Source organism: Marinobacter piscis (assembly GCF_007671655.1).
Lineage (GTDB): Bacteria > Pseudomonadota > Gammaproteobacteria > Pseudomonadales > Oleiphilaceae > Marinobacter > Marinobacter piscensis.
The window spans coordinates 229,619-287,289 of record NZ_VCGX01000003.1 but is presented as its reverse complement, the minus strand read 5'-3'; the positions used below and the strand labels follow the sequence as shown (position 1 = coordinate 287,289).

The following is a 57,671-nucleotide window of genomic DNA, read 5'->3' as shown; positions in this document are numbered from 1 at the left end:
AGACAGGGGTTCAGCAAAAACACTCTGCTTGAAGGTGCCGCAATCCCTGTTGAGTGGCTGAATAACCCCGGACAACTGATTACAGAGCAGCAGCTCACCCTGTTGATTAAAAATGTGTGGCGGACAACCCGTGATGAGTTCATGGGGTTATCTACCAGCCCCTGCAAAAATGGCACCTTTGCGCTGATGGCAGACTACTGCCTGGGGTCAGCCTCCCTCGGAGCGGTATTACGCAAGAGTACCCGGGTTTATAGCGTAGCCTGCAACAACGTCGACATAGGCCTGGAAGAAAGTGACAGCAGTAAGCTGGTATTTTTCCGCCTCAGCCTGGAAGATGACAGCCAGGATACAGACCACCTGCTGCAGGAGTTCCTGCTTCTGATGTGGCAAAGATTCGCCTGCTGGCTGGTAGACCAGCAGATCCCTTTCGCCACAACCCGATTCAGCTACCCCGCGCCCCGGCACGTGAATGAGTACCGTGCCATGTTCCCGACTGAATTACGATTTGGCGAACCTGTATGTGGTTTCAACCTGCACGAAAAATATCTGCAGTTGCCCATAACCCGGAGTGAAGCAGAGCTGGACGTATTTCTTAAGGAAGCACCGGCCTATATTCTGCACAGACCGGTAAACGACGACAGTCTGCGCAACCATGTCCGTGCCCTGCTGGCAAGCCGGGGCCTTAGCAATATGCCCAGCCTGGATGAACTCGCCCGGTTATTGCATATGACGCCCAGAAGCATCGGCCGCAGGCTACAACAGGAAGGTACGTCTCTGCGTGCCATTAAAACGTCATTACGACGGGAGTACGCCATAAAGCTTATGAGTACGGAAAACCTCAGTGTGGCAGACGTCAGCGAGCGTGTGGGCTTTTCCGAAACCGCTTCATTTTGCCGGGCCTTTAAACGCTGGACTGGCAAAAGCCCTTCGCAGTGGTCAGTATAATATTCAGGCTCTGAACAGCTGATTGACCGATCAGGTCAATTTTTTCGACCTGACAGATCATTCCCGACACACCCTTTTCTTTGAGTTAATGCCACCAGCCCAATATAAAAACAGTAAAAGAGGTACTTGCATGACAGACTCTCAAACCACAGCCACTGGCCAGCTACCCGCGGGCATTCACCGGGCCCTGCGCAACACCATAGGCGATGCGCTTGCTCGCTCTGCAAGCACCCACGGCACCCGAACCGCGCTGGCATTTGATAAGCGCGCCTGGACATATTCAGAGCTTCACCTGGCCTCAAACCGCCTGGCTCACCAACTGATCGGGCTTGGACTGGCAAAGGGAGACCGTGTTGGTGCTTATGGTAAAAACTCAGATGCCTATCTACTGCTCTGGCTTGCCTGCACAAAAGCAGGATTGATTCATGTGCCGGTTAATTATGCGCTGATAGGTCAGGAGCTTACCTATATACTTGAACAATCCGGTTGCAAAGCTCTGTTTTTTGACACAGATCTGCAGCCGCAAATCGATGTGGTGCAGACAACCGTCGAAGTGAGCATTTACGGCACTCTTCACCGGGGACATGACAGCTCAGACAAGCGTGACGAAAGCCCCTGTGATGCCTTGCAGCTTGCCCTCACGGCCGGAAACGACACGCCACCTGATGTGGAGCTTTCCGACACAGACGTAGTGCAGATTCTCTATACATCCGGCACCACCTCAGACCCCAAAGGGGCCATGCATACCCACCGCTCGCTGATGACACACTATGGTGCCTGCCAGTACCATCTGAACATCCGCGCTGGCGACCGCTCACTGGCAGCACTGCCTTTATACCACTCTGCACAGATGCACGTATTTACCATGCCTATGCTGCTCAGCGGCAGCTACAGCCGTATTATCAACACGCCCACACCGGATGCGATACTGGGGTTACTGGAAAGTGAACAGCTGAATGCGTTTTTTGCCCCGCCAACCGTCTGGATTGCCCTGCTACACCATCCGCAGTTCAACCCGGACAAACTGCAGCATATGGACAAGCTGTACTATGGTGCCTCTATCATGCCCGAACAGGTGGTCAAGGAGCTTGGCAGAAAACTGCCTGGGGCGGGGCTGTACAACTGCTATGGCCAAAGTGAAATGGCGCCTCTGGCAACTGTCCTGCTACCGGAAGAACATTCTGAGCGCCCCTCCTCCGCCGGCCGCCCCATGCAAACCGTTATGACCCGTATTGTCGACCCGGTTACCGGAAAAGAGTGCCAGCCCGGGGACCAGGGCGAACTGGTTCATCGCTCACCACAACTGATGGTCGGATACTGGGCCAAACCTGAAGCTACCGACGAGGCCTTCAAAAACGGCTGGTTTCACTCCGGTGACCTGGGCTACCAGGATGAAGCAGGCTACATTTACATAGTTGACCGCATCAAAGACGTTGTGAATACCGGCGGCGTGCTGGTTGCCAGCCGAGACGTGGAAGAAGCTCTCTATCAGCACGAATCTGTAGCAGAAGTCGCGGTTATCGGCGTGCCCGATGAGAAATGGATTGAAGCCATCTGCGCTGTTGTCGTTCTCAAAGACGGCTATACTGAAGACTCCGCCGCTCTGATGGACCATGCGCGTGAAAAACTGGCGAACTTCAAGCTGCCAAAACACATTCACTTTGCTGAAGAATTACCCAAAAACACCGCCGGCAAACTACTGAAACGACAACTCAGAGAAGATCTGTCCTGAGTATCCAGAAGAACCGGCTCACGCTTTGCACCGATGTAAGGTGAGCCGGCATCCCCAGATTTAATCCGCTCCCTTCCTTATTCTCCGCCCGGCCATTACATCGCGTTTGTTACAATTCATGGCACCTCTGGCACGCAACCACTTTCATTTTGCATACTCCAACCTCAATTAATCGTCCCTAAAACACCCTTTACGTTTACGTAAACTTCATCTAACCTTGATTAAAAAGGACATCAACATGAAAGAGAAAAGAACATTCAGCATCGGCGAGCTCTCCAACGAGTTCGACGTTACAACCAGAAGCATCCGCTTCTATGAAGATCAGGGACTGCTTAAGCCCACAAGACGCGGACAGACCCGGATCTTCAGCACTAAAGACAGAGTACGCCTGAAGCTGATCCTTCGCGGCAAACGTATGGGGTTTTCACTGGCGGAAACCAAAGAGCTGTTTGACCTTTGGGACGAGACACTGACGGGCAATGAAAAACAACTGCTGAAAATGCTGACGATCCTGAGCGAAAAACGGGCGCACCTGGAACAGCAGAAAAAAGACATTGCCATGGCAGAGATGGAAATAGACACAGCAGAAGCTCGCTGCAAAGACGCACTCGCTGACATTCAGAAAAAGAAAAAACAACAAACTCCGGCTTAGAACAAAAGGCAATCAATATGAAATCACACTATTCAGAGCTCAACTTCGGCCTTGGCGAAACACTAGATATGCTGCGCGGACAGGTTAATAACTTCGCAGCCACAGAAATCGCCCCCCGGGCCGAAGAAATCGACCGCAGCAACGAGTTCCCTATGGATCTGTGGAAAAAGCTGGGTGATATGGGTCTGCTGGGTATCACCGTTGATGAAGCCTACGGCGGCTCCGGCCTGGGTTACCTTGCACACGTAATCGCAATGGAAGAAATCAGCCGCGCCTCCGCGTCAGTGGGCCTGTCTTACGGCGCCCACTCCAACCTCTGTGTTAACCAGATACACCGGAACGGCACCGAAGAACAAAAACAGAAATACCTGCCAAAACTCGTCAGCGGCGACCACATAGGCGCCCTGGCCATGTCCGAGCCCAACGCCGGCTCCGATGTTGTCTCCATGAAACTGAGCGCAAAAGACGCCGGTGACCACTACCTGCTGAACGGCAATAAAATGTGGATCACCAACGGCCCCGATGCCAACGTTTACGTTATCTACGCAAAAACCGACGTAAAAGCCGGCTCCAAAGGCATCACCGCCTTCATCGTGGAACGCGGCAGCGCCGGCTTCAGCCAGCACCAGAAGCTGGACAAACTCGGCATGCGCGGCTCTAACACCTGCGAACTGGTTTTCGAAGACTGCAAAGTCCCCAAAGAAAACGTGTTGGGTGAAGTGGGCAAAGGCGCAAAAGTCCTCATGAGCGGCCTTGACTACGAACGTCTCGTACTGGCGGGCGGCCCCCTGGGTATTATGCAGGCCGCACTGGACGTGGTGGTCCCCTACATCCGAGAACGGAAACAGTTCGAACAGGCAATTGGCGAATTCCAACTGGTCCAGGGCAAAGTTGCGGACATGTACACCTACATGAACACCGCCAAATCCTATGTTTACATGGTGGCCCAGTCCGCCGACCGCGGCGAAACCACCCGCAAAGACTCCGCCGGCGCCATCCTCTACTCCGCGGAAATGGCCACAAAACTGGCCCTCGACGCCATCCAGCTCCTGGGCGGTAACGGTTATATCAACGAATACCCCACAGGCCGATTACTGCGCGACGCCAAACTCTACGAAATCGGCGCAGGTACATCCGAAATCCGCCGCATGCTGATCGGCCGGGAACTGTTCCTGAACAACTAAGCAGCGGGTTCGGGTGGCGGTTCCCGGAAAGAACCCCCACCAGGCCCGACGCACCCAAGCTCCGAAGCACGGATTACTAGGCTATGACGATACTCCAAAGCAAAATAAACCCCAGATCTGAAGAGTTCCAGACCAACCACAACGCCATGGCAGAAGCCGTCGCCGACCTGCGGGACAAAGTAGCCACCATCCAGCAAGGTGGCGGTCCCTCCTACCAGGAACGCCATATCGCCCGCGGCAAACTCCTGCCCAGAGAGCGCATCAACCGCCTGCTGGACGACGGCTCCCCCTTCCTTGAAATCGGCCAGCTTGCCGCCTACAACGTCTACGACGAAGCCGTCCCCGCTGCAGGCGTCGTCGCCGGCGTAGGCCGTGTTTCCGGCACCGAATGCATGATCATTGCCAACGATGCCACCGTAAAAGGCGGCAGTTACTATCCTCTCACGGTGAAAAAACACCTGCGCGCCCAGGAAATCGCCCTCGAAAACCGGCTGCCCTGCATCTATCTGGTGGACTCCGGCGGCGCCAACCTGCCAAGGCAGGACGAAGTCTTCCCCGACCGCGACCACTTCGGCCGCATTTTCTACAATCAGGCCCGCATGTCCGCAGACGACATCCCCCAGATTGCCGTTGTCATGGGCCTGTGCACCGCGGGGGGCGCCTACGTGCCCGCCATGGCCGACGAATCCATCATCGTCCGCAACCAGGGCACCATCTTTCTGGCCGGCCCACCCCTGGTAAAAGCCGCCACCGGTGAAGTCGTCAGTGCCGAAGACCTTGGGGGCGCAGATGTGCATTGTAAAACCTCCGGTGTAGCCGACCACTACGCCGAAAACGATGCCCACGCCCTGGACATAGCCCGGCGTTGTGTCTCCAACCTCAACCGCCGCAAACCTGTCGACGTAGAAATCCGGAAGCCGGAAGCGCCACTGTATAGCCCGGACGAAATTTACGGCATTGTTGGAACAGACTTGCGCAAACAGTTCGATGTACGCGACGTTATCGCCCGTACCGTAGACGGCTCTGAATTTGATGAATTCAAACGTTACTACGGCCAGACCCTCGTCACCGGCTTTGCGCACGTTCACGGTTACCCCGTTGGCATCATTGCCAATAACGGCATCCTGTTCAGCGAGTCCGCGCAAAAAGGCGCGCATTTCATTGAACTCTGCTGCCAGCGCAATATCCCCCTGCTATTCCTGCAGAACATCACGGGGTTCATGGTCGGCCAGAAATACGAAGCCGAAGGTATTGCCAAACACGGCGCCAAAATGGTGATGGCGGTGGCCTGCGCCAATGTTCCCAAAATTACGGTATTGATCGGCGGCAGCTTTGGTGCCGGAAACTACGGTATGTGCGGCCGGGCCTACAGCCCCGACTTCCTGTGGATGTGGCCGAACGCTCGCATATCCGTCATGGGCGGCGAGCAGGCAGCCGGTGTGCTGGCTACCGTCAAGCGTGATGGCATGGAACGCAAAGGCGAGGAATGGAGCAGCGAAGATGAAGCCGCCTTTAAGCAGCCCATTATTGACACCTATGAAAGCCAGGGCCACCCCTATTATGCCAGCGCCCGGCTGTGGGACGACGGCGTTATCGATCCGGCCCAGACCCGGGAAGTGGTCGCCCTCAGCCTCTCTGCCACCCTCAACCGACCGGCAAAGCCTACTCGCTTTGGCGTGTTCCGGATGTAATCGGGGAGAAGAACCATGACAAATACCCATACCCCCCCAGAACAGGAATCCGCAGTTCTGCTCAACCGTCGCGCTCAGGGCGTGACGGAAATCGTGCTGAACCGGCCAGACAAGCGCAACGCCTTTGATGACGTCATCATTCAGCAACTGATCAACGCCATCACAGACGTGGATACTGACAGTGAAACCCGGGTCGTTATTCTGCGTTCTGAAGGCAAGCACTTCTCCGCCGGAGCCGATCTTGGCTGGATGCGCCGCATGGCGGACAACAGCCAGCAGGAGAATCTGGACGATTCCCGCCAGCTTGCACACCTGATGGACCGCCTGAACCACCTCACCAAGCCGGTTATCGGCCTGGTTCAGGGTGCGGCTTTTGGCGGCGCCGTGGGTCTGGCTGCCTGTTGCGACATTGTTATTGCTACCGAAAAGTCCAGCTTCTGCCTGAGTGAGGTCAAACTTGGTCTGATTCCCGCCGTGATCAGCCCGTATGTTGTGCGCGCCATTGGTGAACGCCAGGCACGCCGCTACTTCATTTCAGCCGAAGTGTTCAACGCCCGGGAAGCAGAACGCTTCGGTCTTGTGCACAGTGTCTGCGACGATGTTGACGCTATGAACGCCCGGTGTGACGAAATGTTGAAGCAGCTTGCCCAGAATGGCCCGGAGGCCATGCAAGCTGCCAAAGACCTGGTGTTTGCGGTCAGCCATAAAACCATTGACAGCACCGTTATTGATGACACCGCACACCGCATTGCAGATATCCGCGTAGGCCAGGAAGGTCAGGAAGGGTTAAGCGCCTTTCTGAACAAGCGCCGCGCCAACTGGATTCCGGAGAACAACTGATATGTTCAGAAAAATCCTCATAGCCAACCGCGGCGAAATCGCCTGCCGGATTATTCATACCGCACGCCGCATGGGCATCCGGTGTGTTGCTGTTTATTCCGATGCCGATGCAAATGCCCTTCACGTCACCATGGCGGACGAGGCTTTTCATATTGGCCCGGCTCCCAGCCCGGAAAGCTACCTGCGCAGTGAAAAGATTATCGAAATTGCCAAACGCAGCGGCGCCCAGGCAATTCATCCAGGCTATGGATTCCTTTCCGAGAACACGGAGTTTGCCGAAGCCTGTGAGGCCAATAACCTGGTCTTCATAGGGCCACCCGCCTCCGCTATTGCGGCGATGGGATCCAAATCGGCCGCCAAAGCCATCATGGAGGACGCGGGGGTGCCGCTGGTGCCTGGCTACCATGGTGATGATCAGGCTCCGGAAACCCTGCGTGCTGAAGCGGAAAAATGCGGTTTCCCGCTACTGCTGAAAGCAGTTGCCGGAGGTGGCGGCAAAGGCATGCGTGTTGTCGAGAACATGAGCGAGTTTGACGACGCCCTTGCCGCCGCCCAACGTGAGGCAAAAAACGCCTTTGGCAACCCCGGTATGCTGATAGAGCGATACCTGACCCAGCCGCGCCACGTTGAAATTCAGGTGTTCTGTGACCAGAGTGGGAAAGGCGTCTATCTGGCGGAACGTGACTGCTCGGTTCAGCGACGCCACCAGAAAGTACTGGAAGAAGCACCGGCGCCGGGACTGAGCGAAGAAACCCGCAAAGCCATGGGTGAAGCTGCGGTTAAAGCGGCTCAGGCCATTGATTATGTGGGCGCTGGCACTGTGGAATTTCTTTACGACGTAGACGGTTCGTTCTTCTTCATGGAAATGAACACCCGTTTGCAGGTCGAGCACCCGGTCACAGAAATGGTGACCGGCCAGGACCTGGTGGAATGGCAATTGAAAGTGGCCTGGGGCGACGCCCTGCCGCTGGAACAGTCGCAGGTGAAAACCCATGGCCACGCCCTGGAAGCCCGAATTTATGCCGAAGACCCCGACCAGGATTTTCTGCCGGCTACCGGCAACCTGCGTTACCTGAGCACACCCGATGAAAGTGCCCATGTGCGTGTGGATACCGGTGTGATCGAAGGCGACGACATCAGCATTCACTACGACCCGATGATTGCCAAACTGATCGTTTGGGACGAAACCCGTGATCAGGCCATCAACCGCATGGTTCAGGCCCTGGAGCACTACCGGATTGCAGGCGTGAAAACCAACATCCGCTTCCTGCACGCACTTGCCAACTCGCACCCCTTCCGGGAAGCGGACCTTACAACTGGCTTTATCGACAGCCATCGGGATTTACTGTTCCCGGAATCAACGCTGGATACCCACAAGGCGCTGGTTCTGGCCGCCGGCTTTGTGCTCGAAGAACGCAAGTCTGCCGAATCCGTGAATACAGATCCCTGGTCACCGTTCGGGCGCCGCAACAGCTGGCGCCTGAACTCGGAATACGCTCAGCCCCTGCCATTGCAAGTGGGCGATGAAATACACGAGCTGAAAATTCTCGAGCAGGATGAGAGCTATCAGGTCTTCATAGAAGACAGTGTTTACAACCTCGATGCGACGCTGGAAGGCGATTACCTGCAAGCGGTTATAAACGGTCACCGCATCAGCGTCCACGGCAACCTGCACCATAACCAGCTCGTGCTTTTTTATGAGGGTGACACCTTTGCCTGTGTCCTGTACCGGGAAAACCATGTGTCTGAAGACATGGCTCCCGAAGGCGGCCTGACCGCACCGATGAATGGCGCCATTGTGGCCGTGCAGGCGCAGCCGGGCGATACAGTTACGGCAGGCCAGACACTGGTCATCATGGAAGCGATGAAGATGGAACACGCGATCAAGGCGCCAGCCGATGGTGTGGTCAGTGAAATTTTCTTTGCAGAAGGCGAGCAGGTATCTGAAGGCGCTGAGCTCATTGCCATTGAGGTTGCAGAGCAGGACAAAGAGGAGGCGAGCTGATGGCTTTCACGAAACAGGTACGGTTAGTGGAAATGAGCCCCCGGGACGGTCTGCAGAATGAGGCCGGGCCGGTGATAGCGACAGAGACCAAGACTGGGCTGATCGAGCGTCTTGCAGATTGCGGACTTACCCACATCGAGTCCGCCAGCTTTGTGTCCCCCAAATGGATACCCCAGATGGGCGATGCAGCGGACGTCATGGCCGGCATCAAACGCAAGAGCGGCGTACGCTATTCAGCGCTTACCCCTAACCTCAAAGGCTTTGAAAACGCCCTGGCGGCAGACGTGGATGAGGTTGCTGTATTCGGTGCGGCGTCTGAATCCTTCAGTCAGAAAAACATCAACTGCTCCATTGCCGAGAGCCTGGAGCGTTTTCTGCCTGTCATGGAAGCGGCTCAGAAGCACAACATTCCGGTGCGGGGATACGTATCGACGGTGCTGGGATGCCCCTACGAGGGTGATATTGCGCCGGAACAGGTAGCCAGAGTCGCGAAAGACCTGGCTGACATGGGCTGCCATGAAATTTCTCTGGGTGACACGATTGGCGTGGGCACGCCATTCCAGGCCAAGCGCATGCTCGAAGCCGTTACAAAGCACGTACCCGTAGAACGTCTCGCTGCTCATTTCCACGACACCTACGGACAGGCCCTGGCGAACCTCTACGCGGTGCTGGAGGAAGGTGTAGCGGTTATTGATGCCTCAGTTGCCGGTTTGGGCGGGTGTCCTTATGCCAATGGAGCCTCAGGCAATGTGGCCACCGAAGATGTTCTTTATATGCTTAATGGCCTGGATATCCACACAGGTGTGGATCTGAAAAAACTGGTGGCCACCGGCGTATGGATCAGTAATCAGCTTAATCGACCAAACGGCTCCAAAGTGGGCCAGGCATTAAAATCATAAGGATCTGTCATGACGAATAATAAACATGTTGTTGCTCTGGACCTTCCCATTCCTGAGATGAAAAACCTGCCAGATGATGTCCGGAAATATTTTGAAATATGCCTGGAAAAGCTCGGCATGGTTCCAAATGTTCTTACCGCATACAGCCAGAACCTGAAACAGCTGGATGGCTTCTCCCGCTTGTATAACGAATTAATGATGGGTGAAAGCGAGCTTAGCAAGCTGGAACGGGAAATGATTGCGGTGGTGGTTTCCTCAGAAAACAAATGCTTCTACTGCCTGGTCGCCCACGGTGCGGCTGTGCGCGTTCTGAGTGGCGACCCGATGCTGGGCGAGCATCTGGTGATGAACTATCGGACAGCCAGCCTGGATAAGCGCCAGCGCGCCATGCTGGATTTTGCATCCCAACTCACCTCCTCACCCGCAACCGTTACGGAGCAGCAGGTGCAGGCACTGCGGGACGCAGGCTTCAGCGACAGTGGCATCTGGGATCTGAGCAACGTAATTGGCTTTTACAACATGTCAAATCGCGTTGCGATTGCCAGCGATATGCGCCCGAACCAGGAATACCACAGTCAGGCTCGCTAACGACAAACTTTTACTCAGCCCTCGACGATAAAAACAACCGGAGGCAATCAATGAACCAGACTCTTCCAAGCTACACCAGCGGTACCTCCAGCACACCACTGCAGGGCATGCCCATCGGCGAAATGCTTGACCGCACGGCAGCCAGATACCCTGACACCGAAGCCCTCGTGTGCCTGCACCAGGATATTCGATGGACTTACAAAGAGTTCGTTGCAAAAGTTAATGAAGCAGCGCGGGCCTTTCTGGTTATTGGGGTCAGGCGCGGCGACCGGGTAGGGATCTGGGCCCCGAACCGCTATGAGTGGACGGTTACCCAGTTTGCCACTGCCAAAGTGGGCGCCATTCTGGTTAATATTAACCCGGCGTACGGCATGCATGAACTGGAATACGCCATGAATCTGGCCGGCATCAGTGTGCTGGTAACCGCCGATAGTTTTAAAACCTCTGATTACCGGAAAATTCTCTATGATCTGGCGCCGGAATTAAAAGCCAGCCCCCCGGGTGAACTCAAAGCTCAGCGGCTCGCTGAGCTGCGCGTAGTTATAAATCTGGATACAGAAGAACACGCCGGCATGTGGAGCTGGGCCGGGTTTATTAACCTTGCCGGCGAAGCAAGCCAGGAAGACGTGAACACGGTACAAGCCCAGCTCCAGTTCGACGACCCCATCAACATTCAATTCACTTCGGGCACGACCGGCAATCCCAAGGGCGCTACCCTCACCCACCACAACATACTGAACAACGGGTTCTTTGTGGGTGAAAGCCAGCGACTCTCTGAAAAAGACCGCGTGGTTATTCCGGTTCCTCTGTACCACTGTTTTGGCATGGTCATGGGCAACCTCGGGTGCATTACCCATGGTTCCACCATGATTTACCCTGGCGAAGGCTTTGACCCCAAAGCGGTTCTGCAGGCTGTGCATCAGGAAAAGGCCACAGCGCTCTACGGCGTGCCCACCATGTTCATCGCCGAACTGTCTGAACCCGAGTTTGAATCTTACGACCTATCAAACCTCCGCACCGGCATCATGGCGGGTTCCATCTGCCCGGCGGAGGTAATGAAAAAGGTTAACGATAAGATGCACATGAAAGAGGTTCAGATTGCCTATGGGATGACCGAAACCAGCCCGGTTTCTACCCAGACCAGTTCCCTCGACCCATTCGAAAAGCAGGTAACCACCGTGGGCCGCACCCAGCCGCACCTGGAAACAAAAATTGTCGACCCGGGCACTGGCAATGTACAACCCCGGGGCGAGATTGGTGAGCTGTGCACCCGTGGTTACAGCGTGATGCTGAAGTACTGGAATAATGAAGAAAAAACCCATGAAGCGATTGATGCATCTGGCTGGATGCACACAGGCGATCTGGCCACCATGGATGAAGACGGGTATATCCAGATTGTCGGCCGCATTAAGGACATGGTGATCCGCGGGGGTGAAAACATCTACCCGAAAGAGGTGGAAGAGTTTCTCTACACCCACCCTTCAATCGAGGAAGTTCAGGTTACCGGCATACCCGACGAGACCTATGGCGAAGAATTGATTGCCTGGGTTAAGCTGAGGCCCGATGCAGAGCCGGTAGACGCCCAGGGGTTGATGGATTTTTGCAAGGGTAAGATCGCTCACTTCAAGATTCCCCGGAACTACAAGTTTGTGGACGAGTTCCCGATGACGGTGACCGGCAAGATTCAGAAGTTCAAAATGCGGGAAATCTCCATTGAGGAAATGGGGCTGAAATGAAAACGCTGACAGTATAGCTGCTATGCTTATCTTTGAGCCGGTGAAACCGCCGGCTCTGTGTTTTTACATTTAATGCGACAAGGAGAAGCACAAATGAAGACTCATTCTGGCTTTACCTTTCGTTCCGATTCAGTTGTACGGTTCGTTTCTGCTGTTGTTGGAACTGCTCTGGCGCTGCTGATTTCGTCTTCCGCCCTGGCGGCTGATGAAGCGCCGACAGTTAAAACAGCCGCTACCCATGCCGGCCTTGCTGCCAAGGCAGAAAATGTTGAAGGTGTGCGCACCCATTTACATCACACCCTGAACTGTCTTGTAGGCCCGGACGGTGATGGCTTTAACAGTGATGAAATGAATCCCTGTGCTGATATGGGGAAAGGTGCAATTCCCGGCGCTCAGGATAAAGACATGAAAGACAAGCTGAAGAAGGCTGCTGATAGAGCAAGAAGCGGCATTGATACAGATGACTATGCAGAAGCAAAATCTGCAGCCATGACTGTCCAAAGAATGCTTAAATCAGAGTAGAAGTTTGCTAAAGGGCCACTTTTAAGTGGCCCTTTTCATCATCGGTACTTAGTCTGTTTCACGATTACCTTTCACGAAGCAAGCTCCTCCTGGGCACGATTGCGCAGCATAAAGCGCTGAATCTTGCCGCTCGGGGTTTTTGGTAGCTCATCCACAAATTCAATTTCCCGCGGGTACGCGTGTGTAGAGAGGCGGTGACGGACTAACTCCTGAAGCTCATCACGCAAAGTCTGCTCGTCTGCAGGCTCGTGTTCGTGTTTTATAACCACATAAGCTTTGATAATAGAACCACGCTTCTCATCCGGTTTTGCCACAACGCCTGATTCAGCAACCGCTGCATGCTCCAGAAGCGTGCTCTCCACATCGGCAGGCCCTACCCGGTATCCTGCTGTGCTGATGATATCGTCATCCCGACCACTGAACGAGAAACTGCCATCACCGTGATTCACCGCCATATCGCCGGTAAGGTAATACCCTTTTACAAACGGGTCTTTTTCATCCCAGGTGTAACCATCAAAATGGAACAATGGAGAGGCGTTAACATCGATGGCAATCTGACCGACCTCGCCTTCTCCGACTTCTTCATTTTTCTCATTCAGAGCAACCACCCTCTGGCCCGGGCAGGAATAGCCCATTGAGCCCGGACGCAACGGGTGCTCAAGCCCATGAAAATTACAGCAGGTCATGCCGGTTTCGGTCTGGCCATAATGATCCAGTACCGGGCAGAAGTGACGATCCCTGATCCAGTTAACCACTTCCGGGTTCAGCGCTTCACCGGCGCTACTGGCAACACGCAGCCCCAGGTTTTCGCCTTCAGGGAGAACATCGTCGTTTGCTTTCAACACGCGATACGCAGTGGGTGCGGCTGCAAAGTTAGTGATCTTGTACTTACGGATCATGTCGTAAGTAGATTCCGGCGTAAACGCCCCCGGATTAAAGTGAGTCGCATGCCCCATCAACAAGGGGCCTACCACGGCATAGTAAAGACCGTAAGCCCAGCCCGGATCCGCTACGTTCCAGAAAACATCGTCGTCTCGCAAATCAATGGCGTATCTCATATATACATAGAAAGCCATCAGTGCGCGAGCCGGCACAGCAACTCCCTTCGGCTTACCCACGGTGCCGGAAGTAAACATTTGCAGGAAAGGATCCGTGCCCCTGATCATGACCGGCTCAAACCGGGGCGACTGTTCACTGAGAGTGTCATGGAAGTCGGGAACATCGGCACCGGTTTCCTTTGCATCAACACACAGCACAGGCGAACAGTTCTTCACATCAGCCAGCTTGGGATGGTTTACCGGGTTTGTAACAACCAACCGGGTTCCTGCGCGCTCCAGGCGGTACTCAATAGCGCCCGAACCAAACGCCGTGAACAGCGGCTGATAAACCGCGCCGGCCCGCAGTGTGCCTGCGATGACGATGAGCAACTCTGGCCCTCTGGGCAGCAGACCTGCCACACGATCTCCCTTGCCTATACTCTGTGAGGCCAGATAATTCGCAAAGCGAGCGGACTGCTCTTTCAGTTCCGCAAAGGTGAGAGCTCCATCGCCGCCCTCTTCCTTTTCATAATAAAGCGCAACCCTGGCCGGGTCGGCTGCCCACTTGTCACAGATTTCGTGACAAACATTCAGCCCGTCTTCCAGGCTCCCATCCAGAATCTTTGCTTCCAGGGCTGCGGGATCAAAGTTGTTGTACACGTCGACGTAGTTCGGAAGGCTCATGGTCAACTCCTGCTGTTTTTGTCTTTGAGTTCGTATTGCAGGTTTATCACAAGCTCCACTTTACGTAAAGGTAAACTTTAGGTGTGCAGCCTTTCTTCTACAGGACCGCTAATGAAGCCTGCCCGTGTAATGACAATGCTTTGCTAACGGGCAATGACTTTATAAATCGGCCGCAATCTGGGTATCTGTTTCAGCACAACCTGAATAACCGTCATTAATGGCACTGCCAGCAATACCCCCACCGGCCCCCACAACCAGCCCCAGAAAAAAATGGAAACGAAGATAATCACCGGATTTATTGCCATACGGAAACCGTGAATCCATGGCTCAATAAAAAAGCCGACCATTGTGGTGAGGGCAAGGTAGCCTGCTGGCGCAATCGCCATCATCCACAGAGTGTCCAGGCTTACTGCAGAGACCACCGCCAGCAACAAGATAGTGAGTATTACGCCAAGGTAGGGTATAAAGCGTGCCAGACCAGCCACCAGCCCCCAAACCGCAGGGTCAGGTAAACCAAGCGCCCAGGTCATCAACCCAGTAGTCAGCCCTACAACCAGATTGCTGATTCCCAGAACACCGAGGTATTGCGCAATCTGGTGTTGAGAGTCCCGGGTAATTCGCAATACGGTTCCCCGGTGTTCCCTCGGTAACTGGCGCACAAAATTGATGACCAGCCGGTCACCACTCACAAGCAAGAAGTAAGTCAGCGCCATGGCAAGCGCAAACCCTGCAACCCCATCCCGGGCTTTAGTCATTAGCTGGGCACGCCAGGACTCGGTTTGCAGAACCACCGTGGTTGGTTCTGCCGTTAATGCTTTATCACCCCCATCAGATAACTCACTTACAGAGTCCTCTACTTTCTGCGCCGACTCGGTAACCCTGGTGATCTGGCGTTTCAGTTCACTTTCACCCACCAGCAAGCGGGATATCCCCTCCGGTGCCTTACCTGCCCACTCAAGTGCAGGCGTAGCAACGGCCAGGGACACTCCGGCAACGCCGATCAGTACCAGCAACACCAGAATCAGCGAACTGACGACCCTGGGTATATGCAGACCAGATCCCATGCGGGTAACCAGTGGCGACAGCAGCAAACTTGTGAGCAGTGCCAGCACAATGGGCAAAATGATTTGATGAGCAAGGTACAGGGTATAAAGTACACCAAGCACAAAAAGGCCATAAACAGGCGTTGAAAGGCTGGCCAGAGTCCTGCGGATTCCAGGACCTGGCTTGTCGTTCGGATAGTCTTCGTGTTTCATAGAAAGTCACCGGTTTCTTTTAACGTATAGTACTTAACTGACTAAGATCCTGCGACGAAATCAGCAACTCGTACCAAACCAAGGAAAAAGAATGGTCTCTGAGCCAAAAAACAGTTTCAGCCCTCTTAACCCAAATAACCGGTCAGCAAGCTGGAAGCTGGTTGTAGTTGCGACAGCAATTGCCTGTTTATCCATTGCTTCCTACATCGAAATACCAATGGTTCCCGTACCTGTTACCGCACAAACCTATGTGCTTCTTACTATCGGCGGACTTCTCGGCTGGAAGCTTGGTACTGCCTCAACCGTGCTATGGCTGATTCTTGGCGCACTGGGACTTCCGGTTCTGGCGGGCGGCTCCAGCGGGCTGGATTACTTCTCTGGACCAACAGCGGGTTACCTCTTTGCTTTTCCGCTGGCGGTTGCCGTGGTTGGCTTACTCTTTGAACGTGGCTGGAATACCAAAAATATGGCGCTGGCCTTTCTGGCAATGCTGTTGGGCCATGCAGTCTGCCTTGGCTTTGGTGGCTTATGGCTCGCATTTACGATCGGCCCGGCGAGCGCATTCATGAAAGGTGTTTTGCCCTTCCTGATTGGTGGTCTTCTAAAGTCAGCACTTGCTGTCGCAACGATCCTTATTGTCGATCGTTTTCTTCGAAAGAACCACGCCGGGTAACCGCGTTTTACTTATACGTCACACCGCTGACGCCTACGCCATTGCCGCCTCATCCAGATTCGGTACGCTGTACCGCATCTGGTCTTCCAGCGAGCTCCACGGGAAGTTACGGATTTTTTCCATGTGAGCGGGATAGCCTTCTTTTTCCCACCACTCCAGGTCCAGCGTGGCCCAGTAGTCTGCAGGGCGTCCGCGCTTGCCTGCCGCATCGTACTCGGCGGTGGTCGGGTCGAGATGGCGATAGGGTTCGAGTGCGGGGATATCCGGTAAAGGCTGGCTCACATCCATGTAACGCTGCAACTCATCCCAATGGGCGTACAGCTCCACTTTCTGTGTGCTGTGCACCTCGGCGACCGCCGTCTGCCAGCCACTGTAGCGGTGACGAAGCTGTAGCTTGTAGCTGACCGGCCCTTTGGGTTGGACGTGGTAGGAAATGTACGGGTCGAACTCGATAAATGGCGCCTCAAAGGTTTCTTCGCGCCAAGTGCGGAATTTGACCATGCCGCTGGGACGGAAGAAGCCGCAGCCCAGGTCTTTGACGATGAAATCGGGATTACGCTCAAGAAACCAGGTGAAGGGGTAGCGGAAGAAGAGGTGCAGAACAACTAGCCAAAACAACCACTGGAGACCGACGAAAATTCCATCGACACCAAATTTAAACGCAGTTATCGTCATCCCAATTAAGAGAACAGTTAACATCCATTTAAACAAAAAATAATCTGCGAATGAGCCAGCCAACATTAAAAGTAGTTGCCAACGTGTTTTTATAAACTCGGCAGGCTTTTGCTGATGAGTCCAGGCAGGTCCTGCCAGTTCTCTTTTGTCGCTTCCAGAGGCGCGTTTCTGGTACGTCTCAGTTGAGCTTGGTCGTACATGTATATCCAGACCCGAGTAATTTGCCCAGCTCAAACGTTCAATCAGGTCGCCGCCTTCCAGAGCCTTGGCAAATCCACCCGGATTTTCCAGAGGCTTCTGTTTTGGGATCGCGTCAGACCGAAAAGCTGTCTCATGATACTCGCTCATCGAATCCGATGTTTTATTGCTGCCACTCAACGTTCAGATCCTCCATCGTATGATCTCCTCGCTATGGTTTTACTGCGCAAGGTTCCCGTCCCAGAATTCAATAGCGTTCCTGCTCATACGATAGCACCAGCTTTACTGCGGCAGGCTTGCCGGTAATAGCCAGGCCTGGATTGGCAAATGACAGGTCAAGCCTGAACTATTGCACCTTAAGCGATTACCACTTGTTGTTGTAAAGCTTGTGACGATTGTCTTGTTTGAACCGTTCGTATTCCTGCCTGCTCATGTCCCGCCAGTATCTTGGGTCGCGACCACTTTTCTCGTCGTGGCGGAGAGTGCGTGGATCTTCGTGGCGGAAGGATTCGAACAACGGAATATCCGGCAGTGGCTGGGTGACATCCATGTACCGGCAAATCAGCAGCCAGAACGCCAAAACATCTTCCCGATTGGTGGTGGCAGGCATAAGTTGGTTCAGGGGTAAGGCCCACTCTTCAGTTTTGTGGACCAGGTTCAGGCGATACCAGAGGTTACCCTGGCGATCTGGCAGGGTGACAAGGTAGCCGTCCCATTCCTGAAACGGGGCCTGAGCACTGATCTGCCCTGCCCGCTGCTCGTCGGTGTCCGGGTCATGGTAGAGAGTGACCATCCCGGTGCGGCGGTTTAGCTCCCATTTGGGGCCTTTAGGGCGGCGGTAGATTATGTGGGGGAAGTGCTTTTCAATGAGATAACCAACACTCCATAAAAGTAACATCGGAATAAAAAAGTAGATAATCCAAGGTAGAACTGCTTCATCCCAAAAAACCTGAAAACCAGATTTATCACCGGTTTCCGCCCACAACACTATCATTCCTAGTGCAAACGGTATAAAAAGCCAAGTGGCAGCGATTCTTCCTCCATGTTGCATCCATAACAAGGCCCAGCTAACTCGAGGAAGTGTAGCGTATCGAATGCTAATTCCACTAATCCAGCCCGCTGGATTATAGGGTTCGCCGCCATTCGCAGCTTCTTGCTCGAACTGCTGCCTAAGATTTTCCTCCTCCACTATCGCTTCAGGTGGCCAAGTCTCTAAAACCATAGGCGGAAAAATGCCAGAGCGGCTGCTTTTCTCAAGAGCCCCCCCACCCTGCGTCCAGCCCTTTAAGAACAACTTGCTCTGCCCTGAAGGGGTATTTAGTTCGAGGCTTTTCCTGTTACCGCGATAAGCGGTGTCTTCGTACTGTATCAACGCAGTGTTGGTCATAAAATTATGCCAGTTTAGCTTATACCGTGAGTCTTTTGGTTAGCCCAGAAGGGCAGGTTATCTGATGTAAAATCCGGTTCTCCATGGATCTCTGGATCAAATTGGGTGTCGTCAGCCAGTTTTGGCGCAGGAAAAACCAGCTTTAAACACTGACCAACACCATTCCAGATGGCAGACCACTGGGCTCGTACTTCAATCCGTGAAACCGTAATACCAGGCCTGCGTTCAGGTAACACCAAATACAGTTTTTTCCCGCTTGCGTTGGACTCTTCAGCCACAACCTTTACGTCTTTAACCTTCGTTACTTCACGAGAGCCAAGCCCCCAGTTTGATCCTTTATACGATGCTTCAACCAGTCTTAATTCGGACCTTAGCGAAACCTCATCCAGCAAACCGCACAAATTGTTCTCTATCGTCACTTCCGTATTTACCTTGGAAAACTCTCGATCCTGATCTGCTGTCAAAACAACGCCACCCTTGACCACATTACTGTTAAAATTATGAACATTTTTTACAACAATTCGTGGTCGGCTAAGCAAGTTGGTCAACCGATAGAAAGACTCGTCTGGATCATTCTTTAAATGCTTAAATTCATTATCACTCTCGCCGCCGAACGGGCCACGCTTCAGCCATTCTTCCAGCGGCTCATCGTCAAGAAAAACCGCTGCAACTCCGCCAGCAATTGCTAATGTCAGGCCAAGCGCCACCCAACCCCAAGGGCCAGCAAGGGCCAACCAACCGGCCCCGTTGCCAGCTACATGCGCCAGCAACATACCGCCGTACATCGTCATTCCGGTCCCAACAATCGATATCCCATAAGCCGCGGCCGCATCGTAATCACCGGTATCTATCTCATGAACAAGGTCCAACGCTGAGACCAGAACTGCCAGCCCACCGGTGGCTATACCACCGATAACCCTTGTGGTAATTACTTTCGGAAGGGCTTTTTCCAACAAGGGGAAGAAGCGAACGATCAAGGTTCCTTCAGTTTTTATCCAAGCTCTATCCAACACCTTAGGTACAGATTTCCACATAGCTAGGTCTTTACTAGCTCTCTCTGCTGCCAGTGCACCAGCAAACGACAAATCCATGATTGCACTAACAATTCCTGCTCCAGCGCGGGCTCTCCCTTTGTCATTATTTATTTGAGACAGCAGTTGACGCTCATTCAATATATTGAAGGTTTCAATGAAGAACACCAAATAAGGAATTCTCGCATGATCAAAAAAACGCTCCCACTTGGTCGTCGATCGCAGCTGCCGATGGGTTTCAATAACTTCAGAATCCGCAGGCGCAGCGAAAACCTGCACTTCCCTTGCATGGCGGGTCTTCCCAGGGTCAACGTCATCGGCGGATGGCCCCAAACGTGATTTTGCCGTCGACGCTAGGATTTCACCTTCACTATTATAGAACTCGCCGTAAAATCGTTTATGCAGATTTGCTTTGTGGCGATATTCATTATCTGCCTGTGTAACGCCATTCTTTAGCCCAATTGCAGGATCTACGACCCCAATGATCAACCAGCCCTGGGGAACAGCGTTTCGGGCAACCAATTGCACAGCATCGAACAAATTGGGGTCCCGTGCCTTGGCCATGCGCAGCAGTGGCCCATAAAACTTGCCTGTTAATGAATAAGCGCGGGATTTCAATCTGTTCAGAAGTGCTTGTGAATGCTTCTGTAATCCATCCAGTAGTGTATTGACTGCCGCACTCCAACGCTTCAACTCGGTTACCAGCTCAAGACTCTTTTCATCCTTTGCTAAAGCCGCGAGAGCAACTGCCGTCAGCGATTGGGAGTCCTCAACCTCAGGCAGTGATTCGGAGATTTCTTTCAGATCATTCGGTCGGCAACGGCCATCACCGCATTCTTCAGGGTCGGAAGGCTGGTTCCTTGAGACCAAGAGTTCGTCACTGGGGAAAATCATCGCATGTAACGGCTGATCACTACCCTCTTCAATGATCCTCAGCAAAAGGTCATTGGCGTCGCGTACTTGGTACTCACTGACGACGTCCCGCTCGGATTCAGCATCCCAGTCGTTCGGGTTCTGACACAGAACCTGAAAGATATTACTACAAACCGAAAATCCTTCGAGATAGTCTGCCTTCTTCAGGGTAAAGAGATCCGCAAGAGCTGACTGGTACTCGGTAGATCTAATAGTATCTGCTACGAGCTTCTGAGCCCTGGCAAGTTCTTCCCGAGCGATGCGTCGTTGAGCCGAGCGCAACACCATGTGGAGCGGCCCGAAATAGGTCGTATCAAGGTGACAGGCAAAGTCATTCAAAGGGTTTTTATTCCCTCCCAACTTCTCAGGCAGAATAACCGACTGCACAAGTTGGGCACTAGCAATGTGTTCCGACTTTTGGGCCAGCTTAGCCACAGCTTCAATCAAAGACTGAGCTGACAATGCCTGAGTGACGTGGTGACGGACGCAAAACAGATGATCCTGCAGAATAACACCCCAGCAGCCAGCCTCTCTCGGCTCACCCAGGCTATCGCTGGCTTTACCGAGCGCTTGCCAGAGTTCACTCTCGTCGCCCCCTAACTGGCTCTCAAGTGCTGCCAGCCGGGCGGATGGAGCTCTCTTGAGAGCAGCGTCCCTGTAACTGGCTTTTTCCAAGGCGGAACTGGCGGACTCCTTGTTTTCTGCAAATGCCCGGGCTTCCTCACGGGCAAGAGAGTACAGGTTTTGAGAGTGCTGGCCTGCGAGATCATAGACACTCATCCACGGTCGGGCCAGGTTTTGTTCGAGATAGGGTTCTCGCAGTCTCATTTCGGGCAATTCAAGCAAAGAGATCAGGCGACCGGGTTTTTCCCTGTCTTCCGATTTGGAGGCCTCGTCAGGCAGCGGTTCAGGACCTTCGAGAGACTGGCATCGTTCCTTTCGCGCAGCATCGGAGACTTCGAGGTAAGCAATGCGTTGCGCAGACCACTGCACCTCGGAAAATGCCATCTGAAACTCAGGCAACAGGGACCGACTCATTTCACTGACCGGAATCCAGATAGCTGGCTGTGCTTTGCCTACAGCTGGCCGCCGATCTTCAGTCAGGTCTCTCCTGCTGCCTTGTCGATAATCCGTCAGACGGACGTCCCTAAACTCCATGACTCCTGAATCGGCGTACAGCACCTCCAGCTCTCGCCAGAGACGCCCCCTCCGGAAGACATAAATAAACCCGGGACGTACTGGTACAATATGTTCCTTCGGATGCGCTGGTTCTGGCTCAGGATCATGGATCAGCGTCAGGGGAACAAGAGGTGAAATACGGTTCCGTTGCTGCTCGATTTCCCGTTTTGTGGAAGCAACACCCTCAAATAACGCCACCCGGATGGCAGCGCCTTCTTCGGCAGCGATATCCATCCACAGGTTACGATTTGGCTCCCTCTTCCATGGCCAGACATGAAGAACTGAATCATCCAGGGCTTCTACTTCAACCTGCTTCTTCAACCACTCTTGCTGCTCATTGTTGGTTTCATCAAAGATTCGGAACGTGTGCCCTTCAGGGTGCTCCTTACCAATCACCTCAACAATCAGCGATTCGCCTTCACACGCAGGGCCACAGCTTGCGGACACTGGTTTTGAAACGTTATCAGACATCCCTGTCATTCCTTGCTTTTTATACCGGTAAATTCACATTCAAAGATTGGCGAAGTTCAATGCCTGCCACTGAGTCTCACTCAGAGTCGGCATTGGGAGCATGGTAAGCGGGTCAGGCCATTCCGTAGTGTGCCATCGCTCACTCCCAGGCTCACCAAGCCAGTAGATTACTCGCTGAACCACATCCGCCCCAGATTTTGAGGTAGGGGCTAGCTGGTGCCAGATCTGCGGATCGTAAAATCGTAAGAGTCCTTGGCGCTGGCCATCGAAACGCACCTTCAGTCGCGCTCTTAACCACTTTGTTATCGACTCAAAACTGCCCTCTGATTCCAGAATAAGGCCGCTTATTTGGCCATTCTTCAAACCTGCCAAAGCCCACTGGTATTCGGAGCTTTGCTGAGCAGCTTTCAGGATAACCGGGCTTTCATCCAAATAAAGCTGCCACTCTGTTTCGGCAAACAGGTAAACCCACTCCGGATTCTCCGCCTGTTCGTATAGCATCCTTACGATTGGAGTTCTCTGGCCAGATTCCAAAACCAGGTATCTAATCGTGTTATTCGTTGGTGTATCCAATGCCACGCCGCCCTCTCTTGAACTCATACAGCCTGATTCTTGCCACAAGGACAGTTACCCAGTGGGCAGCTACCATCAGGCTGCTGTTGGCACTGCTCAACAATACCGGTTCTTTGCATTCGCGCTTGCTTTAACCGGTGAGCCACTATGGCTTTGGGCTCAGCGTCCACTCGTTGATTGGTTTCTGCCAAACCTACAGGGGCAATAACTGCACCTGCAGCCGTGACCAGCCCCGGCATTTCCGGCACCTGCACCTTCTGCCCACTGCCTTTCCCGGCAGCTCCACCCGCGTTCACCTTGATACTGGCGCCGCCTACAGCAACGCCACTGGGATCAATCTTCAAAAAACTACCACCCGCCTTGAGGGTAATCTCGGCTCCCGCTTCGATCACGGCTTTCTGCCCGGCCTTGATGTGCAGTTCTGTGCCCGAATCACTGAGCCAGGCTGTGCCTGCCTTCAGGTGCAAGGAGCCGGTTACGCTGAAGCTGTGGTCTTTGCCGGTTTGTTCGCGTTTTTCGCCATCAATGGTTTGGTGTTTGCTGCCTTTTACGTGGCTGAAGCGGTCGTTTTCGACGGTCAGATGACTGTCATTTTTGATGACTTCGGTGCGGTTGTTTTCGGTGAGCAGGTCCAGGTCTTTCTGGGCATGAACATAGATTTGCTCTTTGTCCGCTTCGTCCTCAAACCGTAATTCGTTGCTGCCTTCGCCCTTGTGGGTCTGGGTTTTCAGGGTGGTGCGGGTTTTGTGTTCCGGCAACGCGTAGGGCGGTGTGTTGGTGGCGTGGTAGGTTCTGCCAGTAATGATGGGCTGATCCGGGTCACCATCCAGGAAGGAGACAATCACTTCGTTGCCGATTCTGGGTAGGGCCATGAAACCATACTGGCCGCCAGCCCAACCCTGGTTGGCTCTCAGCTATGCAGCGCTACGTATCAGTCATTACAGTTCTATTGCACCCTGGCCCGAAATAGCTGCCGGATCTGTTTGTTCTCTGACTTACTGACAAACACCCGCTCACCTTGGTCATCCAGGTTATAGAAGGTGGAAATGCTGTCCATGTGCTTTAAGCGGGCGTGAAATTTTCGGCACTGGTCTTCATGTTTTGCGGCCTGCTTTCAGCTTTTTCAGTGGCCGCCTGTTCGGTATTCGGAGCTTGCTGCTTCTTCAACTGATTCATCGTTTTCAATATAAACTTTAACCGCTATCGATTGATTATTTTTAATCAAAAAGAGACTTTGGGCCGGCCGCGCTTTTTACTATTCTTGCCTACCAATGGGTTGCCGCCCAAGTCCGCCTGCCATTGAGACAGCGGCCCCATGCGGGTAAATTTCAGACCACGCTCATAAGCCTGCGCGAGCTGTTCATTGAGCGCCTTAAGCGTCTCAGAAGGTTTTGCCCACTGAGACTCCGGGAGCGGTTTTGACCAGGCTTTAAGCTCTTCTGGAAGACGACGCACGGCCAGGGATTTGATGCGACGCTCGGTGATGATATGGGCGAGATAGCGATGAAAGAACCAGTCGCCGACTTTTTTCCACAGCCAAGACGGCAGTGACATTTCCTCACGGGCCTGCCGGCACTTGGCTTTGTAACCTGCCAGAGTTTCATCCTGCTTGGGCTCCGGGCAAGCATCAGGGCCTTCTTCCATGAAGCAACGGATGCACTCCCATTGCGCCAGGCCAGCGGTTTCGTGGCCTACGTTGATGCGGGCAGAGGCCAGTGCTGTTTCGGGGTCATCTTCCCTGGGAATAGCCAGCGTCAGGAAGGTGTGGGTAGCCATCAGACTGGGACCAACGTTTTGCTGGGTTTCGATGAAGGCGACCAGTTTTTCCCATGGGTATATTTCGTAAATAAGTTTTGGGTCGTGTTTTTTCTTCAGACGGAGGACTATGAATAAATATATGCTAATAACCACGATTTCAATTCCTAACAAGGCAACACCCTGCAGTACCAGTGTATTGCGACGCTCAATTGAAGAATATTCGTTCACGAAGGGGACCAAGGCGAAAGCTATCGTTCCAATCAAAACAAGGTACGTCATAAAGCCCGCATTACTACTCCAGAATGGTAGCTTGAACGCCTGAACTTCCGTCCAGCGGGGTATAGCTACTTCGCGGCGTTGCCGATTAAATCTGACAGGGGGGCTTTCTTTGACTGCTTTGTTGCCCAGAAAGTGCATGTAGAGGCCCCATGGCACAGTGATCAGGAGGTTTCCGACAAGCACAAACAAGGGTAATCCCCAGTCCCATCGACCTAGGTTGATTCCCATTTCCAGCGTGAAAGCTACAGCAGCCAGAGTCGTCAACAAGCTCAAACTCAAAAACATCAAAGAAAACTCAGCCCCGAACAGCCAGTTACCCCCTTGTAGGTCCAGCCAGCTCTCAGTTTTGCGCCGGACCCAGCCAGTTACATCCACCGCCCGCTCACCGGTAGTTACCGGTATCGGACTCAAGGTCAGTAACTGACCATCCCGGGAAGTGCGACGACTACCCGGCTCCCAGCCGCCTTCTCCAGCAGCATGGGGAAAGGTACTTGTAGTCTGTTCTTCTACCATAATCAGGATCCTTTGGGCGCCTCAACCAGCGAATGAAAACCAAAAGCACTGAGCATTGGTGCCAGCTTGGTATTCGCCTCAGTCAACGGTGCTACAAGCTGCCAGGCCTTCGTTTCATTCGCGGCCGTCATCGGCAAGTTGCCTTGCTCGTGTAGCATGAGCTCGTAATGGTATGCCTTTTCAGATTCTGGCAGCCAGCTGGCGGCACTCGACGGCTTGTAACGGAATGCGAGATAACAGCCGTTAATCGTATCAAGCTCCCGTGAGGTCAATATAATTTCCAGTGCAAGACCGGCGTCGCCCAGACTCTGCTTGAGAACGGCCTTGTTCCAGTGATCACTATCTGGCTCCCAGGTAGTTCCCTCATTCCGTAACACAGACCATTCCATATTGTCAGCCTGCAATGCCGATATTCCAGGCAGTTCAAGCCGAAAAGCACAATACCCGGTGCGGCCGTCCAAGGCCTGCTTTTCAGCTTTAACCAGAAGCGCCGGCTGGTACATCACCTTGGCCAGTTCGTGTCGTTGCTCGTCGGAACTCCAGTTTCTGGGTTCATTACCCCAGGCGCTGTGTTCGCACCAGCGTTGGATGTCAGTACGCGCATAATAGCTTTGAATCCAGTTGCCGATAAAAACAACCGCCGTACCTATCCAGAGATACGCGTTCAGCCCACGAAACACACCGCCAGCTAAAGACAACATGCTTCGATTGACAGATTTCCAGGTTATACCAGAGGCTGGTTTACGAAGAATATGGTAAATCCCACCGGATCCAGTAAAAGCCATCCTGCCACTACCAACAAGGAGCAGGCTGTCTCCTGTAAGAGTTATCAGCGCCGAAGCTTTTGTACCATCACTTTGCCCGTCGGAGCGAAGTATACTTAATTGTTTAAACCAATCCGCACCAGCAGCAAAAAATCCACCCCACGCAGCGATGGTACCTCCCCAGACATTCACACGAGCCAATCTGCTCAGCACCGCTTCTGTCTGAGAAACCGTCTGATAATAATAATTCAGTCGGGCACTCCCAATAATTGTCATCACGCTAGCCGCAGTACCAATGGTACCCGCCACACCAGAAACTGCATCCGCATAGCTTGCATCAGGAGCGTCATCACGGATCTTTTTAAGAGCATCCCACGCCCCAACCGCCCCAACTATTCCCATAAACGAAACCAGGCCAAGACCACCAATGCGTACCGACACATCCGCCGTGCTCTGTCCATGGACTATGCCACGGCCGTAGTCCCACATGCTGGTGAGCCCGCCACGGGCCTGCAGCCGTTTCAGTTCGTCCAGCTCAGACTGAACCGCCCGACCATAGGTGGTTCGGGTTATTCCACCGATCAGCAAAGCACCGTTGTGGAGCTCCCCCTCAACCGGCGAGGTATCCATTAACTGGAAGCCTCGTTCTCTGAGCTGGGTTGCCAGTAATTGCTTTCGAGTCCGGGCTTCGCCTATCTGCTGGTCATATTGGTGCTTATTGCTCTTGCGCGCTCTTGTGCTCGCCTCACTCCGTCGCTGCTCAAGCCGCTTCTCGTCTGCCAGAGCTTCTTCATGTTGTTGTGCCAGATGCTCAATTTCCTGCACCAGTGACTCATGCTTCGCAAGCGTATTTCCATCGGCAATATCCAGATCAATCTGATACAGCCGCTGATTCTCAAAAATATGGGCTTGCAGGCCAGGCGGCATTCGTTGAAATACCTGCTTCAGCCTGCCCTGCAAATTGGCGGCATCGGCGGCCTCAACCAGCTCAAAAAGGGCTATCCTTGCCGTCACATTGAGCTGGGCCAGATGATGGCTTAACTGTTCAGCCGCACCCGGCGGCAACTCGGGAAACTGAAAGTGCGAGCTATTCTCCACCAGTTCAAGCCACTCACGATAGGCCGTCGGGCCGCTCCTCGCCGCCATCAGGCTTTTAAATGCGTCGATCAGATCTTTGACAGCTCCGGGGATAATCTCTGGCTTGAGGTCGAGTGAGATCAGGTGCTGGTGTCCGATTTCTTCAAAGTAGAATTGCTTCAGAAAGCTGAAATCACCTTTCGCTTGCGACCACTCGGCAAGTATCGTGATCAGTGCATTGTCCAGCCCCAGTAGGGCACCGTAGTGCTTTTCACTGGCACGGTCATACAGATGGCCGTGCAGATAGAAGCTCTCTAAAAGACACTGTATATCTGAAACAATGCGTTGCTTTTCATCAGCAAACCATGAAAGAGCTTTCTGACTTTCCTCCAGATATGAATTCATTTCGTTCAGGCGCACCAGGTCAGCAATACCTTGCTGACCACTAAGTGCCGAACCATCAACCAGATTCTCCTGATACTCTGCCAGAGACTCGACGACATTAAGCATCTCACTCTGTGCCAGACCCAGTTCACCAGCCAGTGCCTGCGCCCCTTCACGCATAGCCCTTACTCGTTCACCATCTTCAGGCATAAAGCTTACCGTCATTGGGCCCGCTATTTTTTTGGTACTGTTCTGATACTCGGGGAAACTGTCAACAAGCTGCTTAAGCTCAGTCTTTTGATCACGGCTGGCCTGAGCAATTTTTTTAAAGATGACCTTGCCATCTGCATCTTCAACCTGGTCTGCAAATGCGTTTGCGACTTCTCCGATCCGCTCACCATCCAGACGAATCAAGTCACTGATAAAGCGAGCCGGGTAATACGTCGCATCTTCCTTTTCCAGCCAGGCCGTGTGATTGGTATCAACGATTCCCCAGGCATCAAGTAGGTCACTGATATGACCTGTAAGGTCATCAACCACAAGATAGGCATGGTCCTGCTCATACGCAGCCAGCCTATGAGAAAAGGGCTCCCGAGACCCGTCCATCGTATCCTGAGACCAGTACCAAGGGGGCAAATCGGTTTGGCCATCTATAGGAACAGCTGCTTTAACCGGGTGTTGCAGCAACTGCTCCAGATCGGGTTTGTTCAGTAACTGGGGGCTTCCCTTAATCGGACAATAACCGGATAACACCACCCGCCTCATAACTTCGCTACGGTAGCTTTCCCAGCGAATCAACATACTGCACTTTTTAGCCGTAAGTTGAGCGGACGAAAACAGTACATCGATATGGCCTCGGCGAGGCACAACAACGGCAGGTGTGTCTGGTGTGCCAGCACGCTGATCTTTGGTTGCATCGCTCCCGGTCCAAAGACGCTTGGTGACAGCTCCGCCTTCTGTTATCTGGTACTCATGCAGGGTATCCGGTGCATCAGAATGAAACAGATATAAATAACCATCCCGTACCTGACGGATACCCACGGGTTGAAAACCCAATTCATACTGCGATTCCAGCGCATCGTGATCCACTGGTTTATCAACATAGGCATAGCGGACGGGAATTAACTGAATATCGGTTCGAGTCAGCGGGCAGGCACCTTCTGCCGTAATGTCTGCCTGGCTTTGTCGATCTCCGGCGGCTACCGGGTCGCCTATTATTGCTCCCATTGCTCTGCTCTCCCTGCATCGTGTGTCTGAGCCAACTCCATTGCCATCAAGGCAGCCTGGCGCGCTTCAGGCCCTCCGGTATCTCTGGGACATTCCTGAAACAATTGATAAATAGCGGGTGCCACTCGATTCCACGCTGCCAGGTCACCCAGATACCCGTACACCGAGCACCAGTGCGTCAGCGCCTGCATGGATGTATATCCGTGATTAATGGCTTCGTTCATCAGGCGTTGAACGGCACCAACCACAACAGCTATCGGGTCATTCGTTAATCGGCCCGGGAAATAGGCCTTCAGGTGGCGGAACAACTTTACCAGAGTCGACCGACGGTCTGCGTCTGCGAGATGAGTCAGGGTGAGCTCGCTCAGCAAATAAGCTGCTTCCACGCTCTTCTCAGAACTCCTGTCATTATCCGACGTCCAGGAGTCATCACGTCGCTGACAGTACCAGCCGTCCCAAAGCGCATCCGGCAGTTGCACACCGTCTATTGTCGACCAATAATCTGACACACCGCCGCTCTCCGAGGATGCCAATAAAACCCTTGCGACCGTGGGGTCTGAAAAACGCAACAGTACCTTGTAGCCGAGTGGATGACGGGCTTCAATGAACCGGCGCAGGTGGTTGACGATCGCATCCATGGGTTCGTTGCTAATCAGGCCATAGCCACACTCAAGGGCCTGTAACTCCTTTAGCAATGGCTCCAGGCCCGGGTGTCCTTGCTCAACGCGAACCAATAAAGGCGCTACCTGCCGGATTTCCGCCCATTTTGTGCCGTCAAACAGGTTGCGATAGTCCGGGGTGTCAAAGAGCTCGTACAGCCACCGCTCTGCTTCCGCACGCATACTGCCATCGATCAGAATGTAATCAGCCTGAACATCGGCCCCCCGTAACTTCACACCGGATGGTGCATTAAACACATCAAGCATCGGAACCGCCTTGCACTCCATCGTCACCTGCTTCACAAATGGCGGTCAGTGCTTTGCCCTCCTGCAATGCACGAATCTGGCCTCCTGGATCAGGCTTCGCATTTACTCGCTGATCAACCTCAGCTAACGATACCGTTTCAGTCTCCGCCCCTAACGCTGTCACCAACCCAGGCATCGCCGGCACCTGCACCTTCTGCCCACTTCCCTTACCCGCAGCGCCACCGGCATTCATCTTGATGCTCGCACCACTCAGCGCCACGCCACTGGGATCAATCTTCAAAAAGCTGCCACCCGCTTTGAGGGTGATCTCGGCACCCGCTTCAATCACCGCTTTCTGCCTGGCTTTGATGTGCAGTTCTGTGCCGGAATCACTGAGCCAGGCGGTGCCTGCTTTCAGGTGCAAGGAGCCGGTTACGCTGAAGCTGTGGTCTTTGCCGGTTTGTTCGCGTTTTTCGCCGTCAATGGTTTGGTGTTTGCTGCCTTTTACGTGGCTGAAGCGGTCGTTTTCGACGGTCAGATGACTGTCATTTTCGATGACTTCGGTGCGGTTGTTTTCTGTGAGCAGGTCCAGATCTTTCTGGGCGTGAACATAGATTTGCTCTTTATCCGCTTCGTCCTCAAACCGCAGTTCGTTGCTGCCCTCACCCTTGTGGGTCTGGGTTTTCAGGGTGGTGCGGGTTTTGTGTTCCGGCAGCGCGTAGGGCGGTGTGTTGGTGGCGTGGTAGGTGCGACCGGTAATGATGGGCTGGTCCGGGTCACCATCCAGGAAAGAAACGATGACTTCGTTGCCGATTCTGGGTAGGGCCATAAAGCCGTATTGGCCGCCCGCCCAACCCTGGCTTACGCGCAACCAGGCGCTGCTGTGTTCATTATTCTCAGAATAGCGGTCCCAAGGGAAGCGTACCTTTACCCGGCCAAATTCATCACAGTGAATTTCCTCCCCTTCAGGGCCGGTCACTATGGCGATTTGCGGGCCGTCCATCAGAGGGCGATGACCGCACAGGGGCCGCCAGGTTTTATCCGCGGGTATAGCGCTGAAGGTGTTGTGGTAGCTCGTGGGTTCGGAGCCACCCTCTTCTTCCATGGCCTGGGGCTGTTTGCCGGTATGCGTGACGGCGATCAACAACCAGTCCCGATTCAGTTTGGGGTTGTCGTGCTCGGTGAGTTCGGTTTTGGCGCCGCAGGTGAAGTCTGCTCGGTTACTTTCCCCTTGAGCGGTGTTGGCATCGTTTCTGAGGGCGTCCAGCCTGGCTTCGGTGAACGGTTGGCCGCTGGCGTCTGCTTTGAAGCGGCCAGGATAGTCGAAATGCTGGTAATCCTGCCGTTGGTTGGCACTGGCGGCACTGTGTTCGTGCATCAGGGCGTAGGCGGGATTCTTGAATGTGTAGTCTTTGGTGGCTACGGATGCTGCACGAATCCGCTCTTCGTAGCGGAAGCGAAATACCGCGGATTGTTTAGTGCTTCCGCCGGCTTTGCCGTTGTATTCGGCTGCATCCAGCCTTGGCGCACCACCATGGTGGTCGGCCAGGATCAGGCCGGGCTGTTCGCTTCCGTCTACGCTGCCATGCTGGTAGCGGTAGTGCCAACCTTCTTCGGCGGCCAGTCGCTCAATAAACGCCAGATCACTTTCCCGGTGCTGTACGCAGTACTCCCGTTCCTGGGGGGCGCGTTTGAGATCAAACACGGAATCCACTATGCCCCGCTCTTCCAGCAGGGTGCGCACAATGGTATCGGTGGTTTGAGTCTGGAAGATACGGCTATTATGCATCAGCCCTAAACGCCACACAGGCGGCTGGATCATCAGTTCGTAGCGGGTGCGGCGGTGACCCGAATCGCCTCGGGCAAACTCATTAACTACCCCGGTAAAGCGGCGAATGGGCATGCCGTCTTCCCACACCACGAGATCCACCTGCTGCTCCAGAACCTCAGCCGCATCGATATCCGGGTCGGTGCTGGCCAGTTCAAGGTGGCCGTGAAACAGCTCGGATAAGCGTTCAGTCAGCGTAAAGCCGACAACGGAAAATAGATCAGAGGGGAGTTCGCCAACACGGGCGGTAAACTGCAATCCGCTTGCCTGGGGCATATCTTCAGTCCTTGAAGGTATGGTTCTGTATGAGTCCGGGCGAGGATTCTGTCGGAAAAATGCCTGTTAATCAAACCCGACCTGCCGTAAATGAGCATCAGGACGACACTTGTGCTCTTGTCTTTGTCCGAAAAGGCCGTGTCCACCATTCCGACATAAGCACGCCAAGTAACGTCAGCCCACCGCCAACAAGGTGATACAGCCCAAGCGCTTCGCTCAGCATTACAGAGGCGATAACCGCGGTAAGAATAGGCACAAGGTTAAAGAAAACACTGGTGCGACTGGGCCCCAGATGTTTGATGCCCGTCATCCAGGCCAGCGGGGCGCCAATTGAAGCGAAGCCACAGGCAAACAACACAAGCGGCAGGTTATCACTATTCAGACCTGCTTGCGGTGACACTGCAAATAAAGGAAACAGCACCACAACAGCAACCAATACCTGCACATACAGTAACTCCATGGCGGGCAATGGAATCTGCCATTTTTTCAGTAGTGTGCTGTAAATCGCGTAGGCCGCTACGGCTACCAGCATCATGGCATCGCCGCCATTAATGCCCTGTTGAGTCAGTGAGGTCAGGTTTCCGGAAGTAATAACTATCAAGACACCCAGAAAGGATACGATCGAACCCACGACAGCCCCCACAGTCAGTCGGTGGCCAAGCGCTGCGATCGCCAGCACAAGCGACATAACAGGCATCAGTGCAAGTACAATACCCATATTGGTGGCTGTGGTTTTCGGGGCCGCAAAATACGCAAGGCTCTGGTAGATCGCCATCCCCAGAACGCCCAGCACAAAAATCTTGCCTGCATTTGCCTTGATAACAGGCCACGACCGTAATGTCGGCCTCAGTAACACCGGAGTAAGCAGTACAGCTGCAAACAGCCACCGATAAAAACCTATTTCTGCCGGGTATATAACGCCCACTGTCAGCTTATTAACGACAGTATTGCCCGCCCAGAATATAACGGCGAGCAGCGGAAACGCATAGTACATAGTTACAAACCCCGGTAAACGTTAAAAAACTGAGTCGCTATTATCCTCCTGTCCTTATCAAAGGCTATACTGATTACCAGACAACATGGCGATGGTTTAAGACAAGGTGAACAGAAACTATATCGAGATCCCCACCCTCCGCGAATTACCCGGTCCGGTGTATTTTCGTTATGACGAGTTCGGCGCCGATACGCATGCAATCCCCCACCGCCACCAATGGGGGCAACTGAACTTTACGGCTCGTGGCGTGATGCAGCTGGAAATTGACGGACGGCCATTCATATCACCACCCAATTACGCGGTATGGATTCCACCCAACGCACTGCACAGTTGCTACAACCGCGAATCCGTCGTCTATCGATCTGTCTATATTGGCCTTGAGCATTGCCAGTCCCTGCCGGACCGTCCCTGTGCTGTGTCTATGAGCCATGTTCTTAAAGCCATTCTGAATGACTTTGCCGAGCGCGACGTTACCACCCCGGTGAGTAAAACCGACCTCAATCTTGCACAGGTGTTGCTGGATCAACTGTACCTGGCCCCCAGGGAGGCCGATTATCTGCCTTATGGCTCCAGCCCAAAGGTGAACCAGATATTGGAAGAGCTGCGCCATAACCCCGGAGACAACCGTCCTCTGGCAAGCTGGGCGCAGCAGGTGTTTGTAAGCGAACGCACTTTGGCGCGGCATTTTATGCAGGAACTGGGGATGAGCTTCGGGGAATGGCGTCAGCGCTTACGCTTTCTTGCCGCTATCGAGGCCCTTGAACAGGGGCGGTCTGTCAAAGAGCTGGCATTTGACATGGGTTACAGCAGCGGCTCTGCCTTTATTACCATGTTTCAACGCCAGGCCGGTTGTACCCCGGAGCAGTACCGGCGCCAACAGACCTTTCAGGCACCTCTGTAGCAGTCACCAGATACAGATTAGCGGCTTGATGAAAGTCGCCTCCACCACCCCGAAAATATCCTACACTTTACGGTGTCTTTACCGAGAGGGGATAGCAATGAACGTATTCGAAGCGTTGAGGGAAGATCACGATATACAACGAAAGCTTCTGGAGTTGTTGGCAGAGACGACCGGCGATGAAGAATCCCGCCGCCAGGGCTTCAAAGCTCTGAAAACCGAGCTGACCGGGCATGCCGCTGCGGAAGAGCAGTGCTTTTATGCTCACTTGATGCAACATGAGCAGACTCAGGATAAGGCGCGCCACAGTGTGGCCGAGCACCACGATATTGATGAATGTCTGGAAAAACTTGAAGAAACCGACTACTCAAGCCCCGAGTGGCTCAAGAGTTTAAAAGAGCTTCAACACCTTGTGACCCACCACCTGGATGAAGAAGAACAGGAAGTTTTCCAGATGGCCGGCAAAGTACTCACGGATAAACAAAAAAGCGATCTGGCCGGTCAGTACCGCCAGGAAATGCGAAAGCGCCGTAACGAGTGACCAGTCCAAGGGGCCCCTCAGCAATGAGGGGCCTCACTTAACTTCCAAGTTGCCCCGGGACGGGCCTTACAGGAGGTCCTTGCGCAATTGTGCAGGGCTCTTGGGCGACAACAGTCCCGGAGGCACATCAAACACTGTTTTAGCACCTACGTCACCCGAGCTGGCCATTTTATGAACTGCCCGGGCATAGGCCACCAGCACACTGGCGGTAAACTCCGGGTTACTGCCAAGGGCAAGTGAGTACTCCATGGTTTGTTTGCTCTGGGTACCCGTCTCGCCGCTGCGAATCACAAAACCGCCGTGTGGCATGGCACTGTGCTCAGCCGCAAAGGTTGCTTCATCGATAAAGTTAACCGTTGTATCGAAGGGCTCAAAATAGTCGGGCATGGTAACGATGGCGTTACGCACTGCTTCTTCGTCTGCCCCGTCTTCCAGAACCACAAAGCATTCACGCACGTGTTTTTCACGGGTAGACAACTCCGGCTGTTCACCATTACGAACGCGAGCAATCGCCTCTTCGGACGGCAATGTATACTGGACACCCTTCTTCACACCGGACACTCGGCGCACCGCGTCAGAGTGGCCCTGGCTCAAACCCTTGCCCCAGAAAGTATAGGTTTCACCTTCCGGCAAAATGGTTTCACCGAACATACGGTTCAATGAAAACATGCCCGGATCCCAACCAACGGACAATAAGGCAACCTTTCCGGATTTCCGTGCTGGCTCATCCAGTGCCGCGTGGTGCTCGTTCACCTTGGCGTGGGTATCAAAGCTGTCCACCGTATTAAAAAACTGTGCCAGGTAAGGACCTTGCTCAGGCAGATCTGTTTTGGAGCCTCCACACAGAATCATGACATCGACTTCGTTCTGATACTGCTCTATATCCGCCATGGGATACACGGGCACATTACTGTCAAGCAGAGTTACGCTTGCCGGGTCACGACGGCTGAATACACCGACCAACTGCATGTCGGGGTTCTGCGCCACCGCCGACTCGACTCCTCGCCCAAGATTGCCATATCCGGCAATCGCTACTCGTATCTGATCTGCCATGCTGGTTTACCCTATTTCATTCAAAAATGTATACCGAACTTATTATACGGCCGATTGCAGGCTTGGCCTAGTGCACGCTGGCTTTTGAAAATACGTTGATGACGAATACACCCGTCACAATAAGCGCCATTCCCAGCACACTTGCCGCATCCAGCTTTTGATCAAATACCAGCCAGCCAATGAGTGCTATCAAAACAATCCCGGAACCTGCCCAGATGGCGTAAGCAATACCTACCGGAATGGTTTTCAGGGTTAACGAGAGCAGGTAAAAAGCAACGCCATAGCCGATAACGACCACCAGGCTCGGAAACAAACGGGTAAAACCCTCACTGGCTTTCATGCTTGAGGTTGCAACAACCTCAGCAATGATGGCGGCTGCTAAAAACAACCAGCTTTTCATTTGCCTGCCCACTCCACCTGTATACGCCAGTCAGCTGTATAGCGCTGCCCCATTGAATCAGTTTTGCGGCAGTACTCTACCAACCTTCACCGTTATATAAAACACGCCTCCGCTGCGCTGATGCGTTGGTATCGTGCCACACAGCCTCTGGCAACAGGTTACTCAGGCTTATAAAGACGCTGGATACTGGAGAAGTCCAGTGTCCCATTGCCCTGCCCGGCATGCAGCTGAAAGAGATTGCGGGCGAGAGCCCCCATGGGGATCGACGCATGGTTTTTCACCGCATTATCGAACGCCAGCCCAAGATCCTTGTTCATCAGGTTCACCAGAAACCCACCTTCATACCCTCGCGATGCCGGCGCCGTCTCCATCACGCCTGGCCAGGGGTTATACACATTCAGCGCCCAGTTGCCGCCGGAGCTCTGTTTCATCACTTCCGAAAGAACAGCGGGGTCCAGCCCGTTCTTTACACCCAGCGCCAACGCCTCACTTGTACCTGCCATCAGAATCGCCAGCAGCATGTTGTTGCAGATTTTGGCAACCTGGCCAGCACCATGATCGCCGGCATGGAAAATGTTCTTGCCGACGGCTTCAAGAATTGGCTTTGCCTGTGCGAACGTGTCCTCTGCTCCGCCGCAGATAAAGGTAAGTGTTCCAGCTTTGGCACCCGCCACTCCGCCGGAAACGGGTGCATCAAGAAACGGGATATCTCTGGCTGCGGCCTGCTCGGCGACGCCACGAGCGGTTTCCGGAGAAACAGTGGATGAATCAATAACCAGGGTGTCTTTGGGTAGTGCCGCCAGCAAGCCGTCTTCGCCCAGGTAGACAGCTTCAACATGTTTGCCTGCCGGTAGCATGGTGATGACACACTCTGCTCCCTTGGCCGCCTCATGGGCCGTTTCTGCAGTTTTTGCGCCTTCCGAGACCAGTGCTGCAACTGCATCTTCGGAGAGGTCAAATACCGTTACGTCGTGCCCGGCTTTCACCAGATTGCTGGCCATTGGGCCACCCATGTTGCCCAGACCAATAAAAGTAATTGCTGCCATAATCATCCCCTTGTTTTTGTATTCGGTTGAATGGGCCGCCCAGATACAGGCGGCCTGTCAGGCTATTTCTCGAAAAAACTGTCAATCCACTCGCTGTCCATTTCGGCAAGCGAGGCATAACGCCAGCGTGGCTGTTTGTCTTTATCGATCAGCAATGCACGCACACCTTCGGCAAACTCACCTTTAATGAGACAGTTCCTGGAGAGGATCAGCTCTTTATCAAGCACCTCCCGCAGGCTATCGAGACGGCAGTTGCGCAGATGCTGCCAACATATAGCCAACGATGTCGGCGATGCTGCTTTCAGTGCCCGGGTCGACTTGGCGAGCCAGCCATCCCCTTCGGCTAACTCCTGCATCTGTGCAACCATATCCATGAGAGTGTCGGCATCGGTTACACGGTTAATTTCATCGAGGTGTGTACGCACCGGGGATTCAGGCAATGCATCCGCGCTTTGGTTTTCGTGTTGCCTGAGCGCACGGCTGACCACAGCAAAAGAATCATCTCCCTGCCAGTTGCTACTGGTCAGCGCAGTCACTACGGATGCCTTAAGGTCCTGCCGGATAAAGCGATCCGCCAGGCCAGTGAACAGAGCGTCTGAAGCATTCAGGCGAGCACCGGTCAGACCCAGGAATAGCCCGGTTCGCCCGGGTGCACGGTTCAGAAACCAGCCCGCAGCGACGTCCGGGTATAGCCCGATACTGCTTTCCGGCATTGCCAGCATGGAGGCTTCCGTGACCACCCGGTGAGACGCGCCGGCCATGATGCCCAGACCGCCCCCCATCACAATGCCGTGCCCCCAGCAAACGACCGGTTTCGGATACGTATGGATCAGGTAGTCCAGCTCATACTCTTCCGTAAAAAAAGCTTCCCCTTCGCTGGGCCCCGCACTTCCCGGCTCGGTCATACTGCGGTATAGCGCGACTATGTCACCGCCGGCACAAAACGCCTTATCACCTTCGGCTTCAATCCAGACCGCTTGCACACGGTCATTCGCACCCCAGCTTTCAAGTTGGGGGGTCAGTTGCCGGATCATTTCAAGAGAAAGCGAGTTCAGTGTTTTGGGCGCATTCAGTCTTGCCACGGCGATCAGGAGACCATCGGCGGTTTCCCACTCTTCAAAAACGATCGGCTGGTTACTTTTTTCAGATGGATGACTCATATCTAATCCTTAAAGCAGCAGGTGCCGGGTTTCAGCGGTTCTTCCATTCCGGCTTGCGCTTATCGAGAAACGCGTTCACACCTTCTTTCTGATCTTCGGTCGAGAACAGTTCAACAAACAGCTCACGCTCCATGCGCCAGCCGTCACTGTGACTGCGACTGTCACGGGCACTCATCACCAGGCTCTTGCAGCGGGCAATGGAAGACGGGCTTTGCTTACACGCCATTTCAGCCAGCTCCAGTGCCTTTTCCAGTCCCTGGCCACTGGCAACAACTTCTTCCACCAGGCCAATCTGCAACGCTTTGTCCGCGCTGACCCGTTCGCCGCACAGAATCATACGTTTCGCCCAGCCCTCACCTACAACCCAGGGCAGATTCTGGGTTCCGCCGGCGCAGGGCAGCAACCCCACAGAGGCCTCGGGGAGCGCCATTTGGGCATGCTCTTCAGCCACACGAATATCGCATGCAAGCGCGCACTCAAGGCCGCCGCCCATGGCATAACCATTCACGGCCGCAATGGATACGCCCCGAAAGGCTGTCAGCGCAGAAAATGCTTCACCAAAAAGCTGCGCCATTTCATTGGCCCGGGCTTTATCACCGTCAGCAAAGGTTTTCAGGTCGGCACCGGCGGAGAAAAATTTCTCGCCCTGCCCGGTCACAACCAACGCAAAAATGTCTGCGTCCTCGTTGAGTGCACGTATCGTTTCTGCGAGGGCAGGCAGAGACTCCGCAGTCCACGTGTTGGCCGGCGGATTATTGATTGTCAGTATTGCGATGTGCCCGCGCTTTTCGAGCTGAATCAGATCACTCATCATCGTTCTCCTGTTATTTTGGTGGATTATTGAATGGCCTCGGCCACACCATCATCCAGCAGGCGCCTGGCCACAATCAGACGCATAATTTCGTTGGTCCCCTCCAGTATCTGATGCACTCGCAGATCACGCAGGTAACGCTCCAGAGGGTATTCCCGGATATAGCCATAACCGCCATGTAACTGCAGTGCGTCGTTTACGACATCAAAGCAGACATCGGTCGCGAAACGTTTGGCCATGGCACAGTGCAGCGTTGCTTCAGCATCACCGCTATCCAGCTTGAACGCCCCCAGGCGCACCATTTGTCGCGCGGCAACCAGGTTGGTGGCCATATCGGCAAGCTTGAACTGCAAAGCCTGAAAAGCGGCCAGGGGCTTACCAAACTGCTCCCGTTCGTGCATGTAGTTACGGGCTCTCAACAGCGCAGCCTGCGCTCCACCTAAAGAACAAGTGGCAATATTCAGCCGGCCGCCATCAAGGCCTTTCATGGCAATGGCAAACCCCTCACCTTCTTCTCCCACCCGACTGGTCGCGGGAATGCGCACGTTCTCAAGGCTGACCATACGCGTGGGTTGAGATCGCCACCCCATCTTCTCTTCATTCTTGCCATAGGAAATGCCGTCAGCATCCGCAGGCACTACGAATGTAGAAATCCCCCTGGGGCCCGAATCCGGCGCTCCGGTGCGCGCCATCAGCACGAGAATATCTGTATCGCCGGCACCGGAGATAAACACTTTGCTGCCACTGATCACGTAGCTGTCACCTTCCCGGACTGCTTTGGTTTTTATGCTGGCCGCATCCGAGCCGGCGCCGGGCTCCGTCAGACAGTAAGATGCCAGCCATTCACCGCTGGCCAGCCTCGGGACAACCTCTTGCCGGAGCTCGTCCGAGGCAAAACTGGCTACCATCCAGGTTGCCATATTGTGGATGGTTATAAACGCCGCCGTTGAGGGGCAGGCGGCTGCAAGCTCTTCCACAATCACGGATGTGTCCAGCCGGGAAAGCCCCATGCCCCCCAGGGCTTCGGGCGTATAAATTCCCATAAAACCCATCACGCCGGCTTCTTTCAGCACATCGACAGGAAAGATATGTTCATCGTCCCACCTGGCCGCATGCGGGGCCATGGATTTCTCAGCGAACGCCCGGGCTGCTTCGCGAAACGCCAGCTGATCTTCAGTCAGATTAAAGTCCATTGTCTGGCTCCGTGTTACCAATGCGATTAACGCAGCTGAATAGAAAAGTTTGCTTCAGCCTCGGCCGTTGCTTCACTGGAGAACCAGCGTGATGTCACCGTTTTGGTTTCAGTGTAGAAGCGTACAGCCTGCTTACCATAGGCATGCTGGTCGCCATAGAAGGAGCCTTTCCAGCCAGTAAACGAGAAGAATGGCAGAGGCACAGGGATAGGTATATTCACACCCACCTGACCCACTTCAATTTCATGCTGGAACTTCCGGGCGGCACCGCCGGAACTGGTAAAGATCGACACGCCGTTACCATAGGGACTCTTATTGATCAGTGAGATGGCGTCTTCAAGGTTTGCCTCCTCCATGCAGGCAAGCACAGGGCCAAAGATTTCTTCGTTATAAATATCCATCTCGGTGGTTACACCGGAGAACAGTGTTGGGCCAACCCAGTTGCCATCCGGCAGCCCGTCCACTGTGCAGCCACGGCCATCCAGAAGCAGGTTTGCACCCTGGGCTTCACCGGTGGCGATAAGCGACTCTACACGTTCCAGGGCCTTTGGTGAGATCACCGGGCCATAACTGGCACCAGAGTCATTCCAGGCACCCGGACGGACCTTGGTCATGGCTTCTTTCAATTCCGGAATCCAGGACTGGGCCTCACCCACAAAGACGGCGACCGAAATAGCCATGCAGCGCTGTCCTGCAGCTCCTACTGACGCACCGACCAGGGCGTTAAGCACCTGCTGCTTATCGGCATCCGGCATAATAACCATGTGGTTCTTGGCGCCGGCGAAACTCTGAACCCGCTTCATATTACGGGTACCGGTTTCATAGATATAACGCCCCACTGGTACCGAACCGACAAAAGAAACCGCCTTGATCACAGGGTCGGTAAGCAGAACATCGACCTGCTCTTTACCACCGTGCACTACCTGGAGCACGCCTTTGGGTGCCCCCGCTTCTTCAAACAGCTCCGTCAGTCGCATCGGAGTAAGCGGGTCCTGCTCAGACGGCTTGAGAATGAACGTGTTGCCGCAGGCGATCGCCATCGGAAACATCCACAGCGGAATCATGGCCGGGAAGTTGAACGGCGTGATGCCGGCACACACGCCCAGCGGCTGAATCCAGGAGTGAGTATCAACCGACCTTGCCACATTTCCAACCGTCTCGCCCATCATTAAGGAGGCAACGTTGGCGGCATGTTCAACCACTTCAATCCCGCGCCACACATCCCCTTTGGCATCATCAAAGGTCTTGCCGGTCTCCTGGGAGAGGATCTCGGCAATTTCATCGTGATGCTCTTTCAGCAGCGCCTGATACCGCAACATTACGCGGGCGCGCTCTGATACCGGGACTTCCTTCCAGGTTCTGAACGCATCAGCAGCGCTCTCGATGGCTTTGCGCATTTCCGCATCTGTGGCCGCGGGCGCCCGGGCTATTACCTCATTGGTGGCCGGGTTGGTAACATCAATCCAATCGCTGGTCTGGCTCTGGACAAACTCACCGGCAAGGTACAGTGGAACATTTTTCATTGTGAAACCCCTGTTTGTTGTTGTGCGGAGGTGGGCTAAAGCAAGGGTGCTTCGGCCATATATGCCTAAACTCTAGCACGGCCCCGGGCCTTTTATGATTGACTAAATTTCGCCCATAATGGATTATATTTCGATCACCTCGCAGTGAGCAGTAACGAAAATATGGCACAAACCTCTCAATGGCCAGTCCCCGGCGACAGCATTCGCTACGTGGTTCCAGCGCCCACTATTCGCCTTTTGTCTGAGCACCCACTTACCCGCGACCTCTACCCTCTTGCCTTTGGTCATTACCGGCACGCGGCTGGGCACCACATGCACAGAGAGCACCACCGCGACAATCTTTTGATCTATTGCACCGATGGTCAGGCCTTCCTTAATATGGAAGGAGAGTCCTATACGGTAAGTGCCGGCGACCTGCTGTTGCTGCCTGCCGGCACCCGTCACCGGTATACGGCACACCCCGAAGCCCCATGGACGATTCACTGGGTGCACTACACTGGCCCTCTGGCCACTGATTTTCAGAAGTACATGGGGTTTGACAGCTCAGTGCGCATCCGCCACCTCGGTCGACAACCAAGGTTGCTGGTGGACTTTAATGGTTTGCTCTCCGTTCGGCAGACCGGCTTCCGGGCCAGCGGACTGATTCACGCAGCCAACCGCCTGCGCCAGCTGCTGACAGCCATCCCGATCAGTATTGATGACACCGGACATGAACGAACCGCCGAGCTGGATACGATCCACAACTACATGCACGAACGCCTTGATGAGCGGATTACCCTGGAGCAACTGGCAGATCTGGCAGGCCTCTCCCCTGCCCACTTTGCAACGCGTTACAAAGAACAGACGGGAACTTCTCCCATTCAGCATTTTCTCCACCTGAAAGTGGAGCGCGCCTGCCAGATGCTGGATGCCACCAGCCTGAGCTTTGCGGAAATAAGCCATCGCCTGGGTTATGACGACGCCTACTATTTTTCCCGTCTGTTTAAAAAAGTAATGGGACAGTCACCCAGAGACTACCGCCACACTCCCAGGCACTGACACATTACAAAACGCTGCAGGGAAATAGCGGTATTATTGATTTGGAACATTTATTGTTATTCATCAATTTTGTACGCTCCGCGCGACCTGCATTTACTGCCGCGCCTCGCCGGCCTCTACCCTTCGGAGATTTAAATGGCAAATGAGCCTGTTGTTCTGTTCGATAACGGACATCACAAATGCCTGATGTTCGACTCTCTGGTTACTGGCGAAGGTGTCCAGTCGAACCAGTTTCTGATTGTAGACGGCAAACACGAAGCGCTGATTGACCCGGGTGGCGACCTTACTTATACGCCACTGGCGGTTGCTGCCTCCAAATACATGAACATTCAGGATATGGACTATGTGTTTGCATCTCACCAGGATCCGGACATTATCGGCGCCATTGACCGCTGGATTGTCCATACTCGCGCAAAAATTGTAACGTCAAAGCTGTGGGCCAGATTCCTGCCCCACCTGGTATCCAGCTACGTTACCAACCAGCTGAGCGGCAGTGTTTACGATCGCATTGTCAGCATTCCGGACGCCGGCGCTAATGTCAGATTCGGTGAGTCTTACCTGCAGTGCCTGCCTGCCCACTTCATGCATTCGGTGGGCAATCTGCAATTTTACGACCCGGTTTCGCGGATACTGTTTTCCGGAGATCTGGGAGCCTCCATGGGTAGTACAGATGACCATTTGCCGGTAACGGATTTCGACCAGCACATTGCGCATATGACCGGATTCCACCGTCGTTATATTGCCTCAAAAAAGATATGCCGGCTCTGGGCTGATATGGTCCGGAACATGGATGTGGACATGATAGTGCCCCAGCACGGCAAGCGTTTTGAAGGTCCCGAAATGATCGACCGCTTTCTGAGCTGGGTCAGTGATATGGAGTGTGGCATTGACCTGATGACCCAGGACAATTACCGCACACCTATCGACTATATCTGACCGCCTGCGGGGCATTCCTTCTAAACAGGCCTGTCCCGGACGAACATTCTTGAGTAAAATCCTCGTGTTTATCCAGCAAACATGAGGCAGCGCAAAAAATGGGCAGAGCCTATCAGAACCGCAAAGAGTCCATGGCCAAGACAGCGGCGGCCAAAACCAAGGTATACAGTAAGTACGGGCGCGAAATTTATATGAGCGCCAAGTCTGGCGGAACAGACCCTCAGGCAAACCTGTCCCTGCGAGGGCTGATTGAGCGCGCCAAAAAAGATCAGGTTCCGTCCCATGTTATAGACAAAGCTATAGAGAAGGCTCAGGGCGGTGCCGGCGAGGATTACTCACCAGCCCGTTACGAAGGGTACGGTCCTGGCAACTGCATGGTGATCGTGGACTGCCTGACTGACAACCCCAACCGCACGTTCGGCGACGTTCGCCTGGCCTTCACCAAGACCAAATGCAAAATCGGCACCCCGGGCACGGTCGCCCATATGTTCGATCACAGCGCCATATTTGTGTTCAAAAGTGAAGACGAGGAAGGCGCGCTTGAAGCCTTGGTAGAAGCCGATGTAGACGTCAGTGATATTGAAAACGAAGATGGCCATATCACCGTTTTTACGCCCCACACGGAGTACGCAAAGGCCCGGCAGGCTCTGTCAGACGCTTTCCCTGACATCGACTTTGAGGTGGATGAAATACAGTTTGTACCGAAAACCACAACGCCGGTGGAAGGTGATGACATTCCCCTCTTCGAAAAGTTCTGCGATATGCTGAACGACCTGGACGATGTGCAGAACATTTTCCACAACGCAGAATTACCAGTGCAATGAACCACATGCAGCCACGGGTAGCAATCCTTAAAACCGGCAGTACATATCCGGCGATCCGGAAGCAGTACGGGGACTTTGAGGACTGGTTCATTTATGGGCTCTCTCCCGGACTCGACATTTCTGTGTTCAACACACAGGCCGGTGAATTGCCAGCCGACCCTGCAGACTGGGAGGGAGTTGTCGTTACAGGCTCTCCCGCCATGGTCAGCGACCGCGAACCCTGGAGTGAAAACGCGGCACAATGGCTTGCAAAAGCTGTGGCGCTGGACATACCCGTTCTCGGGGTATGTTACGGGCACCAGCTTCTGGCCCATGCTCTGGGTGGCGAGGCTGGCTACCACCCAGAAGGGCGGGAAACCGGAACCCGGCGAATAGAGCTATTGTCCGATGCCAGAAATGACCCACTGTTTGAGCACCTGCCAGAGAGCTTCAATGCACAACTGACCCATAAACAGTCGGTGTTGCGCCTGCCGCCTGATGCAGTACTGCTTGCCAAAAATGAATTTGAGCCTCACCAGGCGTTCCGCGCAGGCAAATGTGCGTGGGGCGTACAATTTCACCCTGAGTTTTCAGACGACATCATGCGGGCCTATCTGCAAGTGCAGGCTCCCGACCTGGATCAGGAAGGTCTGGATTCACATGCCTTGATCCACTCGGTTAGCGACGCACCAGAAGCCGCCGGACTGCTTCAGCGGTTTTCGGCACTGGTTAAAGCACACCAGGCCGGCTGACACAGCCCGAGGCTGCTTTATGACTCTTAAGGTATTGCTCACGCTTCTGCTTCTGACACTGACCGGCGTGGGCATTTACCATACCTGCAAACCTTTACCCCCCGGCATCAGCTATAAGGGTGAAACCCACAACCTGAGTGATGCCGCATTGCTGGTGGATGCCACCTATCACTATCGGGATGGCACAGAAAGCCGGGATCATGAGATTTTCGACGAAATCCTTCGCCTGATCAGACAGGCAGAATCGTTCATTCTCGTCGATATGTTTCTCTTTAACAGCAGCAGCCCGGAAGACACAGAGCACCGTAATCTCGCAGAACAGCTCACCGAGGCGCTGATCAGGCGCAAAAAGCAGCGACCGGAACTGGAGGTGATTGTTATCTCTGACCCGCTGAATACGCTTTACGGGGGCTCAGTATCGCCCTGGTTTCAGGCGCTACGTCAAGCCGGCATTCCGGTCACCGAAACCAACCTGGAGCCGCTTCGTGACAGCAACCCTGCCTGGTCGGCCATCTGGCGACTGTGCTGCCAATGGGCAGGCAATAATCCTGAGGGAGGCTGGCTGCCAAACGCAGTGGGCACCCAACCGGTTACCATACGCAGTTATCTGGCCCTGCCTAATTTTAAGGCAAACCATCGCAAAGTACTGGTTACAGATGAGGGGAATGCACTGCGCGCTGTTGTTTCCTCTGCAAACCCTCACGATGGCAGCAGCCGGCACAGCAATATAGCCCTCAGCTTCACTGGTCCTGCCGTTACCGACATTCTTGAAAGCGAAAAAACAGTTCTGGCCATGTCCGGCCGATCCAGCCAGGCGCTGGATACTCTGATCCACAAAGCAGACGCACGCCCGGCCCGCAACCACAACAGCGCCGGCACGATCGCCATAAAAACAGAGGCCAGGATCCGGGATGCCGCACTCGAGATAATTTCCAGCGCACAAAGCGGGAGCCGGCTGGATCTCGCACTGTTCTACCTTTCCCACAGAGGAGTCGTTGCCTCCTTAATCGATGCCCATAAACGGGGCGTAGACATACGCCTGCTTCTCGATGCCAACAACGAAGCCTTTGGCCACCAAAAAAGTGGCATTCCAAACCGGCAGGTTGCCATGGAGCTTCACCAGACCGGCATCCCGGTACGCTGGTGCAACACAGCGGGCGAGCAATGCCACAGCAAGTTAATGATACTGCGCCCCCAAGCCGGCCCCACCGAGCTTTTACTTGGCTCCGCCAACTTCACACGGCGCAACCTTGATAACTTCAACCTGGAGACAAGCGCCCGGGTTTCCGTGCCACCGGATTCTGCCCTCGCCGCAAAAGCCGTCAGCTTTTTTGAACAGCAGTGGCAATCCGGCCCCGACAGCAACCCGGTTATGAGCCTGCCATACGAACACTGGGCCGACGACTCAAAGCTGCGCTACTGGCGCTATCGTTTGATGGAAGCAACCGGACTTTCCACGTTCTGAATCAGCTGTTTGCTCTGTTCGCTCTATCCTTTTTATGCAGCCAAGGGCGAAGAAACAAAATCCCGCTGGTATCATGCCCGAAACCCGCGACACAACCGGATATACGATGACCAGCAAGCCAACCACCCGTCTTAATAAATACATCAGTGAAAGTGGCATGTGCTCCCGCCGGGCAGCGGACCGTTATATTGAGCAGGGCCGCGTCTTTATAAATGGCAAGCAGGCCCGGATAGGTGATCAGGTTTCGCCGTCGGATACGGTCAAAGTCAATGGCCAGGTTATAACGCCCAGGGCGGAAGAAGATCTGGTATTTATCGCTTTGAATAAGCCGGTGGGCATCGTAAGCACCACGGATGATGCAGAAAAAAACAACATTCAGCGTTTTGTCGGCCACAGCACGCGCATTTTCCCTATCGGGCGCCTGGACAAGGATTCACAGGGGCTGATCTTCATGACAAGTAACGGTGATCTGGTCAACAAAATCCTGAGAGCCGGCAACAACCATGAAAAAGAATACGTGGTAACTGTCAACAAACCGATCACCAGGGCTTTTATTCAGGGCATGGCGGGCGGTGTGCCCATACTTGGCACCATGACCAAGAAGTGCAAAGTCGTGCAGGAAAGCCGTTTTGTATTTCGCATCACCCTGGTGCAGGGGCTGAATCGCCAGATTCGCCGCATGACAGAGCATTTCGGATTTGAGGTCACCCGCCTTGAGCGGGTTCGTATTATGAACGTGAATCTCAGGGGGTTGCCGGTGGGGCAATGGCGGGACCTGACCGAGAAAGAACTGAAAGATCTTTTTGATGCGATCCAGGACTCATCGGCTGACGCCACCCCGGACACGCCCGTCGCCGCCCGAAAGAAATCCCCGGGCACACCCCGGCGTTCACCACGACCCTCCCGTGCAGGGCACAGAGGCGGACCCAAGCCTCCTGGAGCAAGGCGCCCCACCGGTAAAAACACCAAGTCATCCAAACGCCCTAAAGCCGGAAAACCAAGGCAACGCAGCGTTAAACGCTAGGGTCCCCTCTGGCTATTCTGCAGGTGTTGGCCGCACCAGAATTTCGTTTACATCTACATGTGCAGGCTGAGAGACCGCGTACATCACTGCGCGGGCAATGTCCTCCGGCATCAGAGCGTGGGCAGGTGGCTTATCAAAAAACGGGGTGTCCACCATGCCGGGCTCTATCAGGGTTACCCGCACTCCGGAACCCCGCAACTCCTCTCGTACACCGTAGCCAATCGCCGAAACTGCCCACTTGGTTGCGCTGTACATGGAACCGGGAATGGTCACTCTGCCGGCAGCAGAGCCTGTGAGCAGCAAATGCCCCTTACTCTTTCGAAGCGCCGGGAGACTATGCTGAATAGTCAGACCAACCCCGTAAATATTGGTGAGGATCATGTCTTTCCAGACGTCCGGATCGGCTTCACTAAAACCACCCGGCTCCCCGCCCCGTCCGGCGTTGGCAAACACAGAATCGATTTGGCCGAAAACCTTCAGCGCCTGATCAACCATCGCTTTCTGGGCCGTGTTGTCCTGCATATCACACTCAATAACCAGCACCTGGCTGACACCACCGAGTTCGGTCTGCAACGCTTGCAGCTTATCTGCAGAGCGGGCGGCAAGTACCAGACGGTAGCCTTCTTTGGCTGCTGCCCGGGCAGTTGCGGCACCAATACCGGAAGATGCACCGGTAATCAGCATAACGGGGTTATTTGTCATCATTGATCTCCTGCGCAGAGCCGGCGTGACCCTTAGCCTCATATTCGGCGACCAGCTGCCGCGCCGGGTACAAATCCTCATCTTCTACATGCACATTGCTGAAGTCCGCCGCGCCAATCTCACCCATAGCACCCTGGAGATAAAACCCTCCCACATGGGTTTCAATACCATTGGCGTTTAGCAACCCGGCAACAATATATGCTTCAGTAATGTCTCTGGCCCGATAGGCTATTTGCAACACCCTTCTCCTTTTGTGACATTGGCAAAGCCTGCAAGTTGACGCCTGACAGACAAAACTCGCAGACTCTGTTATACACTCCACCTAAACATAGTGCACTCCGGCTTTCCAGGCCAACTCTGAGGAAACAGGCAACTCATGTTCTGGTTCATAATTATCGTACTTGTACTGCTCGTCGCTCTGACCCTGATTCTGTTTCGCCGGGAAGACTTGTCGCACCTGGACCATGAAGACTATACCGTGAGGGAGGCGGGGCCGAGTGCAGAAAACCGACATGTTCTGGACCTCATAAAAGACATGGGTAATGCCAGCAAAGGCTTTCGCGGTAAAGCGCGCCTACTTGCGATGCGCAAGTATATGGACAGCATGAGTGACAGCCTGGAACTGCAGTCACAGATTTTGCCTAATGAGAACCCACGTGGAGAGTGGGTCATTGCATCAGGCGCAGATCCCCGGCGGCGGATTCTTTACATTCACGGAGGCGCCTGGGCAGCCGGCAGCCCACGCAGTCACAGATCCATTACAGACCGGCTTTCCCATATTGCCAATGCCGCTGTATTTGCGGTGGACTACCGCCTGATGCCCGAACACCGGTTTATGGACGGCGTGCGCGATTGCCGTAAAGCCTATACCTGGCTGATAGAAAATGGGCCTGACGGCCCGGCCGAGGCCACATTCATGCTGGTCGCAGGGGACTCCGCCGGGGGGAGCCACACCCTCGGTTTACTGGCGTGGATCCGGGAAAGCGGCTTGCGCCAGGCAGACGGTGCTGTAGCCTTCTCGCCTTCCACCGACCTTACGATGACAGCACCGAGCAATCGCAACAATATTGCAACAGACCCTATGCTCGGACCTATGTTTGGCGGCCTGTCAAAAGTCCCCAGGCCGGTTATCTGGTGGGCAACACTGGCAGCCTTCCGTGTTTCTCCGACCAGCCCTGTAGCCTCGCCACTCAGGGGTAGCCTTGCCAACCTGCCTCCCACCTTAATCCAGGTCAGCGACTCCGAGATGCTTGTGGATAACGCCCGGCGCTATGCTGCCAAGGCAAAGGCGGAAGGCTCACCGGTAAGGCTGCATACCTGGCGCGGCATGGTTCATGTCTGGCAGATTTTCAGTCCCTTGTTGCCAGAGGCCGAAGAGGCTTTTACAGATATAGAATCGTTTATTCGCGAAATCGAGTCCCGCAAGAATGATTCCGAGGTGGCTTAAACCTGAATCTTGCCCCGAAGGGCTTTGGTTTTGCCTCTTTCGGTTTTGCGATCAACCCGCTTGCGCCGGGCTGATTTCGAAGGCCGGGTGGCACGACGGGCCTTCTGTACCTTAACGGCTTCCTGAATCAACGCCTTCAAACGTGCAAGTGCGTCTTCCTTGTTCAACTCCAGCGTACGAAACGACTGGGCCTTGATCACAATCACTCCTTCTTTGCTGATGCGCTTATCCTGTAGTGCCATAAGGCGTTCCTTGTAAAACGGCGGCAATGCGGAATTCGGTACATCAAAGCGAAGGTGTACGGCCGACGACACTTTATTAACATTCTGGCCCCCGGCTCCCTGAGCCCGAATCTGGGTGATCTCCAGCTCCCAGTCTGCAATTTCAACGGTATTGGATATTTTCAACATGGAGTAAGGATAACAAAAGCGGCTAACCGTAACCTGACATACTGCCAATTCAGTAATACAGTAGGGATAAAAGGTCATCGTTCAGGATTTTCAATGAAGCCTATCGTTAAGCACACTATCATTGTGGCTCTAACAGCCCTCCTGCTCGGAGGCTGTGCCAGTAACCAGCAGTTAACGTCAGCACAAGCGCCCCACTACCAGCCTGATACATCTGCAGACAGTTCAGGAAAAACCGAAAAACTGTGGCAGATCTTTGAGCGCTATCAGGGGACCCCCTATCATTATGGCGGGACCACCGCCCGGGGTTTTGATTGCTCCGGGTTTATAACCACAGCCTACCGCGAGGGCCTGGGCCAACAATTACCTCGCTCCACCTCGCAAATGCTACGCCATGGCAAGGTCGTGCAAACAGAGAATATCGAACCCGGTGACGTTGTCTTTTTCAGAATAGCCGGTAAGGACCAGCACGCCGGCATTTACATGGGTGGCAACCGTTTTATTCATGCCTCAACGTCTTCCGGCGTCATTGCGTCTGAGCTTAACGGCTATTACTGGCAGGGCCGCCTGTCCCAAGCCCGACGTTTTGATTAGGCTGTCAGGTGCTCTGAATTACTCTAGAAATTCCCGTTAACAGCCAGCTGAATAGCAATAGTTGCCATCATTACAGCAATAGCACCATCGATGATTCGCCAGACCAGTGGCCGCGAAAGTACCGGCGCTAAAGTCGAGCCACCCCAGGCCAGCAAGCCAAACCAGATTATTGAAGCACTGCTGGCGCCTGCTACAAAGCCTGTTGTATTTTCCTGCTGTGCGCCAACCGCGGGAATCAATAAAAGTGTATCCAGGTAAACCTGCGGATTGAGCAACGTTACTGCCAGCGTGGTAAACAAAACGCCTTTCAGACTACGACCTGCTGTTTCTGTGGTTTTCAGCGATGCCCGCCCCCCGCCAGCCTGTAAAAAAGCCTGAACCGACAGCCAGCCTAGGAAAGCCACCCCTAGCCAGCGCAGAATCTCCAACGCCTGCGGCATAGCCATTAAGGCTGCACTCATCCCGAACATACCCAAAGTGAAAAGCGTTATATCTGCAACCATGCATAAGCCGGCCGCCCACCAGTGATATTCACGGCGAATCGCCTGGCTCAGCACATAGGCGTTCTGTGCCCCAATAGCAATAATAAGCCCCCCGCCAACAATAAGTCCTGTTAGGTAACTTTCGTACACTTTTCCTGGCTCCCTTCGTTCTGATGCCGCAAGAGTAGCTATTTCTGGCTATACTTGAAATTCATACTCGTAATGATTTATCAGATTTTCTTATGATTGATTATAAATTACTGAAGGCTCTTGCCACGGTTATAGAGGCCGGTGGTTTTGAGCGGGCAGGTGCAGCCCTTGGGCTAAGCCAGTCTGCGATTTCCCAGCGCATACGAACGCTCGAAGTTCGTATCGGTCAACCGGTTTTGTTGCGTAGCCCGGTGCCCAAAGCCACGGCTGCCGGACAGCAGTTGCTGAATCATATGCAGCAAGTTCAGCTGCTTGAGCGAGACCTCGCAAAATCCCTTCCAACACTCTCAGAGCCTGCTGCAAGATTACGAATAGCCGCGAATGCGGACAGTCTGGCAACCTGGTGGGCGGAGTCTATAGGCCGGTTCAGCAATGAAGAAAACCTGTTGCTGGACATGGTGGTGGAAGATCAGGATATCGCTCTGCGCAGGATGCGTGAAGGGGATGTTGCTGCTTGTTTGTGCAGCAGCTCTCAGCCCGTTGCCGGAGCTCGCTGCGTTTCCGTGGGTGCCATGACTTATCTGCCTTTGGCCACACCTGCCTATAAGGCGCAGTATTTCAGCCTGGGGTTCAACGAACAAAGTCTACAGTTCGCACCGGCGATTATATTCGGACCAAACGATCAGTTGCAGCACCGGTTTCTGGCCCAGAGCGGCTATCACGGTGCCTTCCCCTATCATCTTTGCCCTTCTTCGGAAGGGTTCGTCAGGCTGGCACTTGCCGGTATGGGGTACGGCATGATTCCGGAGATTCAGGCCCGGCGCGAAATCGAATCCGGGCGGCTGGTCAGTATTGCACCCGGTTTATCCCTGAAGGTTGAGCTTTACTGGCATTTCTGGCGCAACAGCGGGCAGATGATGGAACGTCTGACAAGGGCACTGAAAGCGCCTGTACCTTAATCGTTCCGTTGCACTCGGATACCAAACCACTGGGGAAACCGAAGCAGACAATACAGCGCTATCATGTCGTACACGCCGTGCCACACCATCACCAGTAACAGGCTGTCGGTCGCCACATAGGCCAGACCAAGCACCAGCCCCAGGATTGTGGCCACAATAAAGTAGGTAAACGATGCATAGTGCACCAGGCCAAACAGTACAGACGCAGCCATCAGACCGATTGCCGTACTGGTGTGCTCCGCAAGCCAGCCCTGCACAGCGCCCCGGAATAGCAGCTCCTCTCCCACACCGGCAAAAACGGACAGCAGGAAAAGGACAAGCCAGGAGTATCCCGAGGCAAACCGATACAGCCTCCGCATTTGCCGGTCAAGATCTCCCGGTAGCAGGCCAGGTATCTGTGTGAGCAGTATCAGCGCACCATAGGTGCACAGGGCACCCAAAGTTCCATAGAACATGCTTGGTACGAGCCCGGCACCCACCATCTGCACGGGAATGTCTGCCACGAGAATGACCAACAACCCGACAACCCCGATCCCGCCCTGGAACGCCAGAGCGGCAACAGGGGAAACACTTGGTCTGCTCCGGTTTGTTCCTGCCATTTACTTGTCGAACAAGCCCTTCACAGGGAACAGGTCTTCATACTGTGGCGCCTGCTGCTGAGCTTTTGCCTGGAAGGTTTTCATCATGTCAGCTGGGCGGAACATGCCTGCCTGCCAGGTTGCCATGTACTTCAGACTGTCTGCGACCGAATGGTCACGGCTGTAGTTGAGCATCTCTTTACAGCCGGTAACTGCCAGCGGTGAGTGAGCAGCAATCTGTGCCGCAATCTCCATAACACCGGTGAGCAGTGCCTCCTGATCCGGGTAGACCGCATTCACAAAGCCGAGGCGCTGAGCCTCCTGCGCACCAAGGTTGCGACCCGTATACGCCAGCTCCCTGACAACGCCTTCCGGCATCAGTTTGGGCAGGCGTTGCAGGGTGCCTACATCGGCGGTCATACCCAGTTCTGTCTCTTTAATATTGAAATACGCATCTTCAGTGCAGTAGCGACTGTCAGATGCACACACAAGATCCAGCGCACCACCAATACAACCGCCATGGATAGCCGTCAGCACAGGCAGACGAATGTTCTCCATCGATGTGAGAGTATCCTGCAGCTGCAAAACAACCCGGCGCAGGCTTTCGGCCATGCGTCCCGGATCACCCTTCATAGACACGGAGTTTGAGTCAGTGAAGACCCCAAGATCCATTCCGGCTGAAAAATGCTTTCCGGTAGATGACACCACGACCACACGGGCATCTGTGTTTGCCTCAATGTCTTCCATGCATTTGGGCAGCTCAAGCCAAAAGTTCTTATTCATGGTATTCAGCGCTTCCGGGCGGCTGAATTGTACATGGGCGATCTTGTTCTCAACGCTGACAGAAAAGCTTTCGTAGGTGGATAGCGCGGACAAAGCAAAACTCCTTCTGTTAATTCACGATAAAATCTACGGGACTCACGCAAACATACCTTAAATAACTGACGATGTCGGGTAATACCTACAAGAAAAAGCTTTTCTTTCTCAGTAACAGCCGGTACAGTGCATTCAGTTGGAAAGATCGAGCAAAGCACTTCATCAATAAGACGCATTTCTGTAGCTGTACGTCCTGTTTTTGATCACGCCAGTTTTTTGTTTCCCGCATATCGCTGACCAGACATCATTCTGATGATTTGGCGGCACTATAAATGATTGAATTCAGGATTAATGATTATGTCTACTGTTACCGGTACTGTTAAGTTCTTCAATGAAGCAAAAGGCTTTGGCTTTATCACTCGTGAAAGCGGCCCCGATGTGTTTGTTCACTACAGCGCAATCCAGGGTGGTGGCTTCAAGACTCTGGCTGAAGGCCAGCAGGTTGACTTCACAGTGACTCAGGGCCAGAAAGGTCCTCAGGCTGAGAACGTAGTTGCCCTGTAATTAACAGGCAACGCTAAAAAAGGCAGCTTCGGCTGCCTTTTTTTGTTGCTCCCACTTTCCTCTCCACCCTACCCAACTGACCGCTACTATCATTCTCTCGCACTGAAGAACTGCCCCTGCCTCCAGATTCTGTAAACACCCATTGACTCGCCAATAAATACCTCATAACATTCATTTAAAATGAACGTTACAACTCAGGAGCGTAACCAGGCTCCCTAACAGCAAGAAGGTGCTTTATGGCAAATTTATTTACGGAAGTAACCAGCCCCAAAAGTACGGAAACAGCAGAGGCTGAAAAACTGAAAGCGGCCGCTGCAGAGGGCTCCGAAAGCCCATCCGCCGAGTCTGAAAATAAACAGGAGGAAGGCAAGCACGGCGATCCGGGCGTTTGCTGTGGTGGGTGCTCGTAAGTGAGCGGCCGTTAAAAGGCATGCCAGCTGACGTTTCCATTCTGTATGTAGCACACAGAATGGAAACGTTACTGACTTACAAAACCGGCAAGAATCAGTCCCCCATTGCGTGGCCTGAGTGATCCATTTCCATTGCTTCTGTATCAGCTGCATCCAGTGATCGCACACGCAACTCAACAGTAATCGCGTCTGCCTCCTCAAACTTTAAGGTCAGCGGAATACTCTCTCCTTCTTTCAGCGGCTCTGTCAGCTTTTCCAGCATCAGATGGTAGCTGTGCGGTTTCAGCTCAACGACCTCCCCGACCGGTATCGTCAAACCGTTCTTTAGCGGCTGCATGCGCATGACACCCTCTTGCATAAGCGTTTCATGGATTGAAACATGATGCGCTCTGGATGTGCTTGCGCCAACCAGTATGACCTCCTTGTCACTATGGTTCTTGATGGCAAGATAACCTACGCCCATAGGTGTGCCCGGTGGCGTGGGGCGACTCCAGGGCCGTTCAATTTCAATACGGCTGTGCTCCGGCTCAGTGGCCGCCAGGGGCGAAGCAAAGCCCGACACAATCAGGATGCTACTGACAAATAATAATGCAACTGACTTCTTCATGGTGTCTCGCAAAACTGGTGGTGGACTGCAAACAACGAGCGTCTCGTTTGATGCTTTCGTCCCTACAGTGTTGCTCTCAGTTCAGCCCAGCGCAAGAAACCAGGTGCGGCGTATTGTCACAGCTTCCAGATTATGAAAACGGGCATCAGGCCTTTTTAACAAACTCCGACTTCAGCTTCATCTGGCCAAAACCATCAATCTTGCAGTCAATGTCATGATCGCCGCCGACCAGACGAATACTCTTAACCTTGGTACCAACCTTTACAACCGAGCTGGACCCTTTCAATTTCAGATCCTTGATAACAGTAACGCTGTCGCCATCCTGAAGCTCGTTACCGTAGGCATCACGAATAACGTTACCCGCTTCAGCCGCAGCAGCTTCTGCCTCTGTCCATTCATGAGCACATTCAGGGCATACAAACTGAATACCATCTTCGTAGGTATATTCAGAACCGCACTGCGGGCAAGAAGGAAGTTGAGACATTGGAATTTCCTGTTTAGTGAGTTTATGCCGGATTATACCACCAACATCCCGGCAAATCCGGCATAACTCCCGCAGGGGCTACCCCGCCAGCAATAACTACAGGTAAACTCACACCCGAACTCATAATCCAGGAAATCTGACATGCCAATCTGGGTCGATGCCGACGCCTGCCCCGTGCCCATCCGGGAAATCCTCTGCCGCGCTGCTGCCCGCTGGCAGATTCAGACAACCTTTATTGCCAATCACGCCATTTCTCTGCCTCCAAGCCCATACATCAGCCGCCGGCAGGTGCCCCAGGGCTTCGACGTGGCGGATAACGAAATCATGGATCAGATGAGCAAAGGCGACCTGGTTATCACTCAGGATATTCCCCTGGCCGCCGAAGCCATCGAAAAAGGTGCTGACGTATTCAACCCGCGCGGGCAGGCTTTCACCAAAGAAAACATTCGCCAACGCCTAGCCATGCGCAACTTTATGGAAGAAATGCGCAACGCCGGGCAGGTAACCGGCGGCCCGGCACCGTTTGGCCAGACGGATCGCAAAGAGTTTGCCGATAAACTCGACCGCTGGCTGCAGAAGAATACGCGCCGGCCGTAAACAGGCCGTTATTCAGAACGGGTACTGCCGTGGCTCTCGCTGAACGCTGACCCACTGGACCGTTGTAAACTCCTCGATGGCCCACTCGCCGTTAAAGCGGCCCAGCCCTGAATTCTTCTCGCCACCAAAGGGCAAGGCAGCCTCATCGTTTACCGGCATATCGTTAACGTGAGTCATCCCGGCTTGTACCTTGCGGGCAAAGCGCAGGCCCCGCTCGGGATCACCGCTGAATAGCGCACTGGACAGGCCAAACTCAGTACCATTAGCAAGCTCCAGAGCGTGTTGTTCGTCCCGTGCTTTCTGAATGCCCGCAATGGGCCCGAAAATCTCCTCCGCACTCAGGCTCATTTCCGGTGTTACATCGCCGAATACCCAGGGCGCAAATACCTGGCCGTTTGCTTCGCCCTCCAGCAATACCGTAGCGCCATCAGATCTGGCATCGGCAATCTTGCGCTGCAGGCCCTCAAGCTGGGATTGATTGATGATCGGGCCGATCGCGGTTTCAATGTCCGAAGGGTCACCCACCCTGAGCGTTTTAACCTGGGCTACAAAAGCCTCTACAAACTCTTCATAGCGACTCTGATCGACAATGATCCGGTTAATGGCCATGCAGATCTGACCCTGATGCAGGAATTTACCGAACACTGCGGCTTTCGCAGCCTGTTCCACATCCGCATCATCAAGCACTACAAAAGGACTGTTGCCGCCCAACTCCAGCGCGACCTTTTTAATGTAGCGGCCACTGGTGGCGATGCGTCCGATGTTTTTACCAACCGATGTAGAGCCGGTGAAGGAAATCAGCGCAGGGGTCGGGTGAGCCACAAAGTCATCACCGATCTCCGAACCCGCACCCACCACAACACTCAGCAACCCGGCCGGCAGTCCGGCTTCTTCAAAGATACGGGCCAGCAACAGACCTCCGGTGACCGGCGTGTCACTGGCGGGTTTGACGACCACCGCATTACCCAGCGCCAGTGACGGTGCCACCGAACGCTGGGACAGGTGCAGAGGAAAGTTCCAGGGGCTGATAACACCCACCACCCCAAGCGGGCGCCGGTAAACGAGGTTGTCCTTACCGGGAATGTCACTGGCCATGGTGTAGCCATGGGCTCTGGCCGGCATACTGGCCGCCTCCAGGGTAATTGCCCGGGCACTGCCCCATTCCACCATCGCTTTCAGGCGGGTGCTGCCGGACTCGCGAATCAGCCAGTCGATGATTTCTTCTTTACGTTCATCGAAAATCGACACAGCCTTGTGTAAAACGGCTGCGCGCTCAGAGGGCGCCTGCTCTGCCCAACTCTGCTGGGCAACTTCAGCTTCCCGGTAGGCCTTATCCAGATCTTCCGACGTGGCGAG

At 54.0% G+C, this 57,671-nt stretch carries 53 protein-coding genes and 1 pseudogene (2 of these 54 running past the window's edge); 26 read left to right on the top strand and 28 right to left on the bottom strand.

All coding sequences use genetic code 11. The annotated features are described in order from the left end of the window. The 11 genes from FFI95_RS12250 to FFI95_RS12200 form a co-directional block, all read left to right on the top strand. On the top strand, window positions 1-945 hold the 3' portion of the coding sequence (locus FFI95_RS12250; protein WP_144822952.1) for an AraC family transcriptional regulator. The gene continues 69 nt to the left of window position 1, outside the view; only the last 945 of its 1,014 coding nucleotides appear in the window; its start codon lies off the left edge, out of view; it ends in the stop codon at window positions 943-945. 130 nt (window positions 946-1,075) lie between these two features. Further along, a complete protein-coding gene (locus tag FFI95_RS12245) occupies window positions 1,076-2,677 on the top strand; it encodes a fatty acyl-CoA synthetase (RefSeq protein WP_144822950.1) in 1,602 nt (533 codons plus the stop codon). 238 nt (window positions 2,678-2,915) lie between these two features. Then, complete coding sequence (locus FFI95_RS12240) at window positions 2,916-3,329, top strand: MerR family transcriptional regulator (RefSeq protein ID WP_144822948.1); 414 nt, start codon at window positions 2,916-2,918, stop codon at window positions 3,327-3,329. Window positions 3,330-3,346: 17 nt separating this feature from the next. Further along, a complete protein-coding gene (locus FFI95_RS12235; protein WP_144822946.1) occupies window positions 3,347-4,513 on the top strand; it encodes an isovaleryl-CoA dehydrogenase in 1,167 nt (388 codons plus the stop codon). An 83-nt stretch (window positions 4,514-4,596) separates the two neighbouring features. Continuing rightward, on the top strand, window positions 4,597-6,204 hold the full coding sequence (locus FFI95_RS12230) for a carboxyl transferase domain-containing protein (RefSeq protein ID WP_144822944.1): 1,608 nt from the start codon (window positions 4,597-4,599) through the stop codon (window positions 6,202-6,204). A 15-nt stretch (window positions 6,205-6,219) separates the two neighbouring features. After that, window positions 6,220-7,044 (top strand): enoyl-CoA hydratase-related protein, encoded by an 825-nt coding sequence (locus FFI95_RS12225; RefSeq protein ID WP_144822943.1) that lies wholly within the window; start codon window positions 6,220-6,222, stop codon window positions 7,042-7,044. A gap of 1 nt (window position 7,045) precedes the next feature. Continuing rightward, window positions 7,046-9,049 carry an acetyl/propionyl/methylcrotonyl-CoA carboxylase subunit alpha gene (locus FFI95_RS12220; protein WP_144822941.1) on the top strand — a complete coding sequence of 668 codons (2,004 nt, stop codon included), beginning with the start codon at window positions 7,046-7,048 and terminating at the stop codon, window positions 9,047-9,049. Continuing rightward, complete coding sequence (locus FFI95_RS12215) at window positions 9,049-9,948, top strand: hydroxymethylglutaryl-CoA lyase (protein ID WP_144822939.1); 900 nt, start codon at window positions 9,049-9,051, stop codon at window positions 9,946-9,948. The genes FFI95_RS12220 and FFI95_RS12215 overlap by 1 nt, the downstream gene beginning before the upstream one ends. Before the next feature lie 9 nt (window positions 9,949-9,957). Then, window positions 9,958-10,536, top strand: a complete 579-nt coding sequence (locus FFI95_RS12210; protein ID WP_144822937.1) for a peroxidase-related enzyme — start codon at window positions 9,958-9,960, stop codon at window positions 10,534-10,536. Between the two features lie 50 nt (window positions 10,537-10,586). Then, window positions 10,587-12,272, top strand: a complete 1,686-nt coding sequence (locus FFI95_RS12205) for an AMP-binding protein (protein ID WP_144822935.1) — start codon at window positions 10,587-10,589, stop codon at window positions 12,270-12,272. Between the two features lie 57 nt (window positions 12,273-12,329). Next, window positions 12,330-12,794, top strand: coding sequence for a hypothetical protein (locus FFI95_RS12200; protein ID WP_144822933.1), 465 nt, complete (start codon window positions 12,330-12,332; stop codon window positions 12,792-12,794). A gap of 71 nt (window positions 12,795-12,865) precedes the next feature. Here the strand turns inward: FFI95_RS12200 and FFI95_RS12195 are convergent, their stop codons facing one another. Both FFI95_RS12195 and FFI95_RS12190 read right to left on the bottom strand, forming a co-directional pair. Next, a complete protein-coding gene (locus FFI95_RS12195; RefSeq protein ID WP_144822932.1) occupies window positions 12,866-14,515 on the bottom strand; it encodes an AMP-binding protein in 1,650 nt (549 codons plus the stop codon). A 143-nt stretch (window positions 14,516-14,658) separates the two neighbouring features. Continuing rightward, on the bottom strand, window positions 14,659-15,771 hold the full coding sequence (locus FFI95_RS12190; RefSeq protein ID WP_144822930.1) for an AI-2E family transporter: 1,113 nt from the start codon (window positions 15,769-15,771) through the stop codon (window positions 14,659-14,661). A 91-nt stretch (window positions 15,772-15,862) separates the two neighbouring features. Between FFI95_RS12190 and FFI95_RS12185 the strand changes: the two genes are divergently transcribed. Beyond that, the gene (locus FFI95_RS12185) at window positions 15,863-16,444 is read left to right on the top strand and encodes a biotin transporter BioY (RefSeq protein WP_144822928.1); all 582 of its coding nucleotides are present in this window, start codon (window positions 15,863-15,865) and stop codon (window positions 16,442-16,444) included. A gap of 33 nt (window positions 16,445-16,477) precedes the next feature. Here the strand turns inward: FFI95_RS12185 and FFI95_RS12180 are convergent, their stop codons facing one another. The 10 genes and pseudogenes from FFI95_RS12180 to FFI95_RS12135 form a co-directional block, all read right to left on the bottom strand. Next, window positions 16,478-17,497 (bottom strand): DUF1761 domain-containing protein, encoded by a 1,020-nt coding sequence (locus tag FFI95_RS12180; protein ID WP_144822927.1) that lies wholly within the window; start codon window positions 17,495-17,497, stop codon window positions 16,478-16,480. A gap of 184 nt (window positions 17,498-17,681) precedes the next feature. Further along, window positions 17,682-18,704: a hypothetical protein gene (locus FFI95_RS12175; protein ID WP_144822925.1), complete on the bottom strand. Its 1,023-nt coding sequence runs from the start codon at window positions 18,702-18,704 to the stop codon at window positions 17,682-17,684. A 14-nt stretch (window positions 18,705-18,718) separates the two neighbouring features. After that, window positions 18,719-22,297, bottom strand: coding sequence for an MFS transporter (locus FFI95_RS12170; protein ID WP_144822923.1), 3,579 nt, complete (start codon window positions 22,295-22,297; stop codon window positions 18,719-18,721). A 39-nt stretch (window positions 22,298-22,336) separates the two neighbouring features. Next, window positions 22,337-22,897, bottom strand: coding sequence for a DUF4123 domain-containing protein (locus tag FFI95_RS12165; RefSeq protein WP_144822922.1), 561 nt, complete (start codon window positions 22,895-22,897; stop codon window positions 22,337-22,339). After that, window positions 22,894-23,784, bottom strand: a pseudogene (locus tag FFI95_RS12160) (type VI secretion system Vgr family protein); the annotation flags it as partial. The pseudogene FFI95_RS12160 and the gene FFI95_RS12165, both read right to left, overlap by 4 nt. A 307-nt stretch (window positions 23,785-24,091) precedes the next feature. After that, a complete protein-coding gene (locus tag FFI95_RS12155; protein WP_144822920.1) occupies window positions 24,092-25,282 on the bottom strand; it encodes a hypothetical protein in 1,191 nt (396 codons plus the stop codon). 140 nt (window positions 25,283-25,422) lie between these two features. Then, window positions 25,423-28,872, bottom strand: coding sequence for a toxin VasX (locus FFI95_RS12150; RefSeq protein WP_144822918.1), 3,450 nt, complete (start codon window positions 28,870-28,872; stop codon window positions 25,423-25,425). Further along, window positions 28,860-29,798 carry a DUF4123 domain-containing protein gene (locus tag FFI95_RS12145; protein WP_178976268.1) on the bottom strand — a complete coding sequence of 313 codons (939 nt, stop codon included), beginning with the start codon at window positions 29,796-29,798 and terminating at the stop codon, window positions 28,860-28,862. The genes FFI95_RS12150 and FFI95_RS12145 overlap by 13 nt, the downstream gene beginning before the upstream one ends. Then, the gene (locus tag FFI95_RS12140) at window positions 29,791-31,881 is read right to left on the bottom strand and encodes a type VI secretion system Vgr family protein (protein ID WP_144822914.1); all 2,091 of its coding nucleotides are present in this window, start codon (window positions 31,879-31,881) and stop codon (window positions 29,791-29,793) included. The genes FFI95_RS12145 and FFI95_RS12140 overlap by 8 nt, the downstream gene beginning before the upstream one ends. A gap of 97 nt (window positions 31,882-31,978) precedes the next feature. After that, window positions 31,979-32,875 carry a DMT family transporter gene (locus tag FFI95_RS12135; RefSeq protein ID WP_144822913.1) on the bottom strand — a complete coding sequence of 299 codons (897 nt, stop codon included), beginning with the start codon at window positions 32,873-32,875 and terminating at the stop codon, window positions 31,979-31,981. 106 nt (window positions 32,876-32,981) lie between these two features. Here FFI95_RS12135 and FFI95_RS12130 point away from each other — a divergent pair, with 106 nt between their 5' ends. Together FFI95_RS12130 and FFI95_RS12125 are read left to right on the top strand one after the other, a co-directional pair. Next, on the top strand, window positions 32,982-33,776 hold the full coding sequence (locus FFI95_RS12130) for an AraC family transcriptional regulator (protein WP_144822911.1): 795 nt from the start codon (window positions 32,982-32,984) through the stop codon (window positions 33,774-33,776). A gap of 97 nt (window positions 33,777-33,873) precedes the next feature. After that, window positions 33,874-34,314 (top strand): hemerythrin domain-containing protein, encoded by a 441-nt coding sequence (locus FFI95_RS12125; protein ID WP_144822909.1) that lies wholly within the window; start codon window positions 33,874-33,876, stop codon window positions 34,312-34,314. A gap of 66 nt (window positions 34,315-34,380) precedes the next feature. On the opposite strand, the gene FFI95_RS12120 is transcribed toward FFI95_RS12125, so the two are convergent. From FFI95_RS12120 to FFI95_RS12090, 7 genes are all read right to left on the bottom strand, one after another. Continuing rightward, the gene (locus FFI95_RS12120) at window positions 34,381-35,367 is read right to left on the bottom strand and encodes a diaminopimelate dehydrogenase (RefSeq protein WP_144822907.1); all 987 of its coding nucleotides are present in this window, start codon (window positions 35,365-35,367) and stop codon (window positions 34,381-34,383) included. 67 nt (window positions 35,368-35,434) lie between these two features. Then, window positions 35,435-35,767, bottom strand: coding sequence for an SMR family transporter (locus FFI95_RS12115; RefSeq protein WP_144822906.1), 333 nt, complete (start codon window positions 35,765-35,767; stop codon window positions 35,435-35,437). Between the two features lie 158 nt (window positions 35,768-35,925). Beyond that, window positions 35,926-36,813 (bottom strand): 3-hydroxyisobutyrate dehydrogenase, encoded by an 888-nt coding sequence (mmsB, locus tag FFI95_RS12110; protein WP_144822904.1) that lies wholly within the window; start codon window positions 36,811-36,813, stop codon window positions 35,926-35,928. Window positions 36,814-36,875: 62 nt separating this feature from the next. Then, window positions 36,876-37,973 carry an enoyl-CoA hydratase/isomerase family protein gene (locus FFI95_RS12105; RefSeq protein WP_144822902.1) on the bottom strand — a complete coding sequence of 366 codons (1,098 nt, stop codon included), beginning with the start codon at window positions 37,971-37,973 and terminating at the stop codon, window positions 36,876-36,878. 31 nt (window positions 37,974-38,004) lie between these two features. Next, window positions 38,005-38,784, bottom strand: a complete 780-nt coding sequence (locus FFI95_RS12100; RefSeq protein WP_144822900.1) for an enoyl-CoA hydratase — start codon at window positions 38,782-38,784, stop codon at window positions 38,005-38,007. Window positions 38,785-38,810: 26 nt separating this feature from the next. Beyond that, window positions 38,811-39,977: an acyl-CoA dehydrogenase family protein gene (locus tag FFI95_RS12095; RefSeq protein WP_144822898.1), complete on the bottom strand. Its 1,167-nt coding sequence runs from the start codon at window positions 39,975-39,977 to the stop codon at window positions 38,811-38,813. Between the two features lie 26 nt (window positions 39,978-40,003). Beyond that, window positions 40,004-41,500 (bottom strand): CoA-acylating methylmalonate-semialdehyde dehydrogenase, encoded by a 1,497-nt coding sequence (locus tag FFI95_RS12090; protein ID WP_144822896.1) that lies wholly within the window; start codon window positions 41,498-41,500, stop codon window positions 40,004-40,006. Window positions 41,501-41,662: 162 nt separating this feature from the next. Between FFI95_RS12090 and FFI95_RS12085 the strand changes: the two genes are divergently transcribed. From FFI95_RS12085 to rluF, 6 genes are all read left to right on the top strand, one after another. Then, window positions 41,663-42,538: an AraC family transcriptional regulator gene (locus FFI95_RS12085; RefSeq protein ID WP_144822895.1), complete on the top strand. Its 876-nt coding sequence runs from the start codon at window positions 41,663-41,665 to the stop codon at window positions 42,536-42,538. Window positions 42,539-42,673: 135 nt separating this feature from the next. Beyond that, complete coding sequence (locus tag FFI95_RS12080) at window positions 42,674-43,474, top strand: oxygen-binding di-iron domain-containing protein (protein WP_144822893.1); 801 nt, start codon at window positions 42,674-42,676, stop codon at window positions 43,472-43,474. Window positions 43,475-43,572: 98 nt separating this feature from the next. Next, window positions 43,573-44,298: a YebC/PmpR family DNA-binding transcriptional regulator gene (locus FFI95_RS12075; protein WP_144822891.1), complete on the top strand. Its 726-nt coding sequence runs from the start codon at window positions 43,573-43,575 to the stop codon at window positions 44,296-44,298. Beyond that, a complete protein-coding gene (locus FFI95_RS12070) occupies window positions 44,295-45,029 on the top strand; it encodes a glutamine amidotransferase (protein WP_186312017.1) in 735 nt (244 codons plus the stop codon). Before FFI95_RS12075 ends, FFI95_RS12070 begins: the two co-directional genes overlap by 4 nt. A gap of 19 nt (window positions 45,030-45,048) precedes the next feature. Then, the gene (locus FFI95_RS12065) at window positions 45,049-46,494 is read left to right on the top strand and encodes a phospholipase D family protein (RefSeq protein ID WP_144822889.1); all 1,446 of its coding nucleotides are present in this window, start codon (window positions 45,049-45,051) and stop codon (window positions 46,492-46,494) included. A gap of 106 nt (window positions 46,495-46,600) precedes the next feature. After that, entirely contained in the window at window positions 46,601-47,518 is a 918-nt protein-coding gene (rluF, locus tag FFI95_RS12060) for a 23S rRNA pseudouridine(2604) synthase RluF (protein WP_144822887.1), read from the top strand. Window positions 47,519-47,530: 12 nt separating this feature from the next. On the opposite strand, the gene FFI95_RS12055 is transcribed toward rluF, so the two are convergent. Together FFI95_RS12055 and FFI95_RS12050 are read right to left on the bottom strand one after the other, a co-directional pair. Further along, window positions 47,531-48,220: an SDR family oxidoreductase gene (locus tag FFI95_RS12055; RefSeq protein ID WP_144823253.1), complete on the bottom strand. Its 690-nt coding sequence runs from the start codon at window positions 48,218-48,220 to the stop codon at window positions 47,531-47,533. Further along, window positions 48,210-48,458 carry a putative signal transducing protein gene (locus FFI95_RS12050; RefSeq protein ID WP_144822885.1) on the bottom strand — a complete coding sequence of 83 codons (249 nt, stop codon included), beginning with the start codon at window positions 48,456-48,458 and terminating at the stop codon, window positions 48,210-48,212. The genes FFI95_RS12055 and FFI95_RS12050 overlap by 11 nt, the downstream gene beginning before the upstream one ends. Before the next feature lie 138 nt (window positions 48,459-48,596). Here FFI95_RS12050 and FFI95_RS12045 point away from each other — a divergent pair, with 138 nt between their 5' ends. Continuing rightward, window positions 48,597-49,667, top strand: a complete 1,071-nt coding sequence (locus FFI95_RS12045) for an alpha/beta hydrolase (protein WP_144822883.1) — start codon at window positions 48,597-48,599, stop codon at window positions 49,665-49,667. On the opposite strand, the gene arfB is transcribed toward FFI95_RS12045, so the two are convergent. After that, window positions 49,664-50,077, bottom strand: coding sequence for an alternative ribosome rescue aminoacyl-tRNA hydrolase ArfB (arfB, locus tag FFI95_RS12040; protein ID WP_144822881.1), 414 nt, complete (start codon window positions 50,075-50,077; stop codon window positions 49,664-49,666). The genes FFI95_RS12045 and arfB overlap by 4 nt on opposite strands. Before the next feature lie 93 nt (window positions 50,078-50,170). Here arfB and FFI95_RS12035 point away from each other — a divergent pair, with 93 nt between their 5' ends. After that, window positions 50,171-50,668, top strand: a complete 498-nt coding sequence (locus FFI95_RS12035) for a C40 family peptidase (RefSeq protein ID WP_144822879.1) — start codon at window positions 50,171-50,173, stop codon at window positions 50,666-50,668. Between the two features lie 23 nt (window positions 50,669-50,691). On the opposite strand, the gene FFI95_RS12030 is transcribed toward FFI95_RS12035, so the two are convergent. Continuing rightward, window positions 50,692-51,300 (bottom strand): LysE/ArgO family amino acid transporter, encoded by a 609-nt coding sequence (locus tag FFI95_RS12030; protein ID WP_144822878.1) that lies wholly within the window; start codon window positions 51,298-51,300, stop codon window positions 50,692-50,694. Between the two features lie 92 nt (window positions 51,301-51,392). On the opposite strand from FFI95_RS12030, the gene FFI95_RS12025 reads away from it, so the two are divergent. After that, window positions 51,393-52,259 (top strand): LysR family transcriptional regulator ArgP, encoded by an 867-nt coding sequence (locus tag FFI95_RS12025; RefSeq protein ID WP_144822876.1) that lies wholly within the window; start codon window positions 51,393-51,395, stop codon window positions 52,257-52,259. Here FFI95_RS12025 and FFI95_RS12020 read toward each other — a convergent pair. Continuing rightward, on the bottom strand, window positions 52,256-52,858 hold the full coding sequence (locus FFI95_RS12020) for a CPBP family intramembrane glutamic endopeptidase (protein WP_144822874.1): 603 nt from the start codon (window positions 52,856-52,858) through the stop codon (window positions 52,256-52,258). The two genes, FFI95_RS12025 and FFI95_RS12020, sit on opposite strands and share 4 nt — an antisense overlap. Next, a complete protein-coding gene (locus FFI95_RS12015; RefSeq protein WP_144822872.1) occupies window positions 52,859-53,713 on the bottom strand; it encodes a crotonase/enoyl-CoA hydratase family protein in 855 nt (284 codons plus the stop codon). It lies immediately after the preceding gene. A 297-nt stretch (window positions 53,714-54,010) separates the two neighbouring features. Between FFI95_RS12015 and FFI95_RS12010 the strand changes: the two genes are divergently transcribed. Beyond that, entirely contained in the window at window positions 54,011-54,217 is a 207-nt protein-coding gene (locus FFI95_RS12010; protein ID WP_144822871.1) for a cold-shock protein, read from the top strand. A 236-nt stretch (window positions 54,218-54,453) separates the two neighbouring features. After that, window positions 54,454-54,627 (top strand): CCGSCS motif protein, encoded by a 174-nt coding sequence (locus FFI95_RS12005; protein ID WP_144822869.1) that lies wholly within the window; start codon window positions 54,454-54,456, stop codon window positions 54,625-54,627. A 94-nt stretch (window positions 54,628-54,721) separates the two neighbouring features. Here FFI95_RS12005 and FFI95_RS12000 read toward each other — a convergent pair whose 3' ends face one another. Both FFI95_RS12000 and FFI95_RS11995 read right to left on the bottom strand, forming a co-directional pair. Then, entirely contained in the window at window positions 54,722-55,234 is a 513-nt protein-coding gene (locus tag FFI95_RS12000; protein ID WP_144822867.1) for a copper chaperone PCu(A)C, read from the bottom strand. Window positions 55,235-55,379: 145 nt separating this feature from the next. Continuing rightward, complete coding sequence (locus FFI95_RS11995; RefSeq protein ID WP_144822865.1) at window positions 55,380-55,718, bottom strand: zinc ribbon domain-containing protein YjdM; 339 nt, start codon at window positions 55,716-55,718, stop codon at window positions 55,380-55,382. Window positions 55,719-55,859: 141 nt separating this feature from the next. Here FFI95_RS11995 and FFI95_RS11990 point away from each other — a divergent pair, with 141 nt between their 5' ends. Next, window positions 55,860-56,315, top strand: coding sequence for a YaiI/YqxD family protein (locus tag FFI95_RS11990; RefSeq protein WP_144822863.1), 456 nt, complete (start codon window positions 55,860-55,862; stop codon window positions 56,313-56,315). Between the two features lie 12 nt (window positions 56,316-56,327). Here FFI95_RS11990 and FFI95_RS11985 read toward each other — a convergent pair whose 3' ends face one another. Beyond that, window positions 56,328-57,671 carry the 3' portion of an aldehyde dehydrogenase family protein gene (locus FFI95_RS11985; protein WP_144822861.1) on the bottom strand. 123 nt of this gene lie beyond the right edge of the window, so the window shows 1,344 of its 1,467 coding nt (coding positions 124-1,467); its start codon lies off the right edge, out of view; its stop codon occupies window positions 56,328-56,330.

Bases quoted from the DNA above. Each gene is read 5' to 3' on its own strand.
- FFI95_RS12245 (WP_144822950.1), top strand. From the start codon at position 1,076: ATGACAGACTCTCAAACCACAGCCACTGGCCAGCTACCCGCGGGCATT.
- FFI95_RS12240 (WP_144822948.1), top strand. From the start codon at position 2,916: ATGAAAGAGAAAAGAACATTCAGCATCGGCGAGCTCTCCAACGAGTTC.
- FFI95_RS12235 (WP_144822946.1), top strand. From the start codon at position 3,347: ATGAAATCACACTATTCAGAGCTCAACTTCGGCCTTGGCGAAACACTA.
- FFI95_RS12230 (WP_144822944.1), top strand. From the start codon at position 4,597: ATGACGATACTCCAAAGCAAAATAAACCCCAGATCTGAAGAGTTCCAG.
- FFI95_RS12225 (WP_144822943.1), top strand. From the start codon at position 6,220: ATGACAAATACCCATACCCCCCCAGAACAGGAATCCGCAGTTCTGCTC.
- FFI95_RS12220 (WP_144822941.1), top strand. From the start codon at position 7,046: ATGTTCAGAAAAATCCTCATAGCCAACCGCGGCGAAATCGCCTGCCGG.
- FFI95_RS12215 (WP_144822939.1), top strand. From the start codon at position 9,049: ATGGCTTTCACGAAACAGGTACGGTTAGTGGAAATGAGCCCCCGGGAC.
- FFI95_RS12210 (WP_144822937.1), top strand. From the start codon at position 9,958: ATGACGAATAATAAACATGTTGTTGCTCTGGACCTTCCCATTCCTGAG.
- FFI95_RS12205 (WP_144822935.1), top strand. From the start codon at position 10,587: ATGAACCAGACTCTTCCAAGCTACACCAGCGGTACCTCCAGCACACCA.
- FFI95_RS12195 (WP_144822932.1), bottom strand. From the start codon at position 14,515: ATGAGCCTTCCGAACTACGTCGACGTGTACAACAACTTTGATCCCGCA.
- FFI95_RS12190 (WP_144822930.1), bottom strand. From the start codon at position 15,771: ATGAAACACGAAGACTATCCGAACGACAAGCCAGGTCCTGGAATCCGC.
- FFI95_RS12185 (WP_144822928.1), top strand. From the start codon at position 15,863: ATGGTCTCTGAGCCAAAAAACAGTTTCAGCCCTCTTAACCCAAATAAC.
- FFI95_RS12175 (WP_144822925.1), bottom strand. From the start codon at position 18,704: ATGACCAACACTGCGTTGATACAGTACGAAGACACCGCTTATCGCGGT.
- FFI95_RS12170 (WP_144822923.1), bottom strand. From the start codon at position 22,297: ATGTCTGATAACGTTTCAAAACCAGTGTCCGCAAGCTGTGGCCCTGCG.
- FFI95_RS12165 (WP_144822922.1), bottom strand. From the start codon at position 22,897: ATGAGTTCAAGAGAGGGCGGCGTGGCATTGGATACACCAACGAATAAC.
- FFI95_RS12150 (WP_144822918.1), bottom strand. From the start codon at position 28,872: ATGGGAGCAATAATAGGCGACCCGGTAGCCGCCGGAGATCGACAAAGC.
- FFI95_RS12145 (WP_178976268.1), bottom strand. From the start codon at position 29,798: ATGCTTGATGTGTTTAATGCACCATCCGGTGTGAAGTTACGGGGGGCC.
- FFI95_RS12140 (WP_144822914.1), bottom strand. From the start codon at position 31,881: ATGCCCCAGGCAAGCGGATTGCAGTTTACCGCCCGTGTTGGCGAACTC.
- FFI95_RS12135 (WP_144822913.1), bottom strand. From the start codon at position 32,875: ATGTACTATGCGTTTCCGCTGCTCGCCGTTATATTCTGGGCGGGCAAT.
- FFI95_RS12125 (WP_144822909.1), top strand. From the start codon at position 33,874: ATGAACGTATTCGAAGCGTTGAGGGAAGATCACGATATACAACGAAAG.
- FFI95_RS12120 (WP_144822907.1), bottom strand. From the start codon at position 35,367: ATGGCAGATCAGATACGAGTAGCGATTGCCGGATATGGCAATCTTGGG.
- FFI95_RS12115 (WP_144822906.1), bottom strand. From the start codon at position 35,767: ATGAAAAGCTGGTTGTTTTTAGCAGCCGCCATCATTGCTGAGGTTGTT.
- mmsB (WP_144822904.1), bottom strand. From the start codon at position 36,813: ATGGCAGCAATTACTTTTATTGGTCTGGGCAACATGGGTGGCCCAATG.
- FFI95_RS12105 (WP_144822902.1), bottom strand. From the start codon at position 37,973: ATGAGTCATCCATCTGAAAAAAGTAACCAGCCGATCGTTTTTGAAGAG.
- FFI95_RS12100 (WP_144822900.1), bottom strand. From the start codon at position 38,784: ATGAGTGATCTGATTCAGCTCGAAAAGCGCGGGCACATCGCAATACTG.
- FFI95_RS12095 (WP_144822898.1), bottom strand. From the start codon at position 39,977: ATGGACTTTAATCTGACTGAAGATCAGCTGGCGTTTCGCGAAGCAGCC.
- FFI95_RS12090 (WP_144822896.1), bottom strand. From the start codon at position 41,500: ATGAAAAATGTTCCACTGTACCTTGCCGGTGAGTTTGTCCAGAGCCAG.
- FFI95_RS12085 (WP_144822895.1), top strand. From the start codon at position 41,663: ATGGCACAAACCTCTCAATGGCCAGTCCCCGGCGACAGCATTCGCTAC.
- FFI95_RS12080 (WP_144822893.1), top strand. From the start codon at position 42,674: ATGGCAAATGAGCCTGTTGTTCTGTTCGATAACGGACATCACAAATGC.
- FFI95_RS12075 (WP_144822891.1), top strand. From the start codon at position 43,573: ATGGGCAGAGCCTATCAGAACCGCAAAGAGTCCATGGCCAAGACAGCG.
- FFI95_RS12070 (WP_186312017.1), top strand. From the start codon at position 44,295: ATGAACCACATGCAGCCACGGGTAGCAATCCTTAAAACCGGCAGTACA.
- FFI95_RS12065 (WP_144822889.1), top strand. From the start codon at position 45,049: ATGACTCTTAAGGTATTGCTCACGCTTCTGCTTCTGACACTGACCGGC.
- rluF (WP_144822887.1), top strand. From the start codon at position 46,601: ATGACCAGCAAGCCAACCACCCGTCTTAATAAATACATCAGTGAAAGT.
- FFI95_RS12055 (WP_144823253.1), bottom strand. From the start codon at position 48,220: ATGACAAATAACCCCGTTATGCTGATTACCGGTGCATCTTCCGGTATT.
- FFI95_RS12045 (WP_144822883.1), top strand. From the start codon at position 48,597: ATGTTCTGGTTCATAATTATCGTACTTGTACTGCTCGTCGCTCTGACC.
- arfB (WP_144822881.1), bottom strand. From the start codon at position 50,077: ATGTTGAAAATATCCAATACCGTTGAAATTGCAGACTGGGAGCTGGAG.
- FFI95_RS12035 (WP_144822879.1), top strand. From the start codon at position 50,171: ATGAAGCCTATCGTTAAGCACACTATCATTGTGGCTCTAACAGCCCTC.
- FFI95_RS12025 (WP_144822876.1), top strand. From the start codon at position 51,393: ATGATTGATTATAAATTACTGAAGGCTCTTGCCACGGTTATAGAGGCC.
- FFI95_RS12020 (WP_144822874.1), bottom strand. From the start codon at position 52,858: ATGGCAGGAACAAACCGGAGCAGACCAAGTGTTTCCCCTGTTGCCGCT.
- FFI95_RS12010 (WP_144822871.1), top strand. From the start codon at position 54,011: ATGTCTACTGTTACCGGTACTGTTAAGTTCTTCAATGAAGCAAAAGGC.
- FFI95_RS12005 (WP_144822869.1), top strand. From the start codon at position 54,454: ATGGCAAATTTATTTACGGAAGTAACCAGCCCCAAAAGTACGGAAACA.
- FFI95_RS12000 (WP_144822867.1), bottom strand. From the start codon at position 55,234: ATGAAGAAGTCAGTTGCATTATTATTTGTCAGTAGCATCCTGATTGTG.
- FFI95_RS11995 (WP_144822865.1), bottom strand. From the start codon at position 55,718: ATGTCTCAACTTCCTTCTTGCCCGCAGTGCGGTTCTGAATATACCTAC.
- FFI95_RS11990 (WP_144822863.1), top strand. From the start codon at position 55,860: ATGCCAATCTGGGTCGATGCCGACGCCTGCCCCGTGCCCATCCGGGAA.